The organism is Croceicoccus estronivorus (assembly GCF_001625325.1).
Taxonomy (GTDB): domain Bacteria; phylum Pseudomonadota; class Alphaproteobacteria; order Sphingomonadales; family Sphingomonadaceae; genus Caenibius; species Caenibius estronivorus.
Genome location: NZ_JRQQ01000002.1, coordinates 114956 through 172486 on the forward strand (window position 1 = coordinate 114956; position 57531 = coordinate 172486).

The 57531-nt window shown below is 61.8% G+C and carries 54 protein-coding genes and 1 pseudogene (2 of these 55 only partly in view); 12 read left to right on the plus strand and 43 right to left on the minus strand.

Features of this window, described 5'->3' with window-relative positions; translation table 11 throughout:
• The 8 genes in view from trbL to MB02_RS03715 are tightly spaced (at most 40 nt apart) and all read right to left on the minus strand, a layout consistent with a single transcriptional unit that may run on beyond the window.
• Positions 1-929 carry the 5' portion of a P-type conjugative transfer protein TrbL gene (gene trbL / locus MB02_RS03680; RefSeq protein WP_067532718.1) on the minus strand. The gene continues 382 nt to the left of window position 1, outside the view, so the window shows 929 of its 1311 coding nt (coding positions 1-929); the start codon lies at positions 927-929; its stop codon lies off the left edge, out of view.
• A gap of 40 nt (positions 930-969) precedes the next feature.
• The gene (gene trbJ / locus MB02_RS03685) at positions 970-1701 is read right to left on the minus strand and encodes a P-type conjugative transfer protein TrbJ (RefSeq protein ID WP_067532721.1); all 732 of its coding nucleotides are present in this window, start codon (positions 1699-1701) and stop codon (positions 970-972) included.
• The gene (gene trbE / locus MB02_RS03690; protein ID WP_067532723.1) at positions 1698-4166 is read right to left on the minus strand and encodes a conjugal transfer protein TrbE; all 2469 of its coding nucleotides are present in this window, start codon (positions 4164-4166) and stop codon (positions 1698-1700) included. The genes trbJ and trbE overlap by 4 nt, the downstream gene beginning before the upstream one ends.
• The gene (locus tag MB02_RS03695) at positions 4160-4426 is read right to left on the minus strand and encodes a VirB3 family type IV secretion system protein (RefSeq protein ID WP_067532726.1); all 267 of its coding nucleotides are present in this window, start codon (positions 4424-4426) and stop codon (positions 4160-4162) included. The genes trbE and MB02_RS03695 overlap by 7 nt, the downstream gene beginning before the upstream one ends.
• Positions 4426-4761, minus strand: a complete 336-nt coding sequence (locus MB02_RS03700) for a TrbC/VirB2 family protein (RefSeq protein WP_067532729.1) — start codon at positions 4759-4761, stop codon at positions 4426-4428. Before MB02_RS03700 ends, MB02_RS03695 begins: the two co-directional genes overlap by 1 nt.
• A gap of 2 nt (positions 4762-4763) precedes the next feature.
• Complete coding sequence (gene trbB, locus MB02_RS03705; protein WP_170304619.1) at positions 4764-5741, minus strand: P-type conjugative transfer ATPase TrbB; 978 nt, start codon at positions 5739-5741, stop codon at positions 4764-4766.
• Positions 5738-6148 (minus strand): CopG family transcriptional regulator, encoded by a 411-nt coding sequence (locus MB02_RS03710; RefSeq protein WP_067532732.1) that lies wholly within the window; start codon positions 6146-6148, stop codon positions 5738-5740. The genes trbB and MB02_RS03710 overlap by 4 nt, the downstream gene beginning before the upstream one ends.
• Positions 6148-8184 carry a conjugal transfer protein TraG gene (locus tag MB02_RS03715; protein ID WP_067532735.1) on the minus strand — a complete coding sequence of 679 codons (2037 nt, stop codon included), beginning with the start codon at positions 8182-8184 and terminating at the stop codon, positions 6148-6150. Before MB02_RS03715 ends, MB02_RS03710 begins: the two co-directional genes overlap by 1 nt.
• A 380-nt stretch (positions 8185-8564) precedes the next feature.
• Here MB02_RS03715 and MB02_RS18145 point away from each other — a divergent pair.
• Positions 8565-8735: pseudogene (locus MB02_RS18145) on the plus strand (type IV secretory system conjugative DNA transfer family protein); the annotation flags it as partial.
• 344 nt (positions 8736-9079) lie between these two features.
• Here MB02_RS18145 and MB02_RS03730 read toward each other — a convergent pair.
• From MB02_RS03730 to MB02_RS03740, 3 genes are all read right to left on the minus strand, one after another.
• On the minus strand, positions 9080-10252 hold the full coding sequence (locus tag MB02_RS03730; RefSeq protein ID WP_067532744.1) for a DUF3800 domain-containing protein: 1173 nt from the start codon (positions 10250-10252) through the stop codon (positions 9080-9082).
• Positions 10253-10351: 99 nt separating this feature from the next.
• Positions 10352-10996 carry a hypothetical protein gene (locus MB02_RS03735; protein WP_067532747.1) on the minus strand — a complete coding sequence of 215 codons (645 nt, stop codon included), beginning with the start codon at positions 10994-10996 and terminating at the stop codon, positions 10352-10354.
• Positions 10989-11876, minus strand: a complete 888-nt coding sequence (locus MB02_RS03740; protein WP_067532750.1) for a DNA-processing protein DprA — start codon at positions 11874-11876, stop codon at positions 10989-10991. The genes MB02_RS03735 and MB02_RS03740 overlap by 8 nt, the downstream gene beginning before the upstream one ends.
• A gap of 148 nt (positions 11877-12024) precedes the next feature.
• On the opposite strand from MB02_RS03740, the gene MB02_RS03745 reads away from it, so the two are divergent.
• The 4 genes from MB02_RS03745 to MB02_RS03760 all read left to right on the plus strand — a co-directional run bounded on the left by MB02_RS03745 (position 12025) and on the right by MB02_RS03760 (position 22464).
• Positions 12025-12615: a hypothetical protein gene (locus MB02_RS03745; RefSeq protein ID WP_206598565.1), complete on the plus strand. Its 591-nt coding sequence runs from the start codon at positions 12025-12027 to the stop codon at positions 12613-12615.
• 185 nt (positions 12616-12800) lie between these two features.
• Positions 12801-15605 (plus strand): hypothetical protein, encoded by a 2805-nt coding sequence (locus tag MB02_RS03750; protein ID WP_156495403.1) that lies wholly within the window; start codon positions 12801-12803, stop codon positions 15603-15605.
• Positions 15605-20251, plus strand: coding sequence for a helicase-related protein (locus tag MB02_RS03755; RefSeq protein WP_067532759.1), 4647 nt, complete (start codon positions 15605-15607; stop codon positions 20249-20251). Before MB02_RS03750 ends, MB02_RS03755 begins: the two co-directional genes overlap by 1 nt.
• Positions 20252-20253: 2 nt before the next feature.
• Complete coding sequence (locus MB02_RS03760; protein ID WP_082825949.1) at positions 20254-22464, plus strand: hypothetical protein; 2211 nt, start codon at positions 20254-20256, stop codon at positions 22462-22464.
• Here the strand turns inward: MB02_RS03760 and MB02_RS03765 are convergent.
• The 9 genes from MB02_RS03765 to MB02_RS03800 form a co-directional block, all read right to left on the minus strand.
• Positions 22416-24200 (minus strand): HsdM family class I SAM-dependent methyltransferase, encoded by a 1785-nt coding sequence (locus tag MB02_RS03765; protein WP_067532762.1) that lies wholly within the window; start codon positions 24198-24200, stop codon positions 22416-22418. The two genes, MB02_RS03760 and MB02_RS03765, sit on opposite strands and share 49 nt — an antisense overlap.
• Positions 24200-24787, minus strand: a complete 588-nt coding sequence (locus MB02_RS03770) for a mobile mystery protein B (protein ID WP_067532765.1) — start codon at positions 24785-24787, stop codon at positions 24200-24202. Before MB02_RS03770 ends, MB02_RS03765 begins: the two co-directional genes overlap by 1 nt.
• Entirely contained in the window at positions 24784-25242 is a 459-nt protein-coding gene (locus MB02_RS03775) for a mobile mystery protein A (protein ID WP_067532768.1), read from the minus strand. Before MB02_RS03775 ends, MB02_RS03770 begins: the two co-directional genes overlap by 4 nt.
• A gap of 460 nt (positions 25243-25702) precedes the next feature.
• Complete coding sequence (gene rlxS, locus MB02_RS03780) at positions 25703-27670, minus strand: relaxase/mobilization nuclease RlxS (protein WP_067532770.1); 1968 nt, start codon at positions 27668-27670, stop codon at positions 25703-25705.
• 322 nt (positions 27671-27992) lie between these two features.
• Positions 27993-28142 carry a hypothetical protein gene (locus MB02_RS17770; protein WP_170304620.1) on the minus strand — a complete coding sequence of 50 codons (150 nt, stop codon included), beginning with the start codon at positions 28140-28142 and terminating at the stop codon, positions 27993-27995.
• A gap of 186 nt (positions 28143-28328) precedes the next feature.
• On the minus strand, positions 28329-29063 hold the full coding sequence (locus tag MB02_RS03785; protein WP_067532772.1) for a lytic transglycosylase domain-containing protein: 735 nt from the start codon (positions 29061-29063) through the stop codon (positions 28329-28331).
• The gene (locus tag MB02_RS03790; protein ID WP_067532775.1) at positions 29051-29620 is read right to left on the minus strand and encodes a S26 family signal peptidase; all 570 of its coding nucleotides are present in this window, start codon (positions 29618-29620) and stop codon (positions 29051-29053) included. The genes MB02_RS03785 and MB02_RS03790 overlap by 13 nt, the downstream gene beginning before the upstream one ends.
• Complete coding sequence (locus MB02_RS03795; protein WP_067532778.1) at positions 29617-29829, minus strand: helix-turn-helix transcriptional regulator; 213 nt, start codon at positions 29827-29829, stop codon at positions 29617-29619. Before MB02_RS03795 ends, MB02_RS03790 begins: the two co-directional genes overlap by 4 nt.
• 195 nt (positions 29830-30024) lie before the next feature.
• Complete coding sequence (locus MB02_RS03800) at positions 30025-30351, minus strand: DUF736 domain-containing protein (RefSeq protein WP_067534063.1); 327 nt, start codon at positions 30349-30351, stop codon at positions 30025-30027.
• 388 nt (positions 30352-30739) lie between these two features.
• On the opposite strand from MB02_RS03800, the gene MB02_RS03805 reads away from it, so the two are divergent.
• Complete coding sequence (locus tag MB02_RS03805; RefSeq protein ID WP_067532781.1) at positions 30740-31042, plus strand: DNA-binding protein; 303 nt, start codon at positions 30740-30742, stop codon at positions 31040-31042.
• Positions 31043-31063: 21 nt separating this feature from the next.
• On the opposite strand, the gene MB02_RS03810 is transcribed toward MB02_RS03805, so the two are convergent.
• The gene (locus tag MB02_RS03810; protein ID WP_067532784.1) at positions 31064-31672 is read right to left on the minus strand and encodes a hypothetical protein; all 609 of its coding nucleotides are present in this window, start codon (positions 31670-31672) and stop codon (positions 31064-31066) included.
• A 147-nt stretch (positions 31673-31819) separates the two neighbouring features.
• On the opposite strand from MB02_RS03810, the gene MB02_RS03815 reads away from it, so the two are divergent.
• The gene (locus tag MB02_RS03815; protein ID WP_067532787.1) at positions 31820-32143 is read left to right on the plus strand and encodes a YnfA family protein; all 324 of its coding nucleotides are present in this window, start codon (positions 31820-31822) and stop codon (positions 32141-32143) included.
• 96 nt (positions 32144-32239) lie between these two features.
• Here the strand turns inward: MB02_RS03815 and MB02_RS03820 are convergent, their stop codons facing one another.
• The 12 genes from MB02_RS03820 to MB02_RS03880 form a co-directional block, all read right to left on the minus strand.
• The gene (locus MB02_RS03820) at positions 32240-34036 is read right to left on the minus strand and encodes a ParB/RepB/Spo0J family partition protein (RefSeq protein WP_067532790.1); all 1797 of its coding nucleotides are present in this window, start codon (positions 34034-34036) and stop codon (positions 32240-32242) included.
• A gap of 99 nt (positions 34037-34135) precedes the next feature.
• Positions 34136-34576 carry a DUF2958 domain-containing protein gene (locus tag MB02_RS03825; RefSeq protein ID WP_067532793.1) on the minus strand — a complete coding sequence of 147 codons (441 nt, stop codon included), beginning with the start codon at positions 34574-34576 and terminating at the stop codon, positions 34136-34138.
• Positions 34573-35571 (minus strand): ArdC family protein, encoded by a 999-nt coding sequence (locus MB02_RS03830; protein ID WP_067532796.1) that lies wholly within the window; start codon positions 35569-35571, stop codon positions 34573-34575. Before MB02_RS03830 ends, MB02_RS03825 begins: the two co-directional genes overlap by 4 nt.
• Positions 35572-36020: 449 nt before the next feature.
• Positions 36021-36797 (minus strand): DNA -binding domain-containing protein, encoded by a 777-nt coding sequence (locus tag MB02_RS03835; RefSeq protein WP_067532799.1) that lies wholly within the window; start codon positions 36795-36797, stop codon positions 36021-36023.
• Between the two features lie 180 nt (positions 36798-36977).
• Positions 36978-37580, minus strand: a complete 603-nt coding sequence (locus tag MB02_RS03840) for a hypothetical protein (protein WP_156495404.1) — start codon at positions 37578-37580, stop codon at positions 36978-36980.
• A gap of 11 nt (positions 37581-37591) precedes the next feature.
• Entirely contained in the window at positions 37592-37909 is a 318-nt protein-coding gene (locus MB02_RS03845; protein ID WP_170304621.1) for a hypothetical protein, read from the minus strand.
• A gap of 92 nt (positions 37910-38001) precedes the next feature.
• Positions 38002-38799, minus strand: a complete 798-nt coding sequence (locus MB02_RS03850) for a TonB family protein (RefSeq protein ID WP_082825950.1) — start codon at positions 38797-38799, stop codon at positions 38002-38004.
• Positions 38796-39077: a DUF3325 domain-containing protein gene (locus tag MB02_RS17370; protein ID WP_170304622.1), complete on the minus strand. Its 282-nt coding sequence runs from the start codon at positions 39075-39077 to the stop codon at positions 38796-38798. Before MB02_RS17370 ends, MB02_RS03850 begins: the two co-directional genes overlap by 4 nt.
• Positions 39078-39369: 292 nt before the next feature.
• Positions 39370-40926 (minus strand): PepSY-associated TM helix domain-containing protein, encoded by a 1557-nt coding sequence (locus MB02_RS03865; RefSeq protein ID WP_206598566.1) that lies wholly within the window; start codon positions 40924-40926, stop codon positions 39370-39372.
• Between the two features lie 89 nt (positions 40927-41015).
• A complete protein-coding gene (locus tag MB02_RS03870) occupies positions 41016-43505 on the minus strand; it encodes a TonB-dependent siderophore receptor (RefSeq protein WP_170304623.1) in 2490 nt (829 codons plus the stop codon).
• Positions 43506-43696: 191 nt separating this feature from the next.
• Positions 43697-44710 (minus strand): FecR family protein, encoded by a 1014-nt coding sequence (locus tag MB02_RS03875; protein ID WP_067534071.1) that lies wholly within the window; start codon positions 44708-44710, stop codon positions 43697-43699.
• A 110-nt stretch (positions 44711-44820) separates the two neighbouring features.
• On the minus strand, positions 44821-45303 hold the full coding sequence (locus tag MB02_RS03880) for an RNA polymerase sigma factor (RefSeq protein ID WP_206598567.1): 483 nt from the start codon (positions 45301-45303) through the stop codon (positions 44821-44823).
• A gap of 137 nt (positions 45304-45440) precedes the next feature.
• Here MB02_RS03880 and MB02_RS03885 point away from each other — a divergent pair, with 137 nt between their 5' ends.
• Positions 45441-46343, plus strand: a complete 903-nt coding sequence (locus tag MB02_RS03885; protein ID WP_067532821.1) for a helix-turn-helix domain-containing protein — start codon at positions 45441-45443, stop codon at positions 46341-46343.
• On the opposite strand, the gene MB02_RS03890 is transcribed toward MB02_RS03885, so the two are convergent.
• Entirely contained in the window at positions 46317-46592 is a 276-nt protein-coding gene (locus tag MB02_RS03890; protein WP_067532824.1) for a helix-turn-helix domain-containing protein, read from the minus strand. The genes MB02_RS03885 and MB02_RS03890 overlap by 27 nt on opposite strands.
• Positions 46593-46743: 151 nt before the next feature.
• Between MB02_RS03890 and MB02_RS03895 the strand changes: the two genes are divergently transcribed.
• From MB02_RS03895 to MB02_RS03905, 3 genes are all read left to right on the plus strand, one after another.
• Entirely contained in the window at positions 46744-47043 is a 300-nt protein-coding gene (locus MB02_RS03895) for a DUF2285 domain-containing protein (protein ID WP_067532827.1), read from the plus strand.
• A 229-nt stretch (positions 47044-47272) separates the two neighbouring features.
• Entirely contained in the window at positions 47273-47671 is a 399-nt protein-coding gene (locus tag MB02_RS03900; protein WP_067532830.1) for a hypothetical protein, read from the plus strand.
• 61 nt (positions 47672-47732) lie between these two features.
• Complete coding sequence (locus tag MB02_RS03905) at positions 47733-48290, plus strand: 3'-5' exonuclease (protein ID WP_067532833.1); 558 nt, start codon at positions 47733-47735, stop codon at positions 48288-48290.
• Positions 48291-48352: 62 nt separating this feature from the next.
• Here the strand turns inward: MB02_RS03905 and MB02_RS03910 are convergent, their stop codons facing one another.
• From MB02_RS03910 to MB02_RS03940, 7 genes are all read right to left on the minus strand, one after another.
• Positions 48353-48718 (minus strand): DUF488 domain-containing protein, encoded by a 366-nt coding sequence (locus tag MB02_RS03910; RefSeq protein WP_067532836.1) that lies wholly within the window; start codon positions 48716-48718, stop codon positions 48353-48355.
• The gene (locus tag MB02_RS03915; protein ID WP_067532839.1) at positions 48718-49044 is read right to left on the minus strand and encodes a hypothetical protein; all 327 of its coding nucleotides are present in this window, start codon (positions 49042-49044) and stop codon (positions 48718-48720) included. The genes MB02_RS03910 and MB02_RS03915 overlap by 1 nt, the downstream gene beginning before the upstream one ends.
• Before the next feature lie 65 nt (positions 49045-49109).
• The gene (locus MB02_RS03920; protein WP_067532842.1) at positions 49110-49346 is read right to left on the minus strand and encodes a hypothetical protein; all 237 of its coding nucleotides are present in this window, start codon (positions 49344-49346) and stop codon (positions 49110-49112) included.
• Position 49347: 1 nt separating this feature from the next.
• Entirely contained in the window at positions 49348-50538 is a 1191-nt protein-coding gene (gene metB, locus MB02_RS03925) for a cystathionine gamma-synthase (RefSeq protein ID WP_067532845.1), read from the minus strand.
• Entirely contained in the window at positions 50531-52246 is a 1716-nt protein-coding gene (locus tag MB02_RS03930) for an NADPH-dependent assimilatory sulfite reductase hemoprotein subunit (protein WP_067532848.1), read from the minus strand. Before MB02_RS03930 ends, metB begins: the two co-directional genes overlap by 8 nt.
• Before the next feature lie 11 nt (positions 52247-52257).
• Complete coding sequence (locus MB02_RS03935; RefSeq protein ID WP_067532851.1) at positions 52258-54054, minus strand: assimilatory sulfite reductase (NADPH) flavoprotein subunit; 1797 nt, start codon at positions 54052-54054, stop codon at positions 52258-52260.
• 187 nt (positions 54055-54241) lie between these two features.
• A complete protein-coding gene (locus MB02_RS03940) occupies positions 54242-54658 on the minus strand; it encodes a MarR family winged helix-turn-helix transcriptional regulator (RefSeq protein WP_067532853.1) in 417 nt (138 codons plus the stop codon).
• 75 nt (positions 54659-54733) lie between these two features.
• Here MB02_RS03940 and MB02_RS03945 point away from each other — a divergent pair, with 75 nt between their 5' ends.
• A complete protein-coding gene (locus MB02_RS03945; RefSeq protein ID WP_067532856.1) occupies positions 54734-56551 on the plus strand; it encodes a chloride channel protein in 1818 nt (605 codons plus the stop codon).
• Positions 56552-56632: 81 nt separating this feature from the next.
• Here the strand turns inward: MB02_RS03945 and MB02_RS03950 are convergent, their stop codons facing one another.
• Entirely contained in the window at positions 56633-57250 is a 618-nt protein-coding gene (locus MB02_RS03950; RefSeq protein WP_067532859.1) for a trimeric intracellular cation channel family protein, read from the minus strand.
• A 43-nt stretch (positions 57251-57293) separates the two neighbouring features.
• On the minus strand, positions 57294-57531 hold the 3' portion of the coding sequence (locus MB02_RS03955) for a DUF6306 domain-containing protein (RefSeq protein WP_067532862.1). 254 nt of this gene lie beyond the right edge of the window; the window shows 238 of its 492 coding nt (coding positions 255-492); the start codon falls outside the window, past its right edge; its stop codon occupies positions 57294-57296.

The window sequence follows — 57531 nt, forward strand, 5'->3', positions numbered from 1 at the left end:
CCGGCGCGGATCGCTTTCATGCCGCCCGATCCTGCGGCCATCGCGGCGCGCGCACCGATCAGCCCGGCCCCGCCCGCCATGATCGCCGCCCCTGCCGCCGTTCCGACGGCGGCACCGGCGCCAAGCTGCGGTGCGCCCGACACAAGGCCCGAGGCGATGCCGGGACCGAAGATGCCAAGCCCCATCAGTGATAAAGCGCCCAGCAGCAGCGTCATCGCATCCGAAGTATCGGGATCGGGACCGATTAACGCGGCAAGCTCGGCGAAGAAATTGCTGCCGATGCCGATGATGACCGCCAGCACCATGACTTTGATGCCTGAAGAGACGACATTGCCCAGCACCCGCTCGGCAAGGAAACTGGTCTTGTTCCACAGCGCAAAGGGCACGAGGATGAAGCCCGCCAGCGTCGTCAGCTTGAACTCCAGCACGGTGATGAAGAGCTGGATCGCGAGAATGAAGAAGGCGAGGACGACCAGAAACCAGGCGACCAGCAGCACGACGACGATCAGGAAATTGCCGAAGATTTCGGGAAAACCGAGCAGGTCGCTCACCTTCTCGATCATCGGATGCGCGGCTTCGAAGCCGGTCCCGGCAATGGCGCCGGGATGCAGGAGGTCATCGGCCGAAAGCCCGCCTCCGCCGGCAGTGATGCCGAGACCGGCAAAGCTGCGATAGATGATGTCGGCGAGCCGCTGAAAATTGCCGATGATGAAGGCGAAGGCGCCGACATAAAGCACCTTCTTGATGAGCTTGCCGAGCACATCCTGGTCGTTGTCCATAGCCCACCACAGCGCGGCCAGGGTCACGTCGATGCCGATCAGGACCGTGGTGAGAAACGCGACATCGCCCGACAGCAGCCCGAAACCGCTGTCGATGTAATTGCCGAACGCCTCCATGAAGCGGTCGATGATGTTGAGATCGGGGTCCATCCCGGCTTCGCCTTCTCGAATATGTCCGATGCGCGGTGGGTTACGGCCGCGTGTAGGCGGTGGCCGTGCCGATGAAGCGCTTGGTCTGTTCGCGGGCCGCGTCCATTGCCTGCTGCTGGCGCGCGCGTTCGATCGCATCCGCGCGGTATTGCGCCGCCATCATCTGCTGGATCTGAAGCTGCTGCTTGGTCGAGAGCGCGATAAGCTGGTTGGTCGCTTGGCTTACTTGCAGGCTGCCGCTTGCGGACTGGCTTTGCGAGACCAGTTCGGCCAGTAGGCCGGAATCGGCCTGGACGTTCTCGACCACCTGCGCCTGGACACGCATCGTCTGACGATAGCCTTGCTTCGCCGCCTGCCACTGCGCCTGCGCCGCCGCCAGCATCTGGTCGCTGGTCATCGCGGTGTCGAACACGTCCGGGAATTGTTCGCGCAATGCCGCTTCGGTTGAAGTGAGATCGAAGGCAATGCCCTCCGCCTGGTTCATCAGCGTATCGATGCGCTGCATCGAACGGGTGAGCTGGGTCAGCGAGGAGAAATCGAGCCGCTGGAGGTGCTTGGCCATATTGGTCAGCATCGACGCTTCGTTCTGCAGCGACTGGATCTGGTTGTTGATCTGCTGCAGCGTTCGCGCTGCGGTCAGGACATTCTGCGCGTAGTTCGACGGATCGAACACGACGCCGCCAAACTGCGCATGAGCTGGTGTAACCGGCATGATGACCGCGCCAGTGAGTGCGGTGGCCGTTAGGGCGGCCGCGAAAATAGGGGATTTCATAGGTCTAACTCCTTCTGTTCGGGGGTGGAAAGGTCAGGCCCGGCGCTTGGTGCGCCGGCAAATTCCGTCATCACGTCGGTCGCCCAGGGCAAGCCGCGCGCGGCAAGAAAGGCGGCGGTGAAATCATGCCCGCCATGCTCGGCGAGCGTCTCGTCGATCAGCTTCTGCGTGTCGGGATCGGAGGCGCCGCACAGCGCCAGCGCGACCGGACCGAGCGCCAGCTCGAACAACCGGTTGCCGCGCCGCGACTGAAGGTAATAATGCCGCTTGGGCGTCGCCCGGGCGACAAGCTCGATCTGCCGCTCATTAAGCCCGAAGCGCTCGTAAGCCGCGCGCGCCTGCGGTTCGATTGCCCGGTCATTGGCAAGCAGGATTCGCTGCGGGCAGCTTTCGATGATCGCGGGGGCAATCGAACTGTCGGCGATATCGGCGAGCGATTGCGTCGCGAAGACGACCGAGACGTTCTTCTTGCGCAGCACCTTCAACCATTCGCGGATGCGGGCGGCGAACAGCGGATTGTCGAGGAACACCCAGGCTTCATCGAGAATGAGCAGCGTCGGGCGTCCGTCGAACCGCTCTTCAAGCCGGTGGAACAGATAGGTCAGCACCGGTAGGACGACACCGGCGGTGTTCATCAGTGCTTCGGTTTCGAAACATTGCACGTCGGAGAGCGCGAGGCTGTTTTCCGCCGCGTCTAGCAGCCGGCCGAACGGGCCTTCCAGCGTGTAGGGCAGCAAAGCGGCCTTGAGCGCGTTGGATTGCAGCAATACCGACAGCCCGGTCAGCGTGCGTTCCTCGGGCGGCGCGCTGGCAAGGCTGGTCAGCGCCGACCACAGCGCCTCCTTCACCTCGGGCGTGACATCGACCTTTTCATGCGCCAGCAGCGAGGCAACCCATTCGGCGGCCCATGTGCGCTCGGCATCATCGTGGATCTTGCGCAGGGGCTGGAACGCCAGCGCGTCGCTCTCGCCCAGCGCATGATGCTCGCCGCCCATCGCCAAAACTGCGGCGCGCGCCGAGAGGCCCTTGTCGAAGATATAGACCTGCGCACCGGCATAACGACGGAACTGCAAGGCGAGCATCGCCAGCAGCACCGATTTGCCTGCGCCGGTCGGACCGACGATCAGCATGTGACCGACATCGCCGACATGGGTAGACAGGCGGAACGGTGTGGAACCCGACGTCTCGGCATAGAGCAGCGGCGGGCCTGCAAGATGATCGTTGCGCGCCGGCCCCGCCCAGACCGAGGACAGCGGCATCAGATGCGCTAGGTTCAGCGTATGGATCAGCGGTTGCCGGACATTGGCGTAGACATGGCCAGGCAGGCTCGACAGCCAGGCTTCGACGGCGTTCACGCTTTCGCGGATGCAGGTAAACCCCAGCCCATTGACGATCCGCTCGACGATACGGACCTTCTCGTCCGCCCGCGCCCGATCCTCATCGCTGACCGTGATCGTGGCGGTGTAGTAGCCGAACGAAACATGGTCGCCGCCAAGCGCCTGCAAGGCGAGATCGCTGTCAGCCACCTTGTTGTCGGCATCACTATCGGTCAGCGGCACCGGCTCGTTCATCATCACCTCGCGCATGAGCTGCGCAATGGACTTGCGCTTGTTGAACCATTGCCGGCGGATGCGGGTCAGCGCCTTGTTGGCGGCGGTTTTGTCGAGCGCGATGAAGCGGGTCGCCCAGCGATAGGCGAAGTCCTGATGGTTGAGCGCATCGAGAATGCCAGGCCGGGTGGCATTGGGAAAACCGAGTACGGTTACGGTGCGCAAATGCTGATCGCCCAGCATCGGCTCGATCCCGCCCGACAGCGGCGTATCGACCAGCAGACCGTCGAGATAGATTGGCGTGTCCGGCACGGCGACCGGATGGCGTTTGGCGGAGATGCAGCCATGCAGGAATGTCAGCGTTTCGGCATCGTCAAGAGCGCGAATTTCAGGCACGAAGCCCGAAAGCAGGTCGAGCACGCGGTCGGTTTCCGCGATGAAGGCGCGCAATTCCTGCCGCCAGTCGCGCCCCTGTTGCGGCGCGTCTCGTTCCAGCAGCGCCCGTTCCGCGCGCGATACCTGATCGGCGGGCGGCAGGTAGCACAGCGTCAGATGATAGCGGCTCTCGAAATGCTGGCCCTTGCGCCCGTCGAAATGCGCGCGCCGTTCCTCGTCCACCAGCCAGGAAGCCGGATCGGGAAAGGCGCTGTCGGGGTAGCCCAGCGCCTCGATGCGTTCGGCATCGAAGAACAGCGCCCAGCCCGATCCCAGACGCCGCAGTGCATTGTTGGCCCGCGCGCAGACCGAGACCAGTTCGGATTCGGTCGCGGATTCAAGATCGGGACCGCGAAACCGCAACGTGCGCTGAAAGCTGCCGTCCTTGTTCAGCACCACGCCGGGCGCGACCAGCGCGGCCCAGGGCAGATGATCGGCGAGCCGGTCGGCAGTGCCACGATATTCCTTGAGGTTCAGCATGCGAAATAGACTTTCTGGCGGAGGTGCCGCGCGAGGACAGCCGCGAAGTCGGGATCGCGCTTGGCGGCGAACACCGCGAGGCTGTGTCCGGCGAGCCAGAGCAGCAGCCCCGCGATCCATTGCTGAAGTCCCAGCCCCATCGCGGCGGCGAGCGTGCCGTTGAGGATCGCGATCCCGCGTGGCGCGCCGCCGAGCAGGATCGGCTCGGTGAGCGCGCGATGCAGCGGCACCTCGAAGCCGTCGATGGAACCGGCGCTCATCAGACCAGCGCTCCGCCGCCGAAGCTGAAAAAGCTGAGGAAGAAGCTCGATGCCGCGAAGGCGATCGACAGGCCGAAGACGATCTGGATGAGCTTGCGAAAGCCGCCGCTCGTTTCGCCGAACGCCAGTGCCAGCCCGGTGATGATGATAATGATGACAGCGACGATCTTGGCGACCGGCCCTTGCACCGATTCCAGGATCTGCTGGAGCGGCTCTTCCCAGGGCATGCCCGAGCCGGCGGCAAAGGCCGCGACCGGCAGCATGAGCGTGGCTGCTGCTGCAAGAACGAGCCGCTGCGGCAGGCGCGCAAGCGTAGTCGGATTGGTGGTGTGCATATTCAGTCTCCTGTGCTGTGGGGAATGGCGAGATCGGTGACGGCGTAGTCGCCATCGGCATCGAGTCCGGTCACTTCGGCGACGCTCTCGACCTTTCGGCCGGTGCCGCGCCCGGAAATGAACACGACGAGGTCGATGGCCTCGGCGATCAGGCGCCGGGGAACGGTGACGACATTTTCCGAAACGAGCTGTTCGATGCGGTAAAGCGCGGACCGTGCGCTGTTGGCATGGACGGTCGCGATGCCGCCCGGATGGCCGGTATTCCAGGCCTTGAGCATGTCGAGTGCTTCCCCGCCCCGCACTTCGCCGACGATGATACGGTCAGGACGAAGACGCAGGGTGGAGCGCACCAGATCGGCCATACTGACGACGCCCGGCCGGGTTCTGAGCGCCACCGTGTCGGGCGCGGCGCATTGCAGCTCGCGCGTATCCTCGATCAGGATCACCCGCTCGTCGAGCGCGGCCATTTCGTTCAAGAGCGCGTTAGCCAGCGTGGTCTTGCCCGACGACGTGCCGCCGGCAACCAGGATATTCTTGCGCTTGACCACCGCCATCGACAGCGCCAGCGCAACTTCGGCACGCATGATGCCATCGGCGACATAGTCTAGCAGCCGGTGGATGCGTGCGGCCGGTTTGCGAATGGAGAAGCACGGCGCGGCAGATACTGGGGGCAAAAGCCCCTCGAACCGTTCGCCACCCTCGGGCAATTCGGCTGAGACGATCGGTGCATTGCCATGCACTTCGGCACGGACATGCGAAGCGACCAGGCGGATGATGCGTTCTGCCTCGGCGGCTTCGAGCCTGTTGCCAGTATCCACGCGGCCCTCGCCCAGCCGGTCAAGCCGCAGCACACCGTCCGGGTTGACCATGATCTCAATGACCTGCGCATCGGTAAGCGCCGCCGCGATGGCCGGCCCCATCGCCGTGCGCAGCATCGCGCGGCGGCGGCCCTGTGCCTGGATATTCGCTGGACCACTCATGATGCGGCCTCATTGGCATTTGCCAGCGGCTTCGCGCCGGAAGCCATCTGGCGGCCAATCTGTTCGATGAACCTGTCGAAGCGTTCGCGCCCTACGGCGCGCGCGGCTGCATCGGGCTCGGGAATCTGGGCGTTGAGGCAGAATTGCTGATGAACGAAGAGCGACAGGCTTTCGAGCAGCACCTGCAGGTCGCGCCCAAGGCGTCCGATCTGCAAGCTCATCCGATCGAGCCGGGGACCGAACCGTTCATCCAGTTCGTTGCTTCCCTGCCGGGTGAGCCAGGCGTCGAGTGCGGCCACCAATATGTCCGAGCGAGCCACGCCCGGCTGTGCGGCCATTTCTTCCAGTCGCTCTGCGAGCCGGGGTTCGAGGAAGAGCTGATAACGGACCTTGTCGCGGTTCAGCATCACTGATCCCCTCCGAAGCTCGGGATCAGGTCGCCGCGATCCTTGCCTTCGTTGACGGCGACGGCGCGTGCCACATTGCTGAGTGTGGTCATGGCGCGCCGATCGGCGGCGGGATCGCTGTCATCATCATCACCGGGGGCGACTTCCGGCGCGCGCTCGGTTGGTTTGACGGATTGCTCTTCGGGAAGGCCGGGATGGCGCTGCTGCTGCAGGCCGCCTTCGCCGTCCTCGCCAAGGCCGTCGCCTTCAGCCTCGATCGCCAGCTTCTCGTGCAGACCACGCACCTGTCCGCTCCAGTCGTCGGGCCGCGGCGCAGGCCGATCACGCCAGCAGCCATTCAATAGTTCGGGCGGTGGCATCACGCGCGACGTGAAGTTCCGATCCTCGTAATAGCGCAGCTTCTTCGCGCGGATCGGGGCCAGGCCCGATACCAGCACCAGTTCATCGGCAGGCGGCAATTGCATCACTTCGCCCGGCGTCAGCAGCGGACGGGCGGTCTCCTGCCGCGACACCATCACATGGCTGAGCCAGGGCGCGAGCCGGTGCCCGGCATAATTACGCTGCGCGCGCAGTTCGGTCGCGGTGCCGAGGGCGTCGGAAATCCGCTTGGCCGTGCGCTCATCGTTAGAACTGAACGCGATGCGGACATGACAATTGTCGAGGATGGCGTTGTTCTCGCCATAAGCCTTGCTGATCTGGTTGAGGCTCTGGGCGATCAGATAGGCGCGAATGCCATAGCCGGCCATGAAGGCGAGCGCGGTCTCGAAGAAGTCGAGCCTCCCGAGCGCCGGAAACTCGTCCAGCATCATGAGGAGTTGATGTTTGCGGCTCTTCTTCGGGTCGCCTTCGAGCCGTTCGGTCAGGCGTCGACCGATCTGGTTAAGCACCAACCGGACCAACGGCTTGGTACGAGAAATGTCCGACGGAGGAATGACGAGATAGAGCGATACCGGGGACTTCGCATCGACCAGATCGGCAATGCGCCAGTCACATGAGCTGGTGTTCCGCGCGACGATCGGATCGCGGTATAGCCCAAGGAACGACATGGCCGTCGACAGGACGCCGCTGCGCTCGTTCTCCGACTTGTTCAGGACTTCGCGCGCCGCGCTGGCGACGACCGGGTGAACCTGCGGATGTTCTTTCGTGCCGAGATGATTGGTCGCCATCATCCGGCGCAACGTGTGCGCGAACGATCGCTGCGGATCGGACAGAAAGGTGGCGACACGCGCGAGGGTCTTTTCTTCCTCGGCGTAGAGGACATGAAGGATCGCGCCGACCAGCAGCGAATGGGACGTTTTCTCCCAATGCGACCGACGCTCCAGTGCGCCTTCCGGGTCTACGAGAATGTCCGCGATATTCTGGACGTCGCGCACTTCGTCCGGGCCTTTGCGCACCTCCAGAAGCGGATTGTAGCGTGCCGAACGTGCATCGGTCGGGTTGAACAGCAGGCAATGCGAAAAGCGCGCCCGCCACCCCGCCGTCAGGGTCCAGTTCTCGCCCTTGATGTCGTGGACAACGACGCTGCCCGTCCAGGACAGCAGCGAGGGAACGACAAGCCCGACGCCCTTACCCGAGCGCGTCGGCGCGAAGGCCATGACATGCTCCGGCCCGTCATGGCGGAGATACTCGCTGCCGTGCCGCCCCAGGAACACGCCGGCATTGCGGAAAAGGCCAACACGGGCGATCTCCCAGCGTTTCGCCCAGCGGGAAGAGCCATAGGTGGTGACATTGCGCTTCTGCCGAGCGCGCCAGAGCGAACCGGCAATGGCGGACGCACAGCCGAGAAAACCGCTGGCACCGGCCAGCGCCCCGGCCTTGTCGAACACCTCCGGCGCATAGGCTTCATAGTGATACCACCAACGAAAGAGCTGCCAGGGCCGGTAGATCGGTGTGTCGAATGCAATCGTCCACGGGGCACCAAGCTGAGCCTGATAGCCCAGCATGGACGCCGCCCATTGGGTCGCCGCCCACAGCCCCAGAATGACGATGGCGAATACAATGAAAATCTGGCCAACGAGCAGCTTGGTTGGGGTCATGTGGGCCTCCTGGCGATAGGCGCAGAAGCGCGCCTCCGACTGTTGGCCCTATTGTCCGTTCATTCTCTGCCGCTCACCATGTGCCCAACGTGCGCCAGCTTGCGCCGTGGCAGACATCTCGACGGATTCTCGACTTAGGAACTCCGAGTGCTTCGGACGGAAACGCTTGGAAAACGAATCGCGCAGCAAGACAACCGAGTGCTCAAAGGGATTACGCATGCCAGATGTCTGACGATGTTACTGGCGGCACACTCCGTGACGAGTTCCGCGAACATAGCTGACATTCGAGCGCTCGAAGCGTTTACCCAAAAACCTGCTGTTCGGTCACCAACTAGTCTTGCGGTAGCGATTGGCCGGAATTGGGACGAAGCCGTCGTTCCCGACCCGACACCAATGACGTGCGCGATGTGCAGAATATCGCCGACATCCTGGTCGACCCCGAAGGCGTGCTCGAGCGGCGCAACCATTGGGAGAAGACCTCGCATTCGATGCTGGTCGGCGCGATCCTCCATGTCCTTTATGCCGAGGAGGATAAGACGCTCGCGCGGGTGACCCACCCCATCGCCCGCGATAATCGCACTGCCAATTCTTCCCAGCATCAGACGCCGCGCGAAGTTCCTCGTGATCAGATCGCCAACCTGGAGGTGACCGCCGATCATTGCCCGTGCGTTCTGCTGCGGGTCCTCGGCCTGATTGCCCGACATGGCGCCATCCCCACGGCATTCTCTTCGAACGAGAGCATAACTCCCTCCGGATCGAAGTCGAAGTCGACACCTTGGCGCCCGCGCATCTGCGGACGCTCAACTTCAAGATCGAAGAGAACCCCAATGTTCGTTCGTCGCGGATTCGCGATGTCCGCAGCGCAGCAAAGGCAGGTCAAGCGCCGGCTGCAAAACTATCCTGATGTGCCGCCAGTAGGCAGAGCCTTCTTGCTTTCGGCATAGTCTAGCATGCGCTGCTGCCGTCGGGATTCCAGCTCTGCCATCATCTTCCTCGCCGCCTTGATCTGGTCGGGGGGCGGCTCGCTGTCGAACATATGTCCATATTCTTCCAACGCTGCCCGCTCGACACCCTCAAAGGAGAAGTCGGTCTGGAATCCATGGCGAAATACCTGGCGCATCAGGTCCCATGATGCCGGACCGATCTCCCGCCGGGCTGATAGCCGATTGAACAGCCACAGAAGCGTATCGGCCACCTGAATTCCCGGGCTGTCCTTAGATGAAGACATCTCCAGCTTACTACCATACCCCTTCTGCATGACGAATTTTTCACCGTACAGCCATTCGACGGCGTCAGGCGAGGCATTGGCGAACGTCTCGTGCCAAAATTTAAGCGCAGCAGCGAACTGACTTTGCTCGTCGTGCCGGATAAGCCTGATTTGCTTCCCAAGCCGCTTTGAGTGCTTCTCGATTCCATCCAGGAGATTGCCGAACCCGACCGTGTTCGGAAGATGACCATGGCGTGCGAGCTTGCCAGAAGAATGCAGATAGATTGCCTCGGAATTGTCTCGCGCCCAAACGAGCGCTTGCTCAAGTCGCTCGGCAGCACCCCGATCGGCCATGCTCGGTATCACCTCGAGCATGTCCTCGCAGAACTTGCCCAAGCCCGCCTCGGCCACCTGCGGGTTCTTGGCCATCATCGCTGCCCAGAAGTTGCGAGCCAGCGGCTCCGGGACTGCGGCAGCAAACTTGAACAACAGCATCAGGCGTAAGGGTCGGATATTGTAGATATGCCAGGCTGCACCGAGATTTTCGCCGGAATCGAAAATTGCGTCGAAAATTTTCGATGCGAGCAAATAGCGCTTCTCAAGCCGGGAGATCGCAAATCGCGCGCCAGCATCCTTCAGGATTGTCTGCAATTCGGGCGCGATCTCCTCGATTCGATCGGTGCCCAGCTCTGCGGCATGCAGTTCAGCAACGCCGAGCCGCGCGGCTAGACCCAGCACCTTCTTACCCGCAAGCTTATCGAAGTCTGATCGGGTGAGCAGCGCAAGGGTCGTAAAGATCGGCTGCGCCTCGTCGAACAAATTCTGGCCGGTATTGCCGGACTCATCGACGAATGCGTACATGCGACACTCCCAGTTGCTTAAACCTGCCCCCTCAGACAAATGGGAAGCGCTGCGCCCCGATCAATATTTGCTGCGGGCTGCCGACGCCCCCCAATCATGTCAGAATGGATCGTCGCCTTGCGGCGGAAAAATCCGTCGCGCGATGAAGAGGCCGATAATGGGCGCCGCCGGGAAGCGGGCTGAAAGAATGCTGTGCATTGCGCGGTAGTGCGTACCGGCGGTCAGCACATCGTCTATAATTCCGATCGCTCGAGGCTCGGGCGCAGCCGCTCCTTCGTCGATCTCATAAAGCTGCTGGAGCTGTTCCAATGTGACCCGCTCGCCAGGGACCGCTTCATGCGACGCGATCGTTGAGTCAGTCTGCACAACCAGATTGCGCACATCGACTTGCGCGCCGATTCCGCGACAAATCCGTTCGATGCGATCGTCAAAGTCAGGATGGTCGCGGGCTTTTGAGCCCGGAACCGGCACCAAGGTCGCAAATCCGAGCCAACCAGCATTGAGAGACTGCCGCAGCGCAACGGCCGCTTCGCCGATCACCCGCGTCTTGTGCGCAAGGCTCTGGACGTTGCATTGGCTTGGCTTCTTTTTAAGATTGGAAATGAGATTGTTGGTCGCGCTGAACGAATAATCACGACCGGATGTATATTCGTAGAGATACAGGCATGTGTCGTCTGCCGCGAGGTGATGGTGGTCGCCGCGCGTGCTATCGTCGATCTGCGAAAGCCGGATCGGTTCAGCCAAGAGCGCTCCAGATATCGTCTATATGGCGTACCCGGATCGCGCCTTGCTCGGCAAAGCGAGACGGCCACGCGATATCTTTACGCTGAAAGCAGGACTCAAGTATGAACAGCTTGCGCCCCTGATGTAACGCGGCGCGCGCTTGGGTCAGCGTTCCAGAGGTCTCACTGGCCTCCACAATGATGGTCGCTTCGGTCAGCGCGCTCATTGTTATATTGCGTTCTGGAAAGAACAGTCGGTTCTGCGGGACGGCCTGACGTCGATAACGCAACACCGGCACCTGCGAAATCAATAGGTGATTGCGAGCAATCTGGGCTTGGAGCGCTCGGTTTTCCGCGGGATATGCCGTTCCAAGCGGCGTTCCAATTACGGCGATCGTCCGTCCGCCGAGCGAAATGGCTGCTTGATGCGCAGCCGTATCGATGCCCTTGGCCAGACCGGAGACGACCGTGATGTCACGACCGACCAATTCAGCGGCAAGCCGTTGAGCCCGGCGGACACCATCTTCTGACGCATTGCGGCTTCCGACAATCGCGACGGACCGTGTCTCGCTCAGCTCCCATCCCCCCTGATAGTAGAGCAACTCGACGGGATTCCGCGCATCACGGAGCTTGGCTGGATAATCCCCAGCATGATGGATGCGAACCCCGAAGCTCCGCACGCCAGCGGCATTGAAAACAGCAATGGCCTCGTCGGCGTGCGCATCGGCAATGTCGTGCGCCACAAAGTCCGAAGGGAGCGCCGAAGGATCGGCAGCAAAGCGGTCGGACAGCCGCTTGAAGGTGCTGCCCTGCTGCAACCAGAGCGCCTCATAAGCGCCAAGCTCCCGCTTGGGCGAGATCGGCGATACCGCCGGGCCGTTGTCGCTCAGTGCCAACCGCATCAGCCTATCACTTGCTTCTCATCGCGCAGCCCGCTGACACTTTTCCATTCTTCCTTCAACCAGTGCCCCGATCCTCGGGTTCTCGCCGCATAGCATGGGATGGCAACAAGGACCATTTTTCTATACAATGTTCTCCTTATGTTCAATATTGGATTTGTTCATGACTACAGATTCGCAACTTGATCTGCTCTCGCCGGTCCCCGATCTTGGTTACGCGCGCTTCCTTCTCGCGGACCTGCATGATGATCTGCACGGCAAGGTCGCCCGCTTTCGCCAACTTTCGGACCTGTCAGCGAGTCTCGGCTCGAATGGTGCAATGCTCACCGGCGGCGAAACGACATGGGCAGCCTGGACGGAGGCGCGGACAAGCTTCATCCACGGTAATTTCGTGGCCACGGTTCTGCTCAGTCAAGGACTCGCCGAGCATATGCTCGCTTCATATCTCGCCCTCGGGGTGAACGCCGAAATTCTTCCTGACCGCATCGGGTTTCAGGAAACGCTCAAGCGTTGCCTCGCAAGGAACATTATTAGCGAAACCGACGCGGCCGATCTGCGGCGACTGATGTCGCTTCGCAACCCGTTATCCCACTATCGCTCGGTCGATGATCCTGCCTCGCTCACCCGGCGGGTGATTGATGAACAATTGGGCGCGGACGAACATCTTCGCCGCGACGCAACCTTCGCGATCGCCATGGCCGTTCGTTTATTGTCTCTGCCAGCATTCAGGATTGGAGACTAAGCTTATCTCTCACTTATTCTTTAATTATGCGTTCTGACGTTTGGAGATAGCTGTCGGAATGGGTCCAATTCGGAGGAAACGTGGCATATCGGTAGCTTGCTGGCAGCAGAGCCGCTACACCGTAGAACATTCAAGCAACAGAATGAGCCAATCCTAGGGTTCAGTTAAGTCGGGGACATGACCGCTTGCGTTGGGGGCACGACAATTTCGCGAAGATGCAGGCCGCTCAGGCCGACAAGGCTGCGCGTCGATCCGCTCTCGCCGCAGAGCTGCGTGAGCGGCAGGCAGCTGCTGCAGCAGCAGCCAAATCCGAAGCCGAAAAGCCCAAGCGGTTTGACGCGCTCGATACCGCCGCTGCGATGCGCTTTGCCGAGGGATTGCGCTTTCGCCGCTTTGACCTCGAATTAGGAACACCCACATCGCTCAACCGGCCGACGCTCGAACTGCTCGATCAATTTCTTACAGCATTGAATGGAGGTCAGTCAGCCTCGCTCCTGCAATGGCCTGCGGGCCAGCGGGACATTTCCATTGTCCATCCCTTGGCCATGCTCGCGTTACTTGGCAGCGCCGCGCCCCTTGTCGAATCGGGACACCGTTTCTGCGCAGCGGTTCCTGATTTTCGCACGCTCTATTTTCCTTGGCGTGGTGGCGGGACTGGCGCCGATCAACGGCGCTGGCTGGTCGACCGCGGTGCCATCATCCGGGCCAATGCGCTTCACCTAACCCGACGAAGGGCGGGAAAGCCGGAGCATTCGGAGACGCTTCGCGACCTACACGAAATGTTGGGCCATTTTTCTCAATTGTCCCGGCGGGAGGAGCGCTTTCCACACTTGGCCCACCCCAATCTTGCGGAGCTCTATCCCCTCTTTTCAGCTGACGGAGGTGATAACACTCCCCGCCCGTTCTCGGCGGCCGTGCATGAGCTGTTCGGCCGCGTCCGATATGGTGCCGGTATGGGCGAACTGCCCGATCATCGGCCATCGCTGTGCGAACCGGCACACGCCCCCTTCGGATTGTTTGGCATAACTGCGCGCGCAGACACCCGCGCGGCCTTGCATCATGAGGCGCTCGACGCTGCCAAAGGTGGGCGCCCAGCGGACATTTGCCTGCTCGACCTCTGCTATCCAGGTCTGAGGCGCCTGGGTTTTGGTTGGGAAGCGGAAGTTGCACGCTTTCTAGAGAGTTTGATTGCCCGGCAGCCGGCCGTGCCCATCCTGGCGATCACGCAGGATTCCTTCGTCCATCGACGGGTCGCTGCACTCCTCAAGCTGTGCAAGCCGGCCCGAAAGGCGAACCGAACGGCGATGTCCTTGCCTGTAATCGTCCGCGGAACAAGCGACCTGCAAACGAATGATCCGCCCGCTGGCACCGTGACCTCCTTGCAACCAGAATTCCAATCGGCAGCTGGCGCGAGTGTATCGGCCCTCGAAGCTCTCGCAGCCGCCGCGCGCGGCGCAGATCCGATCATCGCTGGCTCGTTGCGACGCAGCGCTGCAAATCTGCGGCGGGCAGCGGCGCTGCCCTGCGGCCTCGATCAAGCTTATTCGATTCTATGCGACCTCGATGGCCAAGCAGCAGCAGAAGCCTTTCTGCAAACACGCTCGGAGTCAAGCGTGCTCAGTCCAATTCTTGCTGCGATCGACGACGGTGCGGCAGGACCGCAGCGCGAACGTCTGCTCGCCGCCGAGACTTCTGTACGCCAAGCCTATGCCGGTCTGGCCTCAGAGACCCCCATCGGATCCGCGATGGCAGCGCTGGCCATCTCCATGAGCCGATCTTCGAGCTTCAGCATCGTTTGCTTCTCTGACGAGACCGACCTTCGCCTGGCACGCGCGCGATTCGGCGGAAACTCGGAAGTCGGTGGGGTGCTCCGCCGACGGCTGGAGCGCGGTCAGGTCCATATCACGCATACCGGAACGCTGGAGCAGACGCTCGCGACGCTCGAGTCCGGTGACACCCGTAATACCTGGCGCCAGCTAATTCTGGTCGCCCCACGCCTTGCTTTTCTGGACCGGTTGATGATCCGTCCGTGGCTTCCCGCAACAATGTTGGTGCTATGCGATCGTGCATTCGCGTTACGCACCGCTGGCAGCTATGCCGCTCTCGCACGGCAGCCAGCCTTCGGCGGCGAGGAGGAAATCGGCGGACGCCTCGCCGCTGTTGCGTCCGCAAGCAAGCGCGAAGCTCAAGCCCGCTCAGTCGGCACCATCGATCTTGAATTGGCATCACGACCGCCGCTCGACGTGCCAGATCGCGTCGTCGATATGACGGATGGAAGCTCAGAAAATGCCGGCAATCTCCTCGTCTCTCTGGAAAGCGGGAGAAGTCTACGCGTCAGACCCGGATCAGCCGTGATCGTCTATCGCCGACAGGCCGCAACCAATCCGTTCGATCGAGCGGCGGCGCGCGATCTGCAGACAGGCGACGCGATTGTTGTCCCGGACCGAGCATTTACCGACGATGCTCGCCGGGTGTTGCCCATTCATATCCTCGCGCGTGGATGGGTAAAAGTTTACCATGACGCGATCGTCAATTCGCTTCCGGCATTGCCGGGTGGCGGCCTCTCGGCCAAGGCTCGATCACTCCATTCGCAGCTTCAACCAAAGGGTTTGAGCGTCACGACTGCAGCCGTCACCGAATGGCTCGGCGCGGAAACCTACCGTCAGCAGAGCGATGAACAATTGCGCCCGCACGCGCCGCAGGACCGTGAAGACTTCGACCTTTTCATGGAAGCGATCGGTGTAGCAGCGCCCATCGCAGACAAGATGTGGTGCGAGGGTATTGATCCGCTGCGCATCGACCGGCGACGCGCCGGCACGCGTATGGCGCAGGCCTTCATTTCAGTTCTGGTTGATCCGCACGGCGCTGCTGCCGGGCTCGATCCGGCCCTACGTGCCAGCATCGCCGAATTGCGCGAACGCGCGCTCGACCACCTCGACACGGTGCAGGCACCGCCAATCGTCGAACAAGCGGCAAAGGACGAAGATTGATGTGCGATCAGGATGGCGAGCCGATTTCGACAGCGCACTCTCGCTTGCGCGCAGCGGATTTGCGCGCCGTGCCCCCTCAAGTGGACGGCGATCTGACCGAGGCCAAGGAAGCGATCGTTGACGGACTGCTGGGACTCACGATCGAGCATTGCACCGGGTCGGGCACCAGCGGCGCCCTTATATTCGGTGCGAAACCTTCTTCGCAATTGGTGAGCGGGTTCCTTCTCCCTCGTTTCGACCAGACGGGCGACGATGAGACGAGCGATATCCATCTCGCCACCCTGGGACTTGACCTGCAGCTCGCCGCCGACGCGGCGGGCGAAGCCATCGTTCAACCAACTCTGTCTATTTATGTCCGCGAGCTTCCCAGCTGGGAGGAGATCAATGATCCGCGCCATGAGATGATGCCTCAGCCGCAACTCTCGAGGGTGGCGCGACAACAGATCGAAGCCCTGGCGCGCCAATATATTGACGAAGCCTTGGCGCAGCTGCCCCCGAGCGACGATGAGGAACCCGACGAGCGTGGCGGCGACGTGATGGCCGAAGCGGAAAACGCCCGGGAACGGGCCGATCTTGCCGAGGAGGCCGCCCAAGGCGGCGATGCCGAAGCGCAGGGAGACGCTCGCGCCGCCGTCGCTATGGCCGACCGAGCTGAGCAGGCGGCTGCAGCGCGCGCAGCCACGGCCGAGCGTCGACGAAACGCAAGGATCGAGCGGAGCCGGCAGCGCACAGAGATCCGCAGGGCGGCGTTCGATCGGGCGTTTCGCGATCTGAACATCACGCTCAATACCAACGAAGGCCAGGCGGCAAGGCCGCTTACCGCCGATGATCTGCTTGAGCCGGAGAACAGCGACGTTTCCCGCGCGGAGGAAGCATCTGCGCCCGAAGCACCGAGCGAGGACGATCCTGAGCATGGCCCGCCACCGGGAGCAGGCGCATTGGGCCCGCTACGTCCCGGGGTCGGGCGGCTCGAGGATCGTCACGCAGCGCCCCAACCCATTCCGCAGAAATGGCGGCGCGTGCCGCTTGCACTTGAGCCGGTGCGCTTGCCCCTCTCGCCGAGCGATGAAACCGGTCGCAACAATGGCTGCGCGGCATTTGCAACGGCCTTGCTCGCCGAGATCGATCGCGTGCTTCAGACATGGCTGGCGAGCGAGGATGGGCAGCGGGATGCTTATCGACCCCGCGAAACCGTCCTTCCCAGTCAATTCGCCGATCGCGCAAGCTGGGACGCCTATTTGCAAGGGCTTCGCCAACGCCGCCCGGCCACCCTGGACGATGTCCGCCCCAACCTTACTGGGGTGGCACTGGTAGCTGATATCGATCCTGATTTCGTCGATCCCACACGCGTCAATATGCGCATCGCACTTCAGAACGACGCAGCTCAACCGGCGACTCGCGACCTTGGCGCATTCGAGCACAGCCTTTTCCAGGTCGGGCTGACCGTAAGTCTTCCGGCGGCGCTCCATCGTCCGCTTCGACTTGATCGCGTGCAGCCCTCCTACCGCTTCAGGGATTGGCTCGAATATCCGGCAATGGGTCTCAATTGCGGCGTTGAGCAAATGAGTGGCGACGACACCGTCACTCTGAGGACGACCTGCGCCCCCCGCTACCATCAACCGAGGATCGACCCGAGAACCATTGCAGGCGTTCCTACGGCCTATGCGACCCTTGGTGATCCGACGTCCGCCCCGGAACGCCTCTTGGCACTACCAGACGCATATGATGCCTGGATCGATGAACAGGCTGCGGTCGATGTCGGCGATCACCTCGATGCTTTGGACGCTGATCACGAGCGCGCAGCCCACGCATCCGATATCGAAGCTTATCGCCGCGAGTCCGGATATATTCGCTCCGGAATCGAACTGCTGATCGAAGCCCGCTCTGCGCAGCAAACCCTTGATGCAGGCACGTCCGAACGAGAACGCGTCGAGCTTGAGGCGCGCGCGGCGCCTTGGCGTGCGTGGCTGCTCACAAACGAAGCATTCGCCGCTTATGGGGGCATACGCTTCACAGATTGGCGACTGTTTCAGCTCGCCTTCATACTTGCACATGTGCCAACGCTCGCGAGCCGCATGCCAGCCTATGCGGATCGGTTCGACGCGTTCCGTGACGAACTGTCTGCGAGCCTACTCTATTTCCCCACCGGCGGCGGCAAATCCGAAGCCTTTTTCGGCCTGCTCGTCTACAATCTCTTCCTCGATCGCCTGCGGGGCAAGGAGCGCGGCGTCACAGCGCTTGTGCGCTATCCGTTGCGCTTGCTGACTCTTCAGCAAGCTCGCCGGCTGCTCCGCGTCCTGGTCCATGCAGAGCTTGTGCGTTTACGCGCAGGAATCGGAAGCTGGCCCTTCGAGATCGGCTTCTGGGTGGGGTCTGGGAATACACCTAACCGCGCCGCGCAAGGCTTCGGCGGCGTACCGACCATCGGCATGGCAGCCTATCCCGATGACGATGCGCTACTCCATCCGCCGGAGGACAATAGCGAGAGCGCAAAGCGGGCTCGGCGGCGATCGAACCGTTATCGCGAGGCGCTTGAGGCCTACGACAAGCTGCGGACCTGTCCAAGTTGCGGCGCGGTCACCGGCATGCGGCGGTATCCGGGCCAGCATGGACGGATCGGCATCGTTTGTTTCAACGACGAAGATTGCGCCTGGAACGCCACCAACCCTCCGCAGCCGCATCGGGTCCCGCTTCCTTTCATTCTGACTGATGACACGATTTATCAGCGTGCGCCATCGGTCGTTTTGGGCACGATCGACAAGCTCGCGCTGATCGGGCAGCACGATCGGACGATCGCCGCGATCGCCGGCATGCTGGGTGTCGCGCGCTATCGGGATCCGGGCAATGGCCACTTGTTCATGCCACGCACGGCCCCGCAGCTCACTCGTGCAGAAGATGGAGGCTGGGAACGCTTGCAGCCCGCTTTCGCGAACGGCGCCGATATTTTCCATGACCCCTTTCCCAGCCTCGTGATCCAGGATGAAGGGCATTTGCTCGATGAGAGCCTTGGTACCTTTTCTGGATTGTTCGAAACGTTGTTCGAGGCGATCGAGCAGCGCTTCGGCACCGGAATGCTGGCCGACCGCACGGCTCAATGGGCGCCGTCGCAAGGCGATCGCCGTCCGCGCCTGGCCAAGGTGATCGCCGCAACGGCAACGATCTCCGATCCCGACCGGCAATTACGCGTGCTCTATCAGCGCGAACCCCTGCGTTTCCCATGCCCCGGGCCGTCGCTTTATGAATCCTTTTACTCGGCGCCCCGCGAACCAGTGCGGGCGGAGCGACAAGCCTATTCCGAGAGCCTGACCCCATCGAGACGGGCCGAGCTGTCAGCACCGCGCATGCGTTTGTACGTCTCGATCATGACCAACGGCCGGTCGCACACGATGACGACCTCGTCAGTCGTTTCCGCCTATCATCTCGCGTTCACCCAATTGTGGCGGGCGCTGGAAGACGGCGCCCCAGACGAGGTGATTGCCGCGCTTTCAGCCGCCCTGCCCCCAGAAGATCCGCTGTCACCGCTCCGCGCCCGTGCCCTTCAGGAACTGCAACAAGCGCCGGACCTGCTGGCCAGCTTGCTCGACCTTCAGCGCATATCGCTGACCTATGTCACCAATAAAAAGGGCGGCGACCAGATCATCGAAACGCTGGCCGCGCAGGTTGATCGCGATCAACGTGCAGCTGCGGTCGGCGATATCCCATTCCTCACGGCGCTGATCTCCGGTGGCGTTACAATTGCTGAAATTCAGGATGTTATGAGCCAGGCGGAGGGTGCCGCCAATCCCGGAACTCCGTTCGAACCGCTCGAAGGTGTGCTGCGAAATATTGTTGCGACGTCAGCCATTAGTCACGGTGTCGACGTAGACAAGTTCAACGCCATGTTCTTTGCCGGTCTACCCGCCGATATCGCAGAATATATTCAGGCCTCCAGCCGGGTCGGCCGCACCCATGTCGGTTTTAGCCTCCTGGTGCCTACGCCGCAGAGCCGTCGCGACCGCTACGTCGTGGAAACGCATGACCAGTTTCATCGGTTTCTCGAACGGATGATCCCGCCCCCCGCGGTCCAGCGTTGGGCCGAACGGGCCATTCGCCGAATTATTCCAAGCGTCCTTCAAACCTATCTGTGCGGCGTCGTCGAACAGGAGGCTTTCACGCGAGCACCCGATGGCGCCAAAGACCGGGCGCGGACCTTTCGCACGGCCGCTGCGGTCAAGGCTTGGTCGGACAGCCATGCGCAAGGCGGAGCCGGGGCCATCGCAGCGCTTACGGACTTTGCGCTCGAAGCGGTCGGCCTCGACGGCCGGTCAGCCGCGGCTATCGGCGCCGCCCCGCACGCCGAACATTATCGACGGTTCGTTCAAGACCGGGTGCGGATTCTGCTCGATGCATTCACTAGTCGATCTGACGCCGCACTGCTTGCCAATTTCTGGCGATCGCGCGAATCCCAGGCGGTCCGCAGGCCAATGACTTCGCTTCGTGACGTCGACTCCGGCGGCATCATTCAGGCCGCGCCGCGCGATCCCTGGCGCAATCGCGCAGTCAATTTCGAGACGGTACGTCAGATCATGCGGATCATCCGCGGGCAGCGGCATGCGGTGCGCTCCGAATTGGATGCCGACCCGCAGCCCGTGGATATGGAGGACTAGATATGAGCGACAGCCAAGCGCAGGCCGCAGGCGGCCGCAATGTCCAGCGCCCCCGCCCCCCAAGCATGAACCGGTCGCAGCCGCAGCTTGCAACGGCCTATGCGCCAGGTGCCATGTTCACCTGGGAGGGCGGCAAGGGTGCCTGTATCGCAGCACCGATCGAGGGTGCGGCGATCGACTTCTCGGGGCGTTCGACCCGCCGCGATCAAATCTTCGAAAGCATGACCGAATACTGCCAGAGCTGGCTTGCCCGCGGCATGGCCATTGCCAACAATCGACCAGCGCCGGTCTATGAAGTCCAATTGCTTGACAGCTGCTTCTTCAATCAGACACGGCGCGGCCTGAGCGGCGTCGAGCTCGCCAGCGACCAATTCGAATTCCTGCGCCCCGAACGTATGGGCTATATCCCCGGCCCGCTGGTCTATCGCTGCGACCAGTGCGAAATTGTCCGCGAATATCTTTCGCCCGCTCACCAACTGTTCGACCCACTGCCAACCGCCTGTCGCGCGCATAATGGCGAGCGCGAATGCAAATGGCGTCAGCTCGACGTCGTCTATGTCCACTGGTCTGGTGCGCTCGAGGGGCTGTCCCCGTATCGCAACACGCTCGACGCGCAAGGCGAACTACGAAAGATCCCGCGCTGCCAATGCGGCGCTGCAGACTTCCGGTTGATCAAGCAGGGCAACCAGTTCAGCCGATGGTGCTTTCGCTGCACCGGCTGTGCCGCCGAACGCGAAGTCTATCAAACCGACCCATTGAGTCTTGCCTGGCTCAAGCCACGAATGGATGAAGGTGTTTCGCACGAATGGAGCGAGATCAACATGATCCCGATCTCCTATCGCGCGTCCCCCGTTTTTTACGTCCAGACCGCCAGATTCATCGTCTACGACGCCGACCCCGACATCGTCACGATCATGGGGCCGACGAGGCTCACCGATTTGACCGATCGCGTCGCCGGCCTGCACGGCTTCGGGGGAAGCGATCCCAGTCCGGAGCGCATTCGCGCGCAGCTCGAAAACCGGGGCCGCGCGGGAATGTTCGGCATTTATGAGAGCATCCTTCGCCAGGCGGATGCGGCGCGCGCCAACGGGCAGGATGCCAGCAGTTATGACGATATGGCGCGGGACATGCTGCAGGCATGGTACAACGATGGGGATGTGGATCGCGAGACACAGGCGAGCTCACGCCTGCAGCAGCAGATCATCGATCGCGCGGGCTATGCGCGTCGCTATGATCCGATCCGCAGCACTGTCGAGCACGACGCGTTACGCAGGCGCAAGCTGACAGCTGACCAATCGGCCGATCTTCGGACCGCACAGGCCGATCTCTGCGCCGAGTTCGGCGACCCCGAAAATGAAACCGTATACAGCGCGCGCGTCGACGAGGCACTGGCGCGCTCCGGAATCGCGGAGGCGCGGCTCATTCGCGACCTCGATATGGTGGAGTTCTCGTTCGGATTTACGCGGGTTTCCGCGACGCCCGTGACGGTACAGAAAAACCGGCCGATGCCGGTCCGACTGGTCGGCTTTCCGCAGCTCCCCAATGACAAGCGCCCGATTTATGTCATCGAACAGCAGAACGAAGCGCTTTATATTCGGCTCGACAGCGTCGCGGTCGCCGAGTTCTTGCGCCGCAATGGAGTAATGGCGACGCCCCCGCCCGCACCACGAACAATCGGCGGCGAGTTGATCGAGAGCTATGTCGATTTTGGCATGTTTCTTCCCGATTTTGCGGTTCGCGATGAAGCCGCGCAGAGCCGCAGCCGCGATATTGCCTCAACTGTCTATTTGTTGCTGCACAGCTTCTCGCATCACGTGATGCACGGCATCGCGCGGTTTTCAGGTCTGGACCTTGGCTCGATGAGCGAGGCGATTTTCCCGGCAGACCTCGCCTTTCTCGTCCATCGCCGTGGAATGACCGAAGATCTCGGGAATCTCTCTTCGATGTGGCGCGACCACAATGCCGCCTTCCTGGACTACCTCGTATCTCGCCGTGAGCTACGCTGCGGTTCGGGTACGCTGTGCGATCATCGTGGTGGCGCTTGCCCGGCCTGCATTATGATCCCCGAAACATCCTGCATTGCTGGCAACCATCTCCTCTCCCGTGCCGCATTGGTTGGAGGACGCGCTCCGCCTTGGGATGCCGACCAGACACCGCTCGCTGGCTATTTTGAAGTCGTCCGCGATCTCGCCGCCGCGTCGGAAGGTGGCTGAATTTTTCTGCTGCTTTTTGCGTCGTCGGGCTGCGCGGGCTTGGGCACTAGAATGCCGTCGATCGGCGACAACAGGTTCGGCAGCAAATTCTCAACCGCGCGGGGATCGCTCGGAAGCGCGTCGGCGGGAGGGAGTGCCAAACGCGCGAGCAGGCGTGCCGAAACGCTGAAACTTCCGGACACGGCCGAAAAGCGACGGTTCATGGTCACCGAGTTGAGCAAAGCGGCCAATATCTCTGGCTCTACAGCGACTTCCCCGGCGATCGGCTCAATCACGATAACGTGATTTTCGGCGACATACCCCCGCTTCGCGTGCTTCTCTGCGAACGCCTGTGTGATCGCTGTAGCGTTAAGCCTGCGCTGCTGATCCCGATTACTAGTGCGCTGCACCAGCACGGATCGGCCAAAGCTCGCATAGGGCACTTTCATCGGATCGACAGGTGCGTACCATGCCGCCGCAGACGTTCGTCTGCCGCCTTGGAAGGCGAACGTCCCGTCGGGTCGAACGTCAGAAGCCCAGAGCACGGGCAAGCGACCAGACGCGGCAGCGGCGTAGAGACGCTCGCCCTCGCGCGTTGGGACTATTTTGCCGACCCGCATCCGGTAGCCATAATCGGCAATGGTCGCCGCGGGCGCCGACCCGACGAGCTGATGGTGGCCTCCGCTGGATTCTGAAATCGGAACGGGCAACGACCAAGGCTCACCGCCGGCCGGCGTGTCAGCCGTTCCCAGCACGGTGCGGATACCCGACGCGTCGATCACCCCCAATGTATAGGGCCTGGGTTCGGCAAGCCGGTTGGGACGATGTCGGCGCAACACCAGCAAGCAAACATCCTGGGTCGCGTCGAGGAACAGATCCTCACGCTGCTGATGAAGGTCGAGGCGGACGACGTCGGCGCGGTCCAATATCTCCTCGCGCAAGCCAGCAAAATATGTACCCGCGACGAAACTTGTTGGAAGCACAAACACAAGCCCGCCGCCGGGACGTAACCAGTCGAGCGCGCGGATCACGAACAGTGAGTAAAGGTTGGTATGACCGCCAAGATCGGCGCGTCCCGCCAATGCCTTGGCTTCGTCGGCACCTTTGCGCCAGACCTTGCTATAGGGCGGATTCCCAATCGCGATATCAAAGGTCGGAAGGAGTTCGGCGGTCAAGGCGTTGGCGCAGAGGACCAGCTCGCTCGTATCGACATCGATATTCCATTCCCGCGAAATCATTCGGCGAACCAAGGCGGCCGAGATGCGGGCCAAGCCCGCATCGATCTCAATGCCCTTGAGCTGGTCGAGCACCTCGGCACAAGCATGCGCGGGCGCTTGTCCCTGACGAATCCGGCGCTCGATCAAGAGCCTCGCCGTGGGAACGAGAAAGGACCCTCCTCCGCACGCGGGATCGAGTATTCTAAGTTGCTGAGCGGGATCTGCCAGTTCGCCGATCGCTGCCAAAGCGGCGGCGGCCAGCGCAGGAGGCGTAAAATAAGCCGAAAGCGCCTTGCGAACGTCTTCCCCGATGAGTCGCGTATAAGCGCTTGAGATCGCATAGTCCTGCACATCCGGCTCGAGCGGATCGATAAGCTTCCGCGCCGACAAGATGATTTCGGAATCGTCTCGATTGTCGATCAGTGACAGGCAGAAGTCCGCCGGATCGAACTGCTCGAGAATTGGCTTGCGGTGTTCGCGGACGAAAGCGAGCAATTGCCTGAAGCTGGCGTCGCCGGAAGGTGATGAAACGGAGGCCATCAGCTTCTTGCAAAGTCCAGCAGCGATACGAAGTCGTGCTTATCGGCGGCGCGCAATCCGCCGATATATTCGGCGCGAAGTGTTCCGATATCGCGCAGCGTTCCGCCGCCCCAGCTGAAGGGTTCGCCACCGAGTTGGGCGATAAGGAGATCGGCCAGCAGTCTGGCGTGGCGGCCGTTTCCGTTTGGGAATGGATGGATTGCAACAAGTCCGTGATGGAGCCGGACCGCTATCTCGTCGGGCGAGAAGGATTTGTGTTCGATCCAATATCGCGCATCCCGCAGCAGCCCGCCGAGCTGAATATGAATTTGCTGCGGTTCGACACCGATATTTTTTCCCGTCTTCCGGGTCAAACCTGCCCAAGACCAGACATCCCCGAACATTCGCTTGTGCAGTTCGAAAACGAAACCCTCGGTAAGGATATCAGCGTTGCGCCGGCGATCGATCCAGGCGACCGCGTCATCAATATTCGCCTGCTCCGCCTCGTTGAGGTCGGCGCGGGTGGTGATCCATGTTTGCTGCAACCCTTCGCGCTCTTCGGCGTCGAGGGGCGTCGCATCATCCGGCTGCGCAAAGACGTCGCTCACGTGGACTCCCAGAGATCACGATCGCGCAACGCTGTCTCAATGTAGGTTTGAATCCGTTTCTCCAGATCGCGATCAACCTGCTGATCTTCGAGTGCCATGGAATGCGAGACGCGGCCGAGTGCTCGAAGGGCGATTTCACGCGCCCTGTGATCCACCATATCGGCCAAGCTTGTTTTGGGCACGAGCGCATAGACCAGTACGCAGTCCATCGCTTCGGCGGCCCGCCGTAGAGTGCTGAGCTGGATTGTCCCATTCGCTTCCGAACGTTCAAGACTGACGACGCCTTGGGCCGTCATGCCAATCCTTTTGCCTAACTGCGCGCCAGTCATGCCGATTGCGTCGCGAATGGCACGAACCCAGCCTTTGGGGGGCATGGCGAAGCAGTCGATCGGCTTGATCGACGCCAATTTGCTGTCGAGCCGGTCTCGGGCTCGGGTTCGGATCGCGGGCTTCATAAATCCTCAACTTTATCATATCTCGCCATGAATCAATACACAGCTTTATAGCGCTGCACAATTGATAAAGCCATAGCTTTATATCGAGTCCATAAATTAAAGCTACATATTTGGCATTGCGTTGAAGGGAGATTGCGCCCCACCGACGTACGAAATTGTAAAGCCACCATAGCAAATGCGGCGACGCACTCGATCCTCGATGGCGATCATGCCACCGGTACAGGCCCGCTCGAGACATGCTCAAGCGCGTAGGCCCACAAGTCGCAGGCAATGCGCCCATCAGGATGGACGGCGAAACGCCACTGGCCGCCGGCGTCCGAATTATGCCGCTGATCGCAGCGGGAGTGCTGCCGATCCAGGGACCGCCCTGGACGCTTCAACAAGCATGGCCTTAGCGAAGGGCAGCTATCCGCGCACTTCGCCCTAAAACCTGCCGTTCCGGAATGTCCGCCATTCCCATTCACAAAATCGACGGTCCGCGCTGCCGCCCGATGGTCCAATTGATGCTGTCGCCGCGCATGATGCCCGACACTTGCTTGTCCAGATGCAGCTCCAGCACCGGCCGCCAGGGAAGCAGCGTAAATTCCCGGCTCTTTTCAATCAGGGCATAGCGTCCCGAAGCCAGTTCGACCGGACGCCTGTAAATACCCTCGATGCGCTCGCCGGGTCTGGCCTCGGTATAGGCGAGGCCCAATTCGCCCGATAGCTGTCCGGCGACCCGGTTAAGCTCACGCCGCCGGAGCGTAGCGAGCAGATTGGTCCGATAGACGATACACCCCTGTTCCTCCAGCGCCAGACCCTGCTCGATCAACCATTGGCGGCGTTGGGCGAGCGCGGCGCCCGCGTCCTCCCCGAACCCCGCCTCGCGCAAGGGTTCGGGATTGGTGGCGATCAACTCCCGGTCCAACCAAGTCGCGCCATCTGTTGCGACCTGCCGGTCGAGCGGAATTGATGACAGCGTATCGACGATAACCGGAGCGGCCCTTGCCCGATGGGCTTCGAACGCCGCGGCCCGCTCGACATGGTCGGGCGCGATGCTCCATGTCCCGTCCACATCGCGCTCAACGCTTCGTATCGCCCGGCGCATCGCTTCCAGACGCCGCACATGGGTTTCGGCGAAGGTCTGGGTTGCCGCGGAATCGTGGCGCAAATGGATGTCCACGCTGTAGTGCCCGTCATTGGCCGCCGCGATCTCAGCAATAGTATGATCTACGGCGCGGGCCTCGGTCGGCTTCGGCGCGATCCGGACGATGGCATTGTCCGGAATGACGTCGGTCGCATCGCCCCTACCGATATCGACATAATGGCTGCGTCCATCGGTAGCGTCGACAATCAGATAGTGGCGGTCATTCGCCTCATCGGACAGGCCGCGCTCGACGACACGTCCGACAATCGGCGTCATCCGTGCCGGTTCGGTGATCGCATAGTCGGCCGCCATGCGCTGAAGGCCATGCTCGGTGAAGGCGCGCTGCATGGTCCGGATGATGTCGCCGCGCTCACCCATGCGGTGAAGCGTATCGTCCATGCCTTCGGCAAGCTGCCAGCGCCCCGGTTCGATCTCGTCGGCAAGACCAAGGTGCCCCAGTTTCTGTAATCGTCCTGCGCGCAAGGATTGGTGGAAGGGATCGCGATCCGTCACGGCGACGATGCGGTCTTCGTCCATGGTGTGCAGCAAGCGCCGGTCTATACTGGTCAACCGCTCCTGCTCGATCTCATGTGCCAGGCGGTTTTCGATTTCGATATCGGTGCGCGGCCCAAGGTCGAGCGAGACCAGTTCGGCGGCACGTTCACGAAGGCCCTGCGTCAGATATTCGCGGCCGATGACGAGATCCCGGCCCCGCTCGTCCTTGCCGCGGATAACGATATGGGTGTGGGGATGGCCCGTGTTGAAATGATCGACCGCAACCCAGTCGAGCTTCGTTCCCAAATCCTGTTCCATCTGCGCCATCAACCGGCGCGTGAGCGGCTTCAGGTCGTCATACTGTTCGCCATCCTCCGGCGAGACGATGAAACGGAACTGGTGGCGATCGTCCGTCTGTCGCTCGATGAATGCCTTGCCGTCCGCCCGCTCGCTATCGGTCGAGTAGAGCCGGCCGCGTTCACCATCGCGGGTGACGCCGTCGCGCTGGATGTAGCGCAGATGCGCGCGGGCCGCGCCCAGCCCCTTGGCCTTATCGAACCGGACGATCCGCGACTTCACCATGACACGGCGGTGGCGCCAGGTGGCAAACCGGTCGCGGCTCGCAAGCTGCCGGCCCGCGACATTGCCGCGCGCGATGCGGCTGCCGGTAAAGGCGAGGGTGATGCGGCGCGCTCCGCCCGCCAGAGTGCGCGCCTGAAGCACCCGCTGAAGATAGGTGCGCGCTTTCCTGCCACCGGCATTGCGCGGCTTCCCGAGCCTGGGTGTGAAATCGTCGTCGTCGCTCATTGCAACGGCTCGCGTGATGCGGAAATGGTGGTGGAATGCGAAGGCTGCGCCAGGAGCCACGAGTACATCCACGTGTCTCGCTCGAGTCCTAGTGAAATCAACGGCTTAGCCGCGTCCTGTCTCTCCGTGCCTGCCACCTGTCTCGTGAAAAAACGATGTGCAGACAATGGCTTGGGCTCGCTTGAGAGACCGAGCTTTAATCTTGCACTCCCGCGCCCTTCCCCCTCAAAATGCCCGAATCCACGCAATTCCGCCCTTCGCAGCCACCCGGAAAGCCAAAGCGATCTCCCGGCGACACCGCCCCCGCCTCCAACGCGGACGATCAATCCGGCCAGGGATCGATCGTCGCTTCCAGTTCCGCAGCTTTCGAAAGCGCCGCTTGCAACTCGGCTTCGATCTGGCGAATTTCGATCGGATCGGTGATGCCGCGAAGCTCGGCGCGCAGTTCCTCGATCTGCTGTTCGACTCTCATGATTTCCTCCGTCATGTGAAAGACGGAAGGCGGCGCCCGGTATGGAGCGAACCGGGTCAAGGGCCGCGCAGCGGCCGCGCCAGCGGCGATGGGGTAGCCGATTTTGCGGCAGCAAAATTGGGGGAACCGTCGTCCTTGAGGCGGTTCGATCCATGCCGGATACTGGGTGGAATTGAACGGACACCCCTACTTCCTCTCGCGCGATGACGATGGTTTCGGGTCAGTCGGTGGCGGGTTCAACGGCACGAACAGCCCGCCCGATGCCGGCTGTTCGGGGACTGATTCTGTCCGGGCGGGAGACGGTTCAGCTTCCTTCCGCGCCGCATTTTCGGCGCCGCCGAGCGGAAAGAACAGCCGCGTTCCCGACAGGATCGCAGACGGCATGGAGGGTGTTGCCGGAACCTTGGCAAGCTGCGCGATATAGTCCCGCGTTTCGGTGGGAAGCGCCTGCCCGGTGCGCAGATGGCGCTCGTAACGTGCCGGTCCGGCATTGTAGGCGGCGAACAATCCGGGATAGCCGAACCGGTCATACATGGCGCGCAGATAGGCCGCGCCTGCCAATATATTGTCGTGCGGATCATAGGGGTCGCCACCCAGACCATGTTGCCGCCGCATGGCCGCCCAGGTGCCGGGCATGAGCTGCATCAGGCCCATAGCACCGGCATGGCTGGTGATCGGACGGCCCTGCAAATGGGTCAGCCCGGCGCTTTCGGCCTGCATGACGGCAGCGATCCATGCTTGCGGAATCCCGAAACGGCGCGAGGCTTCGGCGATATAGGGCCGCCAGCGCTCGACCACCGGTGCAGCGGGGAGACCCGGTTGCGACACGTCTGGCGCATCTGCGGTCTGGGCTACGGCAGGCATGGCGAGCGCCATCGACGCCGCCAGCACGGACGAAAAGACACGGCTCAGCGCAGCCATAATGGTGTCGCCTTGCCGATCACGCTCGTCTCATCGACCGGCCCGAAATAGCGACCGTCGAACGAATCGGGATGATCCATCAGCAGGAACAATCGTCCTTCGTGCAGGCGCTCGCAGCCATGCCACCAGGGCAGCGGACGGCCCTGCCGGTCGGCCTTGTGCCGTGTCGTCGTCAAACGCCCGTCGATGAAGATAGCCGGTCCCAGCGCGCAGACTTCGCTCCCCCTGCGCGCGACGACACGCTTCAGAAGCGGCACATTGGCGGGCAGATAATGGCGTCTGGCGGCAAGCCGGCGAACGCTGCCGGGCGTATGCACGAGCACCATGTCGCCGCGATCGATGCGTGCACGGGGATCGATGCGCCAGAAACCGATCGGCGCGCTCGCAGAGGCATTCCAGACGAGACGCAGCGCAGGATTGACCGCGAAATCGAGCGCGGCGGACGCGCCGAGCAAGGCGAGGCCGACAGCACCGGCCAGCAGGATCGCGCAACGGCGGCGCGGGCGTCCGGCAAGCGGCGGCTGCCATTCGAGCAGCGGCAGGGGCGGCCGGGTCATTGCGATGTCCTCGTCTTCGCCCGCCCGGCCGACCAGCTTTCGAGGTCGGCGATATGGTAGCGCACGACGCCGCCATGCTTGCGATAACGCGGGCCACGGCCGCGAACGCGCATCTTCTCGAGCGTGCGCGCGGACAGGCTCAGCCATGCGGCCGCCTGCTTGGTGTTCAGGAATGGGCTTCCCGCCCGCGCCTCTCTCGCATCGTCCATCGCCGGTCTCCCGCCAGGATCACTTTGGGGTGTCACGCGGCCGAAGGGGGCAAACGACCGCGTGACGAAGCGACGATGCGCGCAGGCAGGCGGGCTGTGAGCGCTCGATTTTCGCGATCTGCAAAATCGTTAGGGAACGGGAGGAGAACATCGCGAAAGCCCCCATGCCGCTAGGGCATGGGGGCATCGGCGGGTTCAGTCGGCGGGATTCCAGATCAGGGCATAAACATCGTCATCGTCCTGCTCGGCCGCGCGACCGAGATTGACGTAGATGCGGCGCGGCCCGAATTCCGGCGCGGCGATGGCGAGCGAGACATAATCCTTGCCCGAACGTTCGCCGGTCCTGATCCAGCCCGCGCCGAGTTCGACCGGGCCGGACAGCACCCGGTAATCGGGCTGGTTGGGCGCGGATTTGGCGCGGTTGGGGACGATTTCGACATCGGTGCGGATCGAGAGCGTCCTGATCTGGCCCTTGTAGACATCGGTATCGGGCTCGCGGGTGACATAGCCGATTGCAGACATGGTATAGGTCCTTTCGTGTGTTCGCCAGAGCCGATCCCCGGCGATGAGCGGACCGTGATGGACGGCATGGACGGGCTGCATCCGAAGGATCGCAGCGAAGCGGAGGACCGCCGGGACGGGCTATTTTGAAGCGCAGCGGGCGCGAGGAGCCGCAGCGAAGCGGAGGCGGGGAAAATAGCCCGCAACCGGCGGTTGCGGGCAGGCCGGGACCGGCCATAGGTCCAGCGGGAAAGAGCCATGGGTCGCTCCGGCGACCGCGAAAAGCAAGCGAGCTTCTGCCCTATGGCTGCGTTGCCCGCCTCCGAACCGCGATCAGAAAAGAGGCGAAAGGAGTCGCTCTGCGCGCCATGTCCGATATGCTGCAGGCCGCAATTCCGACGGAGGCCCTATGACGATTACCGGATCGCTGGCCCGCGCGGCGCGGGCGCTGGTGCAATTGCCGCGCGATCATGTCGCCCGCCTCGCCACGCTGGACGCAAGCGCGCTGGCCGATTTCGAGGCTGGCCGCGCCGAGCTCGATGACGATGCCAAAGCCCGGCTGCGCCACGCGCTGGAGGAAAGCGGCGCGCTGTTCCTGCCCGAAGAGGACGCGGGCGGCGTCGGGGTGCGCCTCAAGTTCACCGCGAAGGACGTGCGCGCGATCAACAGGCTGGAGGGCGAAGGCGGCCCGGTGGGCGAGGACGATGTGTGATGACGCCCGGATTGCCCGGCATCAATTGATAAGGTCGGCAATGTCGTTGTTGCGCCAGGGTTCGGGCAGGCTCGATTGCGGACAATAGCGCGCGCTGCTTTCCCAACCGCTGTCGGATTTCGAAGTGAAGCTGGTATTGTTGGGGATTTCGTAGGTCGAGACGTTGGTGGAAATATGTTCCTCGGTGCCCCACGCCGCGCCGCCTTCCGAACAGGTTTCGGTCACGCGGTAACTGTTCGCGCCGGTCTTTTCGATCGATTTGAAATCGCAGGGAACGCGCGACGTGTTGACGCCGCTCTTGCGCACGAGCATGAGCGTCGCGTTCGATGCCTGTCCGCAAGATGTGCCATCCGCGACGTAAAAGCCGCGCTGCAAAGGCAGGCTGGCGACGGTTTCGCCCTTGGGGACCGACGCCTGTTGCGGTTCGGCTCCGGCCGTATCGCCGGCAGCTTCACCACTTACCGGGAGAGACGTGGCGACGGGCGCGGCGTTGCCGTCTCCCTCGCTCTCAGCCGATGCCACGGCGTCGCTTTCATTCGTCGCGGCGGCGGTCTCGCTGCCGGAAGGGGTAGAGGCTTCGCTACAGGCAGCGAGCAGACCAATCGAAAGCAAAAGCACAGTACGCCGCATGGTCAGGACTCCGATATTTCAATAACTATGCCGCGACTATTCCGCCTCTCGCAGCGGAGGTAAAGTCGGAAAACAGGCGGAGATAATATCTGTGCGCGATATTCGCGCCGCGTTGCGGAGCGCACCCGTGAATGCGAGAAGCGAAGCGTGACATATGTAATTTATCTTGGAGCCGCACTGGCGGAAATCGCGGGATGCTTCGCCTTCTGGGCGTGGCTGAGACTGGACAAGTCGGCATTGTGGATCGTGCCGGGTATCGGCTCGCTATGCCTGTTTGCTTATCTGCTGACACTTGTGGATGCAGAATATGCGGGCAGAACCTACGCCGCCTATGGCGGCATCTATATCGCCTCTGCACTGCTATGGCTGTGGGCGGCTGAAGATATCCGGCCAGATAGATGGGATATGCTTGGTGCCGCTATCTGCCTGCTTGGCGCGGCCATCATTCTTTGGGGTCCGAGAACGACGTGAACATATTCCCGTCCGCGCCCTATACCGGGCGCGGACGGCGACGATTTTTCACACGACATCACAAAGATGAAAGGGCGGCATTGCCGCCCCTTTCCATCATTCCGCCGCGATGGCATAGGGTTCGACCGGCCCCATTTCCACGGGCTGCGGTGCTGGCAGACCCTTTACATGGCGCTGCACATCCTTCCATTTCGCCAGTGTGGCGAAAGGCCGGGCGGTGTAGCTGGCGGCGGGAAAGCGCAGCCATTTGGGCACCCAGCCCTCGACCTTCCTGCGGTCGTTGCTGCCGGTCAGATGATCGCGGATGATGGACTTCTGCGTCTTGATCTTCTCCGCGACATTGGCGTCGGCGGTGTGCTTGCCTGCAACGTCGCGCAGCACCGCATTGACCACCTGTCGGTCGCGGATCAGGTCCAGCAACGCATCGTCGGGCGTCCACAGGTTCGCCATGTCGACTTGGAGATAGGCTCCCACCGCCTCGACCACGGCGCTGCCCGCTTCGAGCGTCTCGCCCATGACGACGGCAAGGATCGCAAGAACATCGCCGTCCGGCAGCGCGAGCAGCCGCGCGAAGATGGCGCTGGTATCCTCGTCCATGCCGTTGCCGCCGGTGACGGTGGGTTCGTCGGGCGCGAAATTGAGCAGAGCCAGAACCGCTCGGCGCTTCTCGTCGAATCTGGCTTCGGCGGCGCTCGTCTCGACGCTTTCGGCTACCGCCTCGTTGCGGCAGGACTGCGGCTCGGTGCGCAAGTTCCACAAGGGGGAGCCGGTGACGGCATGGGCGATCATGAGCCGCAGCGCCACGCCGGGATGATCGGTCAGCACGGCGCGGGTGGCGGCATGGCGGTGCAGGTCGATATAGGTCTGCAAGCCGCTCGTCACTTCGGGCCGCGCGTTTGTCGCCGCTTCCCTGTCCGCTTCGCTGGCGTCGGCCTTCGCCGCCTGCGCGCGCGCCTTCCGTGCCTCCTTGGCGGACAGCCAGCCTTCATGCGTTTCGACTTCGCCGCGATGGCTGATGGTGATGAACACCTTGCCGCCCTTGGCCTTGGGCGTCTTTTCATATTCCCAGGAATGGAAATATTGCCCCGGTTCCATGACCTCGACATCGGCCCAGCCCGCTTCGATCAGCGCATCACGTCGGGCGGCAATGGCGGCGTTCTGCGCGGACCAGAACTGATCGCTGTCGGCGAAATAGCCGTCCTCGCCAAACAGATCGGTAACGATCCGGCCCTTGTATTCGCCAAGCGGAAAGATCGCCGCCATGGTCGATATCGACGCGCCGCCGAACAGCCACGCCTTCAATTGCGAGCCGGTCGGCACATAGGTGTCGGGATCATCGAACAGCGCAAGCCAGTCCTTCTGCTGCGCCTTGCTGGCCAAAGTCAGATGGCGGACGGTCCCCGCGTCGATTTCCTCCCTGCGATAGAGATCGCGGATGCGCGGCACGAGATTGCCGAGCGCGAGAATGCGGCGGACATAGAGGTCGGTCAGCCCGAAAGTCTGGCCGATCTGTTCGGGCGTCCGCCCTTCCTTCTGCACGAGCCGGGTGAAGGTCTCCCATTGGGAAACCTCGTCGGGGTCGAGCCGGGCGATATTCTCGATCAGCGAAGCTTCCAGCGCGGACGCATCGTCGCCGTCCTCCATGATCGCGCAGGGCAATGGATCGGCTTCGCCGCTCTCCTGTGCGGTGATCTGTGCGGCATGGAAGCGGCGCGATCCGGCGACGATCTCGAATGTCTCCGTGCTGCCATTCGCCCGCACCAAGAGCGGCACGAGCACGCCGCGCGCGCGGATCGAGGGGAGAATGTCGGACACGTCCGGGGCCTTGCGGCCATAGCGCATATTGGCCTTGCTCACCGAGAGCTTGCCAAGTTCGATATTTGCGAGTTGCATGGTTGGGCACTCCTTCTTGGGGTGAACCGGCTGCATCGCTCGATCTTGGGAAGGGTTGCGGATGCAGCCGGGATAGCGCGGAAAAGAGTCCGCGCGGGCTCATCCGTCCTTGGTGGGCGGAATTTCGGGATTGCGGGGTGTGAGCACATCGCGCGCCCGCGCGGCGGTGGCGAGCAGGGCTTCGGCTTCGGTGATGCGGCCTGCGATCCGCGCCGCTTCGGCATAGGCGGACAGCGGAAAGCGCGACTCGAAATAGAGGTCGCGCTCGATGCCAAGCCCGCCGGGCAGGCGGACGGATTCGATTTCGGACAGGCTGAAAGCGCCAAGTTCCGGGCAACCGAATCCAAGGTCGGCCAGTCCGAACAGCGTGTCGCCGTCTTCGTCCAGTTCGCTCGCCAGCCATGTCGCCGCGCCCATCGGATTGAACAGCTTGACCACGGGCAGCGAGTCGGGTTCGCGCTGGCCGTCAGCCTGCGCGGCGATCCGGGCAATATCGTTGGCGCGCAAGGCGGCGCGGATTTCGAGGGTCAGGAGGATCATGCCGCCGCCCTCCGCTCGGTGCCTGTGGTGTGGGAGTCCTCGGCATCGCCAAAAGCGAGAATGAAATCGGCGGCCTTGCTGGCGTGGCTCGCGGCGCGGAAGATCGCGCGATTGTCCTCCCGCAAGACCTCAAGCCACGATCCGACGTAATCGGCGTGGCGCACGGTTGGCACGATGCCGAGCGCGGCGCAGATGAAGGCGGCGGAGATTTCGGCGCACAGTTCCTCGCGCGCATAGGGCTTCGATCCGAAGCGGCCCGACTGGTCGCGGCCCAATCGCTTGGCGTGGCCGGTCCAGTGCGAGAGTTCGTGAAAGGCGGTGCGATAGAAATTGATCTGATCGCGGAAGGCGGGCTGCGGCGGCACGGCCACGAAATCGCCGCCGGGCGAATAGAAAGCCTCGCTGCCGCCGATGCGGAAATCAGCGCCGGTGGCTTCTATCAGCGCCTCGGCATGGGGAATGATCTCGCGGGTCGGCAGCGGCGCAGGATCACGCGCCAGCCCGGTTAGGGTTTCTGGGCGCAAGCCTTCGCATTGCGCCACGTTGAACACGGTGAACCTCTTGAGGAACGGGACTGCCTTGGCGTCCTCGCCCGTCTCGCGCGCCTTGGTCTTTTCGGCTTCGGGCACGAAACGGTCGGCATAGACGACCATCGTGCCCTTCTCGCCCTTGCGGACATTGCCGCCCGATTCCAGTGCCTGTTTGAAGGTGAGCCAGTGCTGCGAGGGGTAAGCGCCACCGATGGCCGCACCCCATAGGAGTAGGACGTTGATGCCTGAATAGCGCCTGCCGGTCAGCGCGTTCATCGGCAGGCCGGGGCCGCCCGTGACACGCGAATCCCACGGCTGCACCCACGGGAAGCGGCCCGCCTCAAGCTCGGCTATGATCCGCTGCGTCACCTCGTCATAGATATTGACGCGCGGGCCTGCCTCGCCCTTGCGGGTCGAGACCCTACTGCCCTCGCCCCGCGCACGGCGCTTGCCCGAACTAGCCATTGCCTACCTCCTGTCTCGGCTCAAATCCTCGCCGCAGTTCCCGCCGGGCGTGGCGGGTGGGCGGCAGAAGCGACCGCAAAGGCCCGCAGGAAGCGGCGGGCGGCACCCAAGTCCGGGGTCCCCATCGCGCTAGCGATGGGGTGGGCGCAGGGGCGCAATGCAATGAAGCAGCCGGAGCGGCAGCGTAGGCTTGCCGCGCGCCGCGGCGGGCCTAGCAGGGCGCGCCGACCACCCGGCACGCCCAAGGGACTGCCCACAAACAGCGTCGCCGCGCCGGTCAGGCGCGGCGGGCCATAACCGGGAGCGCCAGCTCCCGGACATGCGTCAGCGATCGTCATCCGAATGGACCGGGACGCGCAGCGGCCCGGCAGAGCTTGGCGACATAAGGAGCCTAGCGGCGTAGAGCGCGGTCGCCCGTTCGCGGGCGAGACGCCGGATTGCTCTTTCTCCTATCGCAGCAGCGTCCACCAATCGCCGTTCACAAGCCGGCGTGCGCAATGGATCATGCGATAGACCCGCATCCGCAGATAGTCGGATCGCCCGTTCCAGTCTTCCAGGACACGGGACCGGCCCCAGAGCAGATAAGCGATATCGCGCTGGCTGGCTCCGGCACAATGCGCGTCCCAGGCGCGCAGCACCGCAGCCCATCGCGATGCCCGTGCCGCCGACAGGCTCCGCGGTCCGGAAAGATGCCCGCACCGACGCACCATCATCAAGCACCTGAGCATACTCAGATTTGCGGGTTTATGCCCCTGGGGGAGATGATAGTGAAAACGCACCGCGCCTTCGAGCAAGGTTCCGTCCAGAACCGCCAGGCGCAGGCGGACCGGTCCATCGGCGATCAGCACATGTTCTGCGTTGCGGCCACGCATTACGACCGCCGGCAGGCACAGGCCGCGCAAATCGAAGCCCTTGCGGGCGGGAAGCGCAGTGACGGGCAGCACCGAAGGATCGCATGTCCAGTCCCATTGCACGGCCGCAAACTCCCCCGGCCTGGCCGGAGGAAGCGCAAAGCGCAGTCCCGGCAAAGTGGATGGCTCCTCTTCCCGCACGAGCAGAATGTCGTCGGTCAGGGCGGTGCCGGAGGAAGGCGCACAGGTCGGCGAACCGCACTTGCGGCGCGCGAACTCCCAGGCGAAGGTTGCGCGATCGGCCCCTGTCAGAGGGACATAGGCGGTGTCGTCGGCCCATGACGAATGGCCCGACGCCGTCCTGGCCTCGTCCATGCTTCCTCTCCTCTTCCGTTCCCGTCGAGCGGGACCGGTAAGAACCGGCGAGGCAGCACAGTGCGGCCGATGCCCCGGAGGGCAGGCCGGTCAGACTTGCATGATTCTCAGGAATTGCCGAACGCGCTTCCACGAAAGGACGGCAATCGTTCCATTCACCCGGCGAAGTACCGGGATGCGTCACCTGGAACTCTGCCGCGCCCATCCTTTATCAGTCAGAATGAGCGTGTCGGTCGCTTCGCCGGGTATGTCGGCAAGGCTCGCACCGATCGCCGGCAAGGTCGATTGAATCTCCGGGTTGGCGGACCATGATGCAATATCCTTGAAGCCATAGCGATAGGTGACGCGCGACATATGGAGTCCGGCCATATCTGCCGGTTCGGTGAAGCGCTGCACGCTTTCGATCTTTCGATGCGCGAAGCAGATCCTGACGCCACCGATACCGCGGTCATCGTCGACGACCGCGTCGCGGCCAATATCGGTCGGCCTGTAGCGCCGGTAGTCGATCGGCTTGGTGCCGAAGCGCGGGACCTCGAGGAAGGATTCAACAGTCAGCAGGCCCGCCGCGACAGCCGCGTCAATCTTGTTCGACGCCGTTCGATCCGTGGCTTCACGCACAATCGGAACGCTCCCCGTCGCCGCCAGGGTCGTGCATTCGGGGTGCTCGTCATACCAGTGCTGTAAGGCCGCGATGAAATTGGCCTCATTAGCATCCTGCGACGAGCTCGAGCATCCGCCGAGCATGAAGATGGAGGCGACGATGAGAGATGGACGACGCGGCATGATGCTTCCTTTCATCCATAGGCCGGTCGCACGGAGGGATTGTAGATCGCCAGCGACGGCAGTCGGATACCCATTGCGTCGAGCGTGCCCGCGCAATGGACGATGGTCATGGTCAGCATGGGGTCGGGGTGGAACTGGCGCGTGTAGCTCGCGACACGCTGCGCCTGGGCGAGCCAAGCGAGCAAATTCAGTTCATTCAGGGATGGAAAAGGAACGCCGGGGTCCTGGATGAGGAGCGCGCTGCGGGCGGCGAGCGTCCGCAGCTTGCCGAACTGCGCAATATATATTGCAGAACCGCCATCGTCCTCGATCCGATCGCCCCGGATCATCCGGATCACCCGTTGTTCGGCGGCCGAGCGGCGATGGACGGGCACCCGCGCCCTTCGGGGCGCCACGCTCGCAATTCTTCGCCGCGCCACGGTCATGACATGAAGAACTCGACCGGCACGACAAGTTCGATCGTATCGCCCGGCACGTCCGTCGGCGGTTTCGGCAATGGCTGCGCGCGTTTCGGCAGGCGCAGCGCTTCTTCGTCAAGCGAGCGCACACCGGACGAGCGTTCGAGCGTGGTCGAAAGCACTCTGCCCTCGCGGTCGATCACGAAGCGTATCCACGGTACGCCCTGCTGGCGGCGGAAACTCGCCTCGCGCGGGTAGCGCTTGGCCTTGTTGAGCGCGGCGAGAACCTGACCCTGCCATGTCGGCTTTGCATCGCTCACCTGCGGCGCGGGCGGTGCGGGCTTGCTCTCGGGTGCCGTCGTCCGTTCGACCGGCGGCCCCGGATCGGGAACGGGCTTGATGTCCGGCAAGGTGATCGGAGTGCTGCGGGAGATGCGAATTTCCGGCGGCTCGATCTTCGGCCGGGCAGGTTCGGGCAGCGGCTTTTCCTTCTTGATCTGCTCCGGGCCGGGCGGGATTTCGGTCTCGGGTTCGGGCGGCGCGGCGGGCTTGCCCACATCGAATACAGTCAGCGTCGGCACTTCCTGCTGCACGTAGCTAACGCCCCAGTTGATGAGAAATGCGCCGAAAACGGTCACATGAAAGGCGACCGTCAAGATCAAGCCAAATGACCGCTCGCCCGGGCCATGCCCCGTATAGCTACTTTCGCGCGAGTAGATTATTTCGACCTTGGACTCAGATGTGGCCGGATCAGACAGCGCTTCGGCTTCCTCGTTTGGCACAGACTCTCGGTGCCGATCCAGGCGCTGTTGAAAGCTCATGTTCGCCACCAGAGATTCCGGTAGGTCAGGGTGAGCGCGACGACCGACGCGGCAAGCGTGGCAAGTCCGAACCACAACACGATGCCGATTGAAGCACCAGCGCCGAAAATCGCCGGAATGAACGCCAGCGTGAGCAGCGACCAGCCAACGACACGCATGCTCAACTTCGCAGATCGTGCAGGTAGACTGCCAAAGAACTCGCGAAAATGCCTGGGCATCGACAGGGCCAGCGCTGCGAAACCGGCAAACTGCAACAGGAATGCTGCCAACTCTATCACGGCATCGCTCCTGGTAGGAATAGCCAGAGGATTAGCGCGAGCGGCACGACTGCACCAACCAGCCAGACCCAGGCCCGCGCCGCGCTGCTTGTGTGGAACACCGCCATGATGATAGCTGGATAGGCTAAATAGGCGATCATGCTTGCTACCATAGCGGCTTCATAGCGCGGCTCCGGCAACGCGAGCGCCACGGCCGCAGAAAGTAGGGAGACAACACAATAGCCGCCTAAGATCGCGGCTAGGACGCGCGAAACCACTGAGCCCCGACAGCCACGAGATCGGTATCGCCGGCTCACCGACATACCCCGGGAGGTACAGGGTGCCGGCCCTTCATCTTGGCAGGAACGCGCGCCCGGTAATGCAGTCGCGCGGCAATCGCCAAAAAGAGGAGCCCCGCCCCGAGCGCAGTAAGATCGAAACTTGCCAGCACCCAATCGCCAGCCGGAATGGTAGTTCCGAGATGCCGCGAGGTTGTGAGCGCATTGACCAGCGGCAATGCGGCAAAGCTCAAACCGGCAAGAGCCAGAACCTCCACCCATGCTTTGCGTGCGGGCCTGATCGTGGCCCAGAGCAACATCAGCCCCCAGCCCATGAACAGGCAATGCATTTCCCAGACCGCGCGCTCGGCCAAGCCCACGGGCAGAAGACGGTTTGCCCAGAAATAAAACCCAATGCCCCCAGGTAATCCGGCAATCGTGCCGACGTTGAGACTGTCAACGAGCCGGAATCCAAACCTTCCTCTTTCGCCGCAATCATGCCTGCTCCGCCTTTTGACGGTCCACAGGATTAGCCCCGTAGCGATCATCGCGCAGCCGAGTAGCCCAGACGTGAAATAGAGCCAACGCAAGGTCCATCCCGCGAATACTCCTTCATGCAAACCATATAGCGCGCTCGTTACTGCCCGCGGGGCGGAGCGAAGTGACGATGAGCTCCGGATCAGAGCACCGCTTGCCCCCTCGAAGGTAAGCAGTTCGTCCGCATCTCGCCGCACCATTCCTTTGCCCGAACGTCCCATCACGACGCTCGCAGCGGCATCGCCGGGCTGATGAATAACGAGGGCCGCCGCCGCGCCTGGCCCCCAATAGAGCGCGGCTTGGGCCAAAAACTGGTTCACAGGCAGTAAGGCCTCGGCCCTGCCGGTTCGAGCCGGTGGAGGAAATTGTGGATACAGGTCGCCTTCGAGTTGTTCATAAGCGTCGCCGTAGCGTGCGTGGACAGCGGCCGGCATATAGACCGTGGGATAGAATACCAGTCCGCTAAAAGTGATCATTACAAAGAATGGCAACGCCGTTACGCTAACAAGATTGTGCAAATCGAGCCACGAGCGCTGCCCCTTACTTGGCCGAAAAGTGAAGAAGTCGGCAAATATCTTTTTATGGGCGACAACTCCCGTCATTAGTGCGACGAACATCGCCATCGTGCAGATGCCTACGATCACGATACCGAGCAGTTTGGGCAAATAGTGTAACTGCCAGTGCATCCGGTACAGCTCGTATCCGCCGCCGGTTTCGCGCGGCTGCACCGGCGCGGTGAAGCGCCGCGCGGCAACATCATAGTCGCGCCGCTCACTTGCTTCGTTCCCCTTTTCGGTCCAGGCGACCCACATGGTGGGATCCCGTCTGTTGGGCAGGCGGATGATCCAGCTATCGGCATCCGGTGCGGTGCGGCGAAGATAGGCATCCGCCGCTGCCGCTGCTTCCTGCTGCGACAGCACCGGCCCGGCGAGCGGCAGTTCGGGGCGCATCCAGCGATCGATCTCGACGTAGAAATAACCTAGTGTTCCAGTCACGAAGATGAAGAACAACACCCAGCCCGCAACTAGCCCGGCCCAGCTGTGCAGCCAGGCCATGGATTGGCGAAAACGCTCCCTCATGGCGCCGACACGTTGGTGGCTTGCGCAGCTGGACGGAAACAGGGCTTCAAGGTCGTGCCTTCGGCCTAGTAAGTCGCACGCAGCGTGATCAGGACGTTTCTGGGCTCTCCATACTGGTTGCGAAACAGGCTCGCCCCGTTCTGGAAGTAGGACTTGTCAAAAATGTTGTTGAGATTGGCAGTCAGTTCAAAATTATCGTCGAGTTCATAGCGTAGAAACGCATCCGCAAGGACGAACCCCTTCTGCGCAAGGCTTGCAGCGGGAATTCCGAAATCCAGCAGAAACGCTTGGTCGCCAAATTCCTCGCTGCTTTGCGCACGCAGACTACCCCCGATAGCAAGCCCGGACAGGTCCCCACCAAGATCATAGCTGGTCAAGAGCCGAAACATATGGGCCGGTGTCTTGCTAAATGGAGATCCGACATCAGCGTCCGCCTTGAGAATCTCGGTATGCGTATAGGTGTATCCTGCCGCAAGCTGCCAGCCGGGCAGAAGCTCCCCACTCACTTCCGCGTCGAAGCCTTGCGTACGCTGCTGGCCTGCTGCCACAACACACCCCCCGCCGGTGGGATTGCCCGGGCAGGTCTGGTCGAAGGGCGGTACTTCGCTGAGCAGTGAATTTTCGAGATCGACCCGGTATGCCGCCAATGCGACATTCAGCCTGCCGTGAACCAGTTCGCCCTTCAGCCCAATTTCGTAATTCTTACCAAGGAGGTGAGCGGCGGGAGTTCCGTCGCGAGTCCAGTTGCCAAATTGCTGGCGGAATATATCAGTATAGCTTGCATAGGCCGACCAGCGCGAATTGATTTCATAGATCAGCCCGACATAGGGCGAGAACTGCCCCTCCACTTTCCCGTCCAACAGCACAGCAGCAGACGGCTCTTCGAGTAGCATCTCTGAATAGTCGTACCAGCTTATGCGTGCTCCCAAAACCAGAGTTAGCGGCTCGGCGATTGTAAAGTCGAGCTTGCCGTACAGGCCCTTGCTCTTGGCCTCAATTTCGGTTGCCGGCTGACCGCGCCCTTCTGCGATAAGCGCGCTTATCTCGTCGGTTAGCGGAAGGGTCGTGCGCGGATCGAACGTCACGGGGTCAAGCGCAACGTCTTGGAAATAGTAATCGAACCGGCGGCCAAACGCCTTCTCGCGCGCAAGATTAAGTCCCAAGGTCAAGTCGTGATCGTGACCGAAGGCGGTAAAGGCACCCCTCAGATAGAGATCGAGTCCGTCCGTCGTGTATTCCCTCTTACGTCCCTGCAGGCGCGTGCTGCTGACGCTGTTGAAGCCGTAGAGCAGTTGGTCACCATCATACTCGCGGTGCGATCCGGCAAGTTCGAGCGTCCAGCGCGCAGCGAGATTATGGATGACATTGAGGAAGACCTCGGTCTCGTCACTCTTACGAAAACCCCAGTCCGAGCTGTAGAGACGCGATCGCTCGGGTATGTAGTCGAGGAGGAATTGGCGCGCTTCGGGTGCATACTCGCGATATCGCTCAAAGCGGCCACCGAGCCGTATGAGCGTATCCGACAATTCCTGTTCGAGTACGCCATAGGCCAGCGACGAGGTCGAATCGGTCACTTGCCAGAAGCGCTCGCGGTCCTGATAGGCTCCGACAATCCTCGCCCGCAGCCCTCCCGACCGGGTCAGTGGACCACCTAAATCTGCTTCGGCGCGATAATTGTTCCAAGATCCTGCACTTAGCGCCAGATGCAATTGCCGATCGAGCGTAGGCATCTTACGTACCAAATTAATGGTTCCGCCCGGTCCTCCTTGTCCAACAAGCAGACCCGCGGCGCCACGCAACACTTCGATGCGGTCATAGATCGCGCCACTGCCTGAGAGCATCGAACCATAACCGAAATAGTTGAGTGCGTTGCGCGGCACGCCGTCGACCATATAGGTATCGATCTCGTAGCCGCGCGAGAAGAACGTTCCTACCGAATCCCTATCGCTGACATAGGAATTCTGATCAAATTTGTAGATCCCCGGTGCGCGGGCAATCGCGGCGCCAATATCAGTAATCCCCTGGTCCTCGATCTGCTGGCGGGTGATGACCGTAATCGATTGCGGAATATCCTTGAGTGCCGTCGCGCTTTTCAGAATACTAGCTTCAGGGGTGGTGTAAGAGGTGCTGTTCTCGGTCGCGATCGGATCGCTGGTGGTGCCCGCAAAAACGCTCACACCGCTTGGGCTGCTGGCTTCGATCCGTACCGGCCCCAGCTGGATCGCACCATCCGCACTTTCAGGTGCAGGCTTCAGCATAACGCGGTTCTCGCCGGTGAACCGGAACGTCAAACCTGTCCCAACCAGCAACCGGGACAATGCCTCGACTGGCGTGAAGCGACCTTTGACGGCGGAACTGCGCCGCCCAGCGACCTTTTCGTCCGTGTAGACTATCTGGAGACCGGCACGCTGGGTGAACTGCAGAAGCGCCGAATTCAAATCCTGCGCCGGAATGTCCACATCAATCCGGCGCTCGGTACTCGATTGCGCCGCGGCTGGCTCCGGGAAAGCAAAACCTCCAGCCACGATCGCCGACGCGCTGACCGTCGCGGCCAAGATGAACTGCCTGCCGCGCCTTATCCGTGCCCCAGCGAGAACCCCCATCATATACCCTTTCAAACAAGCCTAGACGTTAATCGCTAACCATTCGCATTAGCGTATTGCCTAGACGTCCGACCGGGAGGAACTCGGTAAAGATTTTTCCGGAATTTATCGGAAAGTCTTCAAGGTACTGATTTTATGTCGATTCAATATAGGGCAGTGAACAAAGGTCCACGCACGATGCGGGCGCCGACCTCATCCGAAATCGATGTCAACGCGCCATCAATATCTCCCGCATCGAAAACGCCGCTGATCTTCTCGTCGCCCAACCGGCCGCCGATCACCACAATGCGCCCGGCACGATAGCGGTTAAGTTCGGCTACGACCTGGCCCAGCGGAGCACGGTCGAATACGAGTTGACCTTTCCGCCATCCCAGAGCCTGCTCCTCACCTTCTTTGCCGATCGGATAAAGTCGGCCCGTCTGGTCGTATCGTACCTTCTCTCCGGGAGAGAGAATGATGCGATTGGACAAACCGGATGGTTTGTCACCTACCGAGACGGCCACCTTGTGCTCCATCACGGTGACAGCAACCTCTCCGGACAGGCGCTCGACCTCAAACCGAGTGCCCAGCGCCCGGGCTTGTCCATTGGCCGCTTCGACAACGAAAGGGCGGCCGTGCGCCTCGCCCTTCGGGACCGCGACGACATAGGCGACGCCTGACAAAAGTTCGATGCGGCGTTCATGTTCGTCAAAGTTCACGGCGATCGCACTCGATGGGCCGAGATCTACCCGGCTTCCATCGGGCAGAGTGACCGAACCCGTCTGCGCGATGGCCGTGCGATGATCGGCACGCAGGAAGGTGACGGGGTTACCAAGCCATGCGCTGCTGATAGTCACGACCAGCACGATGCTGGCCGCCAGAGCGGCCAGTTGCGGCCAGCGTCGGCGTCGAAGTGGAATGGTCGGAATATGCGAGGCAGCATCCGACTGTGAATGAACGCTGTGCCGGCTTAACGATCCGGGCTCGCGCGCGAGCGCATCCATCTGACCGAGCGCGGATTGCGCCTCCTTGAAAGCAGCCGCATTATCGGGGGCGGCAGCAAGCCAGGCATCCAACTCACGTCGGGTTTGCGTGTCGAGTGGGCCTCCGCCCAACCGCACGACCCATTCCGCCGCCCTGAGGCCCGGATCTTCCGTCTGGTCATTATCGCCCGACACGCAGCCGCATTGCCCTTTCATTCATGACGGTACGTCTTCCCGCGACGCCCCAACGCGCATCCTGATAGGACGTTTGAGTTTCCCGGATTCAGTAATTTGCCCGTCCCCGTTTATCGAGGTTTCATTCGTTGCATGACATGATGCACGGCACGGGCGAGATGTTTCTGGACCGAAGAATCGGAAATGCCGAGGTGTTCGGCCGCTTCGCTGTAGGTCATCCCGTCGATTCGCGTGGCCACGAATACCTGTTGGGTGCGCTCTGGAAGCTCTTCCAGAACTGACCGGACCCGATCGAGCGCGCTACGCGCAGCGGCCAGTTCTTCGACGGCGGGCGTGTCGTCGACCACGGCCGCCAGTTGTTCCGTATCGACTGTGTCAGTACGACGACGAGCTTCCCGTCGATGATGGTCGACGGCAAGGTTGTGCGCGGTGCGATAAAGCCAGGCGCGTCCGTTTACGACGGCAGTGGCGCCTCCTTCGGCGAGCCGCAGGAAGGCTTCCTGGGTCAGATCGTCTGCAATGGCAGCGTCGCCCACTTTATTGTTCAGATAGGCCTTTATGCCGCGCCGATGAGCAACATAAAGGCGCGTCAACGCCTTATCCGCCAAGGCACGTTCCTCGCACTATCCCGATTTCGGATTGACATAACGCAGTTGCGAGACGTTCGCAACAATTGGCTGCTTACCGAATTTCAGGCCCGGATTCGTCTTGTTCATCAGGAGGTTCCGGCATGCCCAAATCCCGGAGGCCGGCCGGGCGCGAGATGATCGACTTCAGTGCACCGCGCGGATCAACCCGGCTAAAGCTCGCCAACAGCCTGTCATATGACGGTGTGCATATCATACGAAGTGCGCTGACGCCCAACGAAGACGGAAAGATCATCGGAGGCTCGCAACTCAGCATCGCGATCCATGTGGGTGACCCGATCGACCTTGAATGGTCGGAACCAGGAAGTGACCGGCTCCGGGTCACGCGCGTTGAACCGGGCATGGCGCATATCAATCCGGGCGACAATCCCTTCTTCCAGCGCTGGCAAGGTTCACCGGAATTGCTGATCGTGGCTTTCGATCAAGCCATGATTGACCGTGTGGGCATGGAGACCTTCGGTAAGGTGGGGGCCATGCTGCGGCCAACGGTCGGAAGTGTCGATCGGAATATTCGTAACGCCCTCCCCGCCTGGTCGGAGGAGTTGGTGCGCGGCGGTCCTGGTGGCAGGCTTTTTATCGAGGGTCTGGCCAAGGCAACGATTGTCCATCTGTTCCGCCAATATGCTGAAGGCACCCCGGCCCCAACGCCCATGCGCGGCGGCCTCGGCGCAGCCCGGCTTCACCGCGTTGTCGACTATATCGAAGCCCATTTGTCGGACGATCTATCGGTTCGCGAACTGGCCACGATTGCGGGGCTGAGCACCCATCACTTCGGTCTCGCATTCCGTCAATCGACCGGCCACCCGCCGCACCGCTACGTCATCCAGCGTCGTATCGAACGTGCAAAGGCCCTGCTTCTCACCTCACAAGCGTCGGTGACGCAGATTGCCCATGCGACGGGCTTTTCCAGTCATGGTCATTTCGCCGCCCATTTCCGGAGGCTCGTGGGCACTACGCCATCACGCTTCAGACTGGATCGGCTCTGAAATCCCACCGCCATCTTCGCGCAAGATTTCCTCAACCAAGGCAATCGGGTCGTGGTCCAGGGCGCGCAGCACATCGATCAGTTCGATCAGATCGAGGCGCCGCTCACCGCCTTCATATTTCGCGACGAAGGACTGCGGTTTGCTCAACTTCGCAGCCACTTGTTCCTGCGTCCACCCGCCATTCTTTCGGGCATCCACCAGCAATTGCCGGAGTTTGTTGTGGCGAGGTGAACGAAGAGACTTTGACATGCTGACCGGCGATCTGTGAAATCCGGCTGCCGTCTTGATCCCAATGTAGGATTATCCCATTTCAGGATGGCTTGACTTTGACGTGGAAGAGCGCAGGATCGAACCGCTACTTCCGAGCCATGGAAGAGTGGAACGCCGAAGAGAGAGCGTCATGCGACCGCGCCCCACTCTGGAACCTGATCTTCTGCCCGCACCGCCCTGTTCGGACGATCTCACCGACTATGATTATCGCCTGCTCATAGTGTATTTGCGCCTACTGGATGCCGAAGCGGATGGCGCGGATTGGGCCGACGTTGCCCGCATCGTCCTTCGTCTCGATCCGGTTTGCGAACCGCGCGAAGCACGCGCCATTCATGCCGCTCATCTCGCCCGCGCGCGATGGATGCGCGACCATGGTCATAACAAGCTGTTGACAGATGCTCAAAACGAGATGCGCCCACGCGGCGGATAGTTTGGAGCCATTACCCCGGCTAGCGTAGGCACGGCATCGCTTTAGCGCCTCAAGGCCGATAGCGCTGAGAGGCGATCATTTATCTGATCGACTCATGTTCAGGCAGAACGCCTTTCCGTTTCGACAGACCGACAACTCGTGACTTGCGGCCGCCATCAACACTCGCTACTAGTTGCGAACTAATCGCAATAAGAAAAATCAGGGGGAGGAATTCAGAAAGGACAGACTAATGACCCGCCATTTTCCACCGCTGAATCTTGATGGGGTTGCCTGTCGTACAGTTATTGTCGAGGGGGCACGGTGCTGGCGGAAAGCACGCGATACCGGACAAGCGGTACAGCCATCCCTCTACCAGATGTTCGTATCTCACGACTGTGAAATGCTTGCACCGGTATTCGATAGCCTGATGAGCCTGTGCGAAAATGCACTTGGACGGCCAGTCGTGATTGGCAGTGCTATGGCCTTGTCCGAGGACGAATCCATGCTTCTCGGCCTGCTCGACGGATCGAGGCAGCGATGTACGTGCATTGACTGCCTGACGGAAGTGGCGGCGAGTCTGGATTGTGCGATCACTTCGACACAGATCCTGATCGGAACACCGACCCGTTCATCCAACCTGTTGCAGTAAGCCGTAGAGAGCAGCCTTCCTGCTCCACGAACAGACCTGATCCAGATCCAGAACCATGCATATGATTGCGATCGATTTCGAAGCTTCCTGCCTGCCCAAACATGGTTTGTCCTATCCGATAGAAGTGGGTATCTCCGAAGACGGCTTTACATCCCGATCCTGGCTGATCCGTCCGCATGCCAGTTGGACTGGCTGGACCTGGACTGACGAGGCCGAAAGTCTACACCGGCTTTGCCAAGCGGACCTGTGGCGCGATGGAATACCGGTCGAACGGGTCGCGGTCGAGCTTGCCCAAGCGCTGGGAGGAGCGCAGGTTATCGCCGACAGCCCGATCGATGCCTATTGGCTCGAAACGCTTTACGAGGCCGCAGCGCAACCTTGCCCGGTGGAGATTCAATGTGTCAGCGAAATACTGCGGGAATCCGGTCTCGCGAGCTGTGTCATCTTCGACGCTCAGACCCGCATCGATGCAATGGGATTTGGAAGGCATCGTGCCGGAGAGGACGCACGCTGGCTGGCTGCGTTGCTGATGGAACTCGAGAAGCAGGTGCAGGCAAAGGGCCAGTCCTTGCGTCGGGCACCCCGCCCCACGGAAATGCTGACCTATGCCGCCATCTAGCGAAGTAAATGGATGCGCATAATCTGTGTGGAAGCGAGGCCCACAGTCGAGGCAGACTTGCTTCATTCAATTCGACCATCTTCCTGCTTGAGGAATTCAGCCAGGACGATTGCATGGTTAGCCCGCCTGTCTCGGGCGGCATAGAGCAACGTCACATCAGCCTGATCGACAAGATCGCATAGCTCGCTCACCGCGACGTCATTTGCCTTCAGCTCCTGGCGGTAGCGATCGCTAAATTCCTTGAATCGAGCCGGATCGTGGCCGAACCATTTTCGCAACTCCGGGCTTGGCGCGATCTCCTTAAGCCAGAGATCGAGCTTTGCGGATTCCTTCGACACGCCTCTCGGCCAGATGCGATCGACCAGAACCCGCTTCCCATCAGTGCTTGCGGGAGCATCATAGATTCGCTTGATGCGTATGAAGCCCATTATCGCCTGTCCTTGTCTCCCCGGTTGATCCACGCGGGCGGATCGCTTGCCGGAAAAGACTCGATCGAGGCTTCGTCGACCTCGTCGAACAGTCCATCGTCGAGCAATCGTCGGACTTGCCTTTTGATTTCGGAGATCAGTCCGTCACGTACCGGTCTGTCGGTAGAATCCTGCCGGGACGCCACGCAGCCACAGAGCCGCTCATCGACCACCTCTTCGATCAGGTCGTTCAATTCGCAGCCCTCGGCCCGATAACGCTCGGCGATGTAGCGAACTGCCTGGGTGAGCTGTTCAGGGTCGATCGGATCATCATATTCATGCGTCATGCCATTGCTCCTGCTCTGGTGGGGCAAGATGAAGTCGAGGCAGCGCCGGGAACGGACATGCCATCCTAGGCGAGGCTGAACATCGTGACCATGCCGCCGATGGCAATGCCGAATGCCATTATCATGATACCGGCGATGCGCAGGATATAGGTCAACGGATCGCTATTTTCGTTCACCGATGAGGCCGGACGCGGCGGCCGTCCGACGAGGCGCCTGACAAAGTCCTGCCGAAAAGCCATGGAGAAGCCGATCACGGCCAGGATCAAACCGAAGACATCGACGATCAGCACATAGGCGGGCACGTCATCCTCCTTGCATCCCGTCCAGGTCACACGCGGCCAGTCCGTATTCGAGTCCGGCGATCAGATCCTGTTCGGCTTCGAGGCCGATCGACAGGCGCAGCAGACTGTCATTGATACCGGCGACCGCCCGCGCCTCGTCTCCCATGTCGGCATGTGTCATCGTCGCTGGGTGCGCCACGAGACTTTCGACACCGCCGAGCGATTCCGCGAGGGTGAAAAATTTCACATGGTCGATGAAACGGCGAACCGCATCGACGCCGCCTGCCAGTTCGAAACTCAGCATGGCGCCGAACCCGTCCTGCTGGCGCGATGCGATTGCATGCCCCGGATGCGTGGGCAGCCCCGGATAATGGACCTTGCTGACGGCCGGGTGCTGTTCGAGCCATGTCGCGACGGCCATGGCATTGCTCTGCTGGACCTGCATGCGCGCGAACAATGTGCGCAGACCGCGCAAGGTCAGCCAGGAATCAAACGGTGCGCCGGCACTGCCGACGACGTTGGCCCAATGCCGCAGCTCCTGCACTTCCGCCGGATCGGCGGCGATCACTGCACCGCCGATCACATCGGAATGCCCGTTCAGATATTTGGTGGTCGAATGCATGACATAATCAGCGCCAAGTGTAATCGGGCGCTGGATCGCCGGAGAAAGGAACGTGTTGTCGACGGCCACCGCCGCCCCTGCTTCCTTTGCCTGCAGAGAGAGAGCCGCGATATCGACGACGCGCATTAGCGGATTACTGGGTGTCTCGATCAGAACGAGAGCAGGCACTTCTTCCAAAGCGGCGGCGAAGGCAACATCATCAGACTGATCGACGAAGCGGACCGAGCAGTGCCCGCGGCTTGCGCGCGCCTTCAAGAGCCGCATCGTGCCGCCATAACAATCATGCGGGGCAAGGATGAGGTCGTCCGGCCCCAACCGACTGACCAAAAGGTCGAGCGCGGCCATACCACTCGATGTGATGACGGCGCCGGCGCCGCCTTCCAGTTTTGCGAGCGCCTCTGCCAGAAGATCGCGCGTTGGATTGCCACCGCGGCCGTAGTCATAGAGCCGTGGCTGATCATAGCCCGCGAATTCGTAGGTGCTCGACATATAGAGTGGTGGCGCGACAGCCCCATAGGCCATGTCTTCCGCGACGCCGAAGGCTGCCGCGACGGTCGCCGGATCGGGCGATAGCTTCCCGCGATCACTCATTGAACAGGCGCCCTTCCGTCACCGCGCGGACAATGCCGGCGCGGATAGTGAAATCCCCGAAATGCTCGCCTGCTTGACGCTCGCGGGCATAGCGGCCGAGTGCATCATCCAGGTCTTCGAGAATCGCCGCCTCGCCAGCATTCTCGCGCACCATGCGATTGAGACGCTCGCCATGAAATCCGCCGCCAAGATAGAGATTATACTTGCCCGGCGCACGGCCCGTCAGCCCGATCTCTGCGATATAGGGCCGCGAGCAACCATTGGGGCAACCGCTCATCCGAAGCGTGATCGGTTCGTCAGCGAGCCCATGGCGGGCGAGGATTGCCTCGATCTTCTCAAGCAGCGTCGGCAGGTAGCGTTCGCTCTCGGCCATGGCGAGGCCGCAAGTCGGCAAGGCAACGCAGGCGATCGCATTGCGCCGAAACGGAGAGACAGTGTCCGTTTCCAGCCCGTATTCAGCCAGTAGGGCGTCGATGGCGGCGCGGTCCTCGGTCCGAACGCCGGCAATGATGACATTCTGGTTGGGCGTCAGGCGGAACGTGCCGCGATGAATACGCGCGATATCGCGGAAGGCATCGAGGAGCTTCAGGTCGAGCCGGCCACTGCGGATGAAGACCGTGCGGTGATGGCGCCCGTCCGGCGTCGAATTCCAGCCATAGCTGTCGCCGTTCGAGGTGAAGGTGAAAGCGCGCGCGTCCTGGAACGGCGCGCCCATCCTCTGCTCGATCTCGGCCTTGATCCAGTCGAGTCCCTTGTCGTCGATGGTATATTTGAAACGCGCGCGCTGGCGATCCTTGCGGTCGCCATAGTCGCGCTGGACCGCCATCACCGCATCGGCGCAGGCGATGACCTGATCCGCCGGAACGAACCCGATGAGACTGGCGAGGCGCGGATAGGTTTCGGGCGCCTGATCGGTGCGACCCATGCCGCCGCCGATGACGACATTGAACCCTTCCAGCCCATCCGGCCCGCCAATGGCAATGAAACCCAGGTCCTGCGCATAGACGTCGATATCGTTGGAGGGCGGCAGCGCGAAGCCGATCTTGAATTTGCGCGGCATATAGGTCCTGCCATAGAAGGGCTCTTCCGGCCCGGACGAAGCCACGCGCTCGTCGCCATACCAGATTTCGTGGTAGGCGCGCGTCTTGGGGATAACATGGTCGCTGACCTGCTTGGACATCGCCGCCACCTCGGCGTGGAATTGCGAGCTTTGCGGATCGACCGTGCACATGACGCCGCGGCTGTCGTCGCCGCAGGCAGCGACCGTATCGAGCAGCGTGTCATGCAATCCCTGGATGATCGGCCGCAGACTGTCTTTCAGCACCCAGTGGAACTGGAAGGTCTGGCGCGTCGTGATGCGCAGGGTCTCGCCGCCATGCGCGCGGGCAAGCTCATCGAGTTTCAGCCATTGGGCCGGGCTGCAGACCCCACCCGGCAGGCGCACGCGGATCATGAATTGATAGGCGGGCTCCAGCTTCTGGCGGCGGCGCTCGTCGCGCAGGTCACGGTCGTCCTGCTGATAGATACCGTGAAACTTCATCAGCTTGACATCGTCGGCGGAGGGCACCGCGCCGGTTATCCGGTCGAGCAGGCCATCAGCGATGCTTCCGCGCAGATAATCGCTCCGGTCCTTCATGCTTTCGTCGGGCCCGAGCCGGTCGAGAGGTTGGGAGAGGTCGCGGCTGCGGTCGATGGTCTCGGTCGTCATGGGTCGGGCTTTCAATATACGTCGCGCTGATAGCGATGGTCGGACTGCAGCGAGCGGACATAGTCCTCCGCTGCCTCCCGTCCGGTGCGGGCTTCGCTCACGACAATGTCGATCAGAGCTTCGTGGACATCGGGTGCCAGATTGGTCGCATCGCCGCAGACATAGACGTGGGCGCCCTCCTCTAGCCAGGCGAAGATGTCGCGGCTTTGCTCCTTCATGCGTTGTTGAACGTAGACCTTGTCATTGCCGTCGCGCGAGAAGGCGACATCCATCCGTCCGAGCGTTCCGTCTTTCAGCCAGCCCTGCCATTCGGTCTGGTAGAGGAAATCGGTGCGGAAATTGCGTTCACCGAAGAACAGCCAGCTTTGGCCTCCTGCCCCGCGCACTTCCCGCTCCTGCAGGAAAGCCCGGTATGGCGCGACACCAGTGCCCGCACCGATCATGATGATCGGAGCATCATCGCCCGGCAGGCGGAAATGCGGATTGCTCTGGATATAGACCGGCAGCACTGTGTCGGGCTCGGCGCGATCGGCAAGCAGGCCCGTCGCCACGCCGCAACGCGGCTCGCCATGCAGGTCATAACGCACCGGCGCCACGGTAAGGTGTGCCTCATCGGGGGCGGCGGCAAGACTTGACGCCAGCGAATAAAGACGCGGCTGTAAGGGGCGCAGGGCGGAGACGAAGCCTTGCGGCATCACGTTCCCGACCGGGAAACGACGGACGATGTCGATGATATGATGCGTATGCAGGAAAACCGAGCGATCGCCGGTACGGTCGTCCTGCAGCAACTGCTTCAGCGCGTCGGCCTCGCTCAGCAATGCCCAGTAATCGAGAAAGCGCGGCGTGGCAGTGGTGATCTCGAAGCGGTGCGTCAGGGCCTCATCGAGCCTCACTGTCTGGCCCTTGTGCTCGAACTCGGCATCTGGGTGCAGTGACAGCGTGTCGATCAGGGCCGCAACGACTACCGGATCGTTACTCGCTGCGAGGCCAAGAGCATCTCCCGGCTCATAGGCCAGCCCCGAGCCTTCGAGCGAGAACTCGATATGGCGGGTCTCCTTGGTCGATCCGCGTCCGACGATGGCGATATTGTCGATGAGAGGCGCGGGGAATGGATTGCGCTTGTCATGGACTACCGTGGATGCAGCGGGCGAAGACACCGCAACAGCGGGAACCGTTGCCAGTTTCGCTTCCGCGCCAATCTGTTCGATGATCGCCCGGGTCCAGGCTTCGGCCGCTTCCTCATAATCGATGTCGCAATCGACGCGGGGCGCCAGCCGTTCGCCACCGAGTTCCTCGAACCTGCGGTCGAGCCGCTTGCCGGCCTCGCAGTAAAATTCGTAGGTCGAATCGCCCAAGGCCAGTACGGCAAAGCGCTTGCCCTCAAGCTTTGGCGCCTTGCGCCCTTCGACAAATTCGAAGAAGCCCGTCGCCGGCTGCGGAGGATCGCCCTCGCCATAGGTGCTGACGATAATCAGCACGTCCTCTTCCTGGGCGAGTTGCCGCACCTTGTAGTCGGCCATGTCGGAGAGGCTGCAGGAGAGCCCCTTTCCCTTCGCTGCCGTTTCCAGAGCACGCGCCAGTTCGGCGGCGTTGCCGGTTTCGGTGCCATAAAGGATCGTGAGCTTGCGACCCACGCTCTGCATGGGGGACACGGCCTGCGACGGGGGCGATCGCAGGCCGGCCTCCAGCCCGGTGAAATAACCACCGAGCCAGCACGCTTGCGCCGGGTCGAGCGATTGGACGAGCTCTTCGACCAATCGCCATTGTTCAGGGGTCAGGGCGACCCCCGACACGTCTCTCGCCGTCATTCCTGTCTGTCCTCGACGATTGCGCACTCGTCGCAACGCGGCGGCTCGAGCGATAAATATCCTCGAAGGGCGCGGTCAGAGGCGATTCACTTCAATGGCGCAATTGTCCCGCAAGACATGCCATAAGACAAACGAATGTTATTGGACATTTAATGCAATATAATTGCTGTTATTCGTCTATCGGCATTCATTCGTCGAGATGATGAAGTATGTCGCTGAGCAGAGGGCGTATTCGCCGGATTTCCTCGCGATGCGCCATCGAAAGTGCCGCCAGCAGATCATGGGCCCTTGGTGTAAGCTGCAGCAAGGCGCGCCGCCGATCGTCCTCGGCTATGTGACGCGTTACCAGCTCCATTGACTCCAGACGGTCGATCAACCCGGTAACGCTATGCGGCTTGAGCACCAGCCGCTCGGCCACATAACCGATCGTCGGCTGATCCACCTCGCTTCCCCGGATTGCCAGCAGGGCCTGGTGTTGCTGCGGCGTCAGCCCAACATCGGCCGCGCGCGCCTCGCTGAAGCCGAGAAATTCCCGAATCGCATGCCGAAACGAGGCCAGTGCGGCGTAGTCGGCATCAGTGAGCGGCGCGCCCTTCGCGGTCATTGCATCGTCCCGATTGAAAAATATCGTAATGCGATATAACTGTCTCCTTCGAACTTCGAAAGGCAAGAATTTTCAATGTCGCTTACGCCACCCCGCGCTGTCGAAACGCACCAGTTAGGAGATCATAGTGTCGATCTTCGCATGCCGCTCCTGGCACTCATGGCGCTTGCCGTCGGCACGGGCGGCGCGCTGGGCGCCTGGATATTGCTCAAGCTAATCGCCGTCGCCACGAACCTCTTCTGGTTCGGCCGATTGTCCGTCGATCATACCGTCATCACCGATGCCTCGGTTGGATTGATGGTCATCGCCATACCCGTGATCGGCAGTCTTATCGTCGGCCTGATGGCCCGGTTCGGGTCGGACAAGATCCGCGGACATGGGATTCCAGAGGCGATCGAGACCATCCTGTTCGGCGAAAGCCGGCTGTCGCTGAAGGTTGCCCTCTTGAAGCCGCTATCGTCCGCGATCTCGATCGGCAGCGGCGGCCCATTCGGCGCGGAGGGGCCGATCATCATGACCGGCGGCGCCCTGGGATCGCTGTTCGCGCAATGCTTCCACCTCAGTGCCGCGGAGCGCAAGACGCTGCTGGTCGCCGGCGCCGCGGCCGGCATGACGGCCATCTTCGGGACACCGCTCGCGGCCATTCTGCTTGCGGTCGAGGTACTGCTGTTCGAATGGAAGCCGCGCAGCTTTGTGCCGGTTGTCGTGGCGACAATAGTGTCCTTCGCCTGGCGGCCGTATCTCATCGGGTCGGGACCGATGTTTCCCATGACCGCCGCCGTGCCCGGTACGGGCTGGCCCTTGCTGGCGTCAGCGGGAATCGGGCTTCTGGCGGGTCTGGAGGCGCTCCTCCTGTCCACTTCGCTCTACCGGATCGAGGATCTCTTCCACAAACTGCCGGTTCACTGGATGTGGTGGCCGGCGATCGGCGCGGTCGTCGTAGGCCTTGGCGGACTGATCGACGCTCATGTGCTCGGTGCCGGTTATGCCAGCATCGATGCGTTGCTGGGCGGTTCGCTGACGCTCAGGGTCGTCGGCGCGCTGTTGCTTGTGAAAGCGGTCGTATGGTTGGTTGCACTCGGGTCGGGAACATCGGGCGGCGTGTTGGCGCCGCTCCTCATTCTTGGTGGCGCGACCGGTTACCTAGCCGGGTCGTTTCTGCCCGGCGATGCCGGATTCTGGGCGATGATCGGCATGGCTGGTATCATGAGCGGCGCGATGCGTGCGCCGATGACGGGCGCGGTCTTCGCTGCCGAGCTGACCGGTCATTTCGATGCTCTGCCCAGCACCATAATGGCCGCTGGAACAGCATATGCCGTCAGCGTGCTCCTGATGCGACGCTCGATCCTCACCGAGAAGATCGCCCGTCGTGGCCGGCACATCTTGCAGGAATATACCGTCGATCCTCTCGATTTGTTGCAGGCGGGACAGTTGATGACAGCAGCACCGCAGACTCTTCCTTCCACTATGACGGTCTCGGACGCGCTCGATTTTTACACCGCGGACGCCCGTCATCGCAGCTATCCCGTCGTCGATCATGAAGGGCGACTGGTTGGTCTCGTGTCGCGTGCGGATGCCCTTCGTTGGCAAGCGGATCACAGTCCAAGTCGACTCACACTTGGCGAAGCCATCTCGGACGTGGAGCAACCTGTTGCCTATCCCGACACGCCGGGCGGCGTTGTTGCCGATCTGATTATCGAAACAGGTATCGGGCGTATTCCGATCATTGAGCGGGAAAACCACAAGGTGATCGGCATTCTCTCGCGCCAGGATCTGCTCAAAGCCCGAAGCGCGAACCGCATCGCGGAAACGGGGCGGAGCCGTCATGTCGGACGTCGCGCCGTCAGGATCGCTGACCGCAATGAAGCAGGAACATCGGCAGGGCCGGGGTGACTGGTGACTGCCTACCCCTTGTCTGACGTTTTCGCCGCCCTTCGGACAAGATCAATCACAAGCGACTGCGATAGCAAAATCTCAGTGCCCCCGGTGTGAAGGCAATGTCAGTTGCCAGCGGATCGCCGCCCCCCGCAATACAAAGCCTGCGAGGAACCCGGCAGCCGATGGCCACGGTGCGGGCATGTTCATCGTTGTCAGAAGGACGAACAGGAATGCTGCGATAAGCGCCGCGGTTACGTATATCTCCCTGCGCATCAATACCGAAGGAACGCCTGCTGTTATATCACGGATGATGCCGCCTAGACACGCGGTAGTGACCCCCGCGGCGATTGCTGGAACCGGCGAAAAACCCGCCTCAAGCGTCTTTCCGGCCCCATAGACAGAGAATGCAGCCAACCCCGCCGCGTCGAGCCATTCAAGTGCCCGCTCCGACCACCATCGCAACGGGATGGCCCACACGACGACCGCGACGATACAGCACAGGACGACGGGTCTCGGGTCCACCATCCAGAAAACGGGTGCATCGATCAGCAGGTCCCGCAATGTCCCGCCGCCAGCAGCCGTGATGAGGGCAAAAAAGCAGGCACCAATAAAATCCAGACGCTGGCGCGCGGCCGCGAGCGCTCCCGAAGCGGCAAAAACAGAAATGCCGGCCAGGTTCAGCCACACAAACAGACTTTCGATCGGCAAATTCATGATATGTACTCAAGTTGGAACCGAACTTGCGCCTAGCGGGCCATTATTGCTCCATCTTGCGGCGTTCCAGAAATGTTTCCGCCTTGATGATATTCTCCCGGTGCCTGTCCGCCATCTCCTTGAGTTCCGCGTGAAGAGCATCGTCGCGAATGCGCAGTATGAGCTTTTCAAGTTTGTTAATCACCCAGAGCTGACCGCGATTAAGAAATGCAAGTCGCTCGAGCGGTTCGGCAATGGCCATGGCTTTGCTGCGGAAGGCGCCGGTCTTGCGTGAAGGTGCG

Excerpts from the sequence above, each read along its gene's own strand:
- MB02_RS03850 (WP_082825950.1), bottom strand. The coding sequence starts at position 38,799 with ATGAGCTTTCAACAGCGCCTGGATCGGCACCGAGAGTCTGTGCCAAAC.
- MB02_RS03940 (WP_067532853.1), bottom strand. The coding sequence starts at position 54,658 with ATGACCGCGAAGGGCGCGCCGCTCACTGATGCCGACTACGCCGCACTG.
- MB02_RS03695 (WP_067532726.1), bottom strand. The coding sequence starts at position 4,426 with ATGAGCGCCGGTTCCATCGACGGCTTCGAGGTGCCGCTGCATCGCGCG.
- MB02_RS03820 (WP_067532790.1), bottom strand. The coding sequence starts at position 34,036 with ATGCAACTCGCAAATATCGAACTTGGCAAGCTCTCGGTGAGCAAGGCC.
- MB02_RS03895 (WP_067532827.1), top strand. The coding sequence starts at position 46,744 with ATGCGACCGCGCCCCACTCTGGAACCTGATCTTCTGCCCGCACCGCCC.
- MB02_RS03830 (WP_067532796.1), bottom strand. The coding sequence starts at position 35,571 with ATGGCTAGTTCGGGCAAGCGCCGTGCGCGGGGCGAGGGCAGTAGGGTC.
- MB02_RS03905 (WP_067532833.1), top strand. The coding sequence starts at position 47,733 with ATGATTGCGATCGATTTCGAAGCTTCCTGCCTGCCCAAACATGGTTTG.
- MB02_RS03790 (WP_067532775.1), bottom strand. The coding sequence starts at position 29,620 with ATGACCCGGCCGCCCCTGCCGCTGCTCGAATGGCAGCCGCCGCTTGCC.
- MB02_RS03775 (WP_067532768.1), bottom strand. The coding sequence starts at position 25,242 with ATGAAGCCCGCGATCCGAACCCGAGCCCGAGACCGGCTCGACAGCAAA.
- MB02_RS03810 (WP_067532784.1), bottom strand. The coding sequence starts at position 31,672 with ATGCGGCGTACTGTGCTTTTGCTTTCGATTGGTCTGCTCGCTGCCTGT.
- MB02_RS03755 (WP_067532759.1), top strand. The coding sequence starts at position 15,605 with ATGTGCGATCAGGATGGCGAGCCGATTTCGACAGCGCACTCTCGCTTG.
- MB02_RS03840 (WP_156495404.1), bottom strand. The coding sequence starts at position 37,580 with ATGCCGCGTCGTCCATCTCTCATCGTCGCCTCCATCTTCATGCTCGGC.
- MB02_RS03885 (WP_067532821.1), top strand. The coding sequence starts at position 45,441 with ATGCCCAAATCCCGGAGGCCGGCCGGGCGCGAGATGATCGACTTCAGT.
- MB02_RS03765 (WP_067532762.1), bottom strand. The coding sequence starts at position 24,200 with ATGGCCTCCGTTTCATCACCTTCCGGCGACGCCAGCTTCAGGCAATTG.
- MB02_RS03910 (WP_067532836.1), bottom strand. The coding sequence starts at position 48,718 with ATGGGCTTCATACGCATCAAGCGAATCTATGATGCTCCCGCAAGCACT.
- MB02_RS03795 (WP_067532778.1), bottom strand. The coding sequence starts at position 29,829 with ATGGACGATGCGAGAGAGGCGCGGGCGGGAAGCCCATTCCTGAACACC.
- MB02_RS17770 (WP_170304620.1), bottom strand. The coding sequence starts at position 28,142 with ATGAGAGTCGAACAGCAGATCGAGGAACTGCGCGCCGAGCTTCGCGGC.
- metB (WP_067532845.1), bottom strand. The coding sequence starts at position 50,538 with ATGAGTGATCGCGGGAAGCTATCGCCCGATCCGGCGACCGTCGCGGCA.
- MB02_RS03945 (WP_067532856.1), top strand. The coding sequence starts at position 54,734 with ATGTCGCTTACGCCACCCCGCGCTGTCGAAACGCACCAGTTAGGAGAT.
- MB02_RS03930 (WP_067532848.1), bottom strand. The coding sequence starts at position 52,246 with ATGACGACCGAGACCATCGACCGCAGCCGCGACCTCTCCCAACCTCTC.
- MB02_RS03845 (WP_170304621.1), bottom strand. The coding sequence starts at position 37,909 with ATGATCCGGGGCGATCGGATCGAGGACGATGGCGGTTCTGCAATATAT.
- MB02_RS03865 (WP_206598566.1), bottom strand. The coding sequence starts at position 40,926 with ATGGCCTGGCTGCACAGCTGGGCCGGGCTAGTTGCGGGCTGGGTGTTG.
- MB02_RS03825 (WP_067532793.1), bottom strand. The coding sequence starts at position 34,576 with ATGATCCTCCTGACCCTCGAAATCCGCGCCGCCTTGCGCGCCAACGAT.
- MB02_RS03730 (WP_067532744.1), bottom strand. The coding sequence starts at position 10,252 with ATGTACGCATTCGTCGATGAGTCCGGCAATACCGGCCAGAATTTGTTC.
- MB02_RS03740 (WP_067532750.1), bottom strand. The coding sequence starts at position 11,876 with ATGCGGTTGGCACTGAGCGACAACGGCCCGGCGGTATCGCCGATCTCG.
- MB02_RS03835 (WP_067532799.1), bottom strand. The coding sequence starts at position 36,797 with ATGGACGAGGCCAGGACGGCGTCGGGCCATTCGTCATGGGCCGACGAC.
- MB02_RS03710 (WP_067532732.1), bottom strand. The coding sequence starts at position 6,148 with ATGCTGAACCGCGACAAGGTCCGTTATCAGCTCTTCCTCGAACCCCGG.
- trbB (WP_170304619.1), bottom strand. The coding sequence starts at position 5,741 with ATGAGTGGTCCAGCGAATATCCAGGCACAGGGCCGCCGCCGCGCGATG.
- MB02_RS03900 (WP_067532830.1), top strand. The coding sequence starts at position 47,273 with ATGACCCGCCATTTTCCACCGCTGAATCTTGATGGGGTTGCCTGTCGT.
- MB02_RS03785 (WP_067532772.1), bottom strand. The coding sequence starts at position 29,063 with ATGGCTGCGCTGAGCCGTGTCTTTTCGTCCGTGCTGGCGGCGTCGATG.
- MB02_RS03700 (WP_067532729.1), bottom strand. The coding sequence starts at position 4,761 with ATGCACACCACCAATCCGACTACGCTTGCGCGCCTGCCGCAGCGGCTC.
- MB02_RS03760 (WP_082825949.1), top strand. The coding sequence starts at position 20,254 with ATGAGCGACAGCCAAGCGCAGGCCGCAGGCGGCCGCAATGTCCAGCGC.
- rlxS (WP_067532770.1), bottom strand. The coding sequence starts at position 27,670 with ATGAGCGACGACGACGATTTCACACCCAGGCTCGGGAAGCCGCGCAAT.
- MB02_RS03950 (WP_067532859.1), bottom strand. The coding sequence starts at position 57,250 with ATGAATTTGCCGATCGAAAGTCTGTTTGTGTGGCTGAACCTGGCCGGC.
- MB02_RS03800 (WP_067534063.1), bottom strand. The coding sequence starts at position 30,351 with ATGTCTGCAATCGGCTATGTCACCCGCGAGCCCGATACCGATGTCTAC.
- trbJ (WP_067532721.1), bottom strand. The coding sequence starts at position 1,701 with ATGAAATCCCCTATTTTCGCGGCCGCCCTAACGGCCACCGCACTCACT.
- MB02_RS03935 (WP_067532851.1), bottom strand. The coding sequence starts at position 54,054 with ATGACGGCGAGAGACGTGTCGGGGGTCGCCCTGACCCCTGAACAATGG.
- MB02_RS03915 (WP_067532839.1), bottom strand. The coding sequence starts at position 49,044 with ATGACGCATGAATATGATGATCCGATCGACCCTGAACAGCTCACCCAG.
- MB02_RS03715 (WP_067532735.1), bottom strand. The coding sequence starts at position 8,184 with ATGACCCCAACCAAGCTGCTCGTTGGCCAGATTTTCATTGTATTCGCC.
- trbE (WP_067532723.1), bottom strand. The coding sequence starts at position 4,166 with ATGCTGAACCTCAAGGAATATCGTGGCACTGCCGACCGGCTCGCCGAT.
- MB02_RS03890 (WP_067532824.1), bottom strand. The coding sequence starts at position 46,592 with ATGTCAAAGTCTCTTCGTTCACCTCGCCACAACAAACTCCGGCAATTG.
- MB02_RS03805 (WP_067532781.1), top strand. The coding sequence starts at position 30,740 with ATGACGATTACCGGATCGCTGGCCCGCGCGGCGCGGGCGCTGGTGCAA.